This is a genomic window from Novosphingobium sp. NPDC080210, from assembly GCF_050281025.1.
In the GTDB taxonomy this organism is placed as follows: Bacteria; Pseudomonadota; Alphaproteobacteria; order Sphingomonadales; family Sphingomonadaceae; genus Novosphingobium.
Map to the genome: position 1 here is coordinate 446,686 of NZ_JBNNWL010000003.1, position 53,695 is coordinate 500,380.

Consider the following 53,695-nt stretch of genomic DNA (forward strand, 5'->3'; position numbering starts at 1 on the left):
CGGGTTGGGAAGGTCGATGTTCACGGCGTGGGTCGCCACGGGGATGGTGATGATGAACATGATGAGGAGAACAAGCATGACGTCGATAAGCGGCGTCGTGTTCATTTCCATCATCGGCTCGCCATCGTCCTTGCCGCCTGACATTGCCATGGTGGGTTACTCCTGAAAGGTTTCGTACCGATCCGGTCCGGCCTTAGCCGTTCGGATCAACCGGGGTCGAAATGAAGCCAACAGTCGGGTAACCGGCCAGCTGGACGTTGTAGATCGCACCTGCGACACAACGCCAGGGGGCAGCCACGTCGCCACGGATGTGGACCTGCGGGATCAGATCGGGGTTATCCTTGAGCGCTTCCGGCCCACCAGCACGCTTCACGATCGAATCGAGACGCTTGTAGGCAGCCTTCTGCAGCTCGGTGGAATCCACCGGCGTGATGTTGTTGAAGTAGATCCGGCATTCGCCACCCAGAGAGGCACCTTCGAAGCCCGGGTCACCCGCGCTGCGGCCGGCAGCATCCGTAGTGCTGACCGTAAGCAGGAGGTTTTCGACCTTGTCCTTCGATTCCTGGCTGGCGAGCACGGGAATCTTGAGCTTCTGGATCGTCTGGATCGCAACCGGGACAGCGATCAGGAAGATGATGAGCAGAACCAGCATCACGTCCACCAGGGGCGTGGTGTTGATATCCGACATCGGCTTTTCCTGGCCGCCGCCTCCCATCGAAATAGCCATGGGCTAGTTCCTATCCTTGCAATTGCTGCGGACTTGTCAGGCAAGCCTGGAAGTCCGGCTTAGGAACCGGCGCCGGTTGCCCGGCGCCGGCCTGGCGTACTTACTTCTTTGCGGCCGGAGCGGCAGCAGCGGGCTTGGCAGCCGGAGCGGCGGCAACGGCCGGCTTCACTGCACCCTTCGAGTTGATGTTCGCCAGCACGTCGGTCGAGAAGCCCGAGAGCAGTTCGGCGATGCGCTTGTTGCGAGCCTGCAGGTAGTTGTAGGCAAGCACGGCCGGAACGGCGACGAGCAGACCCAGCGCGGTCATGATCAGAGCTTCACCGACCGGACCTGCGACCTTGTCGATCGAGGCCGAACCGGCGATGCCGATGTTGATCAGAGCGCGGTAGATGCCGACCACGGTACCGAACAGACCGATGAACGGCGAGGTAGCGCCGACGGTGGCGAGGAACGGCAGACCGCCAGCGAGGCGAGCGTTGATCGAGGCTTCCGAACGAGCGAGCGAGCCGTGCAGCCAGTCATGGGCTTCCAGGGCGTCGGTCATCTTGCTGTGTGCTTCTTCAGCAGCGATGCCGTCGTCGACGATCTGGCGCCATGCGCTGTTCTTTTCCAGCTTGGCAGCGCCTTCCTTGATCGAAGCAGCGCGCCAGAAGCCACCACGGACGTCCTTGTACTGACGCATGATCTTGTTCTGCTCGATCCACTTGGTGATCAGGATGAAGAACGAACCAAACGACATGATGCCGAGGATGACGACGGTAGCGTAGGCAATGAAGCCGCCCTGTTCGAGAGCTTCCTTGAAGCCGAACTTGTTCTGCGGAGCCGCCTCGGCGGCAGCGGTAAGAAGTTCAAAAAACATGCGATAGTCCTCTCAAGAGAAATAAGTTGAAACCCTGTGGCCCGCCTGGGGCCGAAAATCCGAAAACCTAACGATCAATCCTTCGGGATCACCCAGCGCACGCGGCTGCTGTACTGGCCGGTGGTGGGGTTGCCCTCTCCGTCCGTGGCCGGATTGAACCGGGCACGACGCGTCACGTTCGAGCAGGTTGCCTCGTCCAGGTCGGAGCTGCCGCTCGAACTGGTGATGGAGCAGCTGGTCACGCGGCCATCTGCGCCAACAGTGACGCGGAAACCGGTGGTGCCTTCACGCTCTTCACGCAGTGCACGGGTCGGATAGTCGTTGGTGGTAGCCCAGTTTGCCGGGTTGCCCTTCGGGGTCGCCTGCTTGGGCTGCACGCGCGGCGGCGGCGCAGCGATCGGAGCGGGCGGTGCCACGATGACGGGCGGCGGCGCTGGCGGCGGAACCGTCTGCACGATCTCAACCGGAGGTGCGACCGCACTGATGTTCATCTTCGGCGGCGGGGCCACGATCGGGGGCGCAGCAGCAGCCTTCTTCGGCGGCGGCGGCGGCTCCTTCTTGGGCTCGTCCTTCTTGATGTCGACGGTTGTCACCTTCTTCACGAGTTGCTTGACCCCTTCGTAGGCAAGGCCGGTAACCAGCGCATAGCCCAAGGCCACGTGAAGCAAGGCGACGATGACAAAGGCGGCAATACGATTGCCACTAACTTCCTGGTCAGCGTAAGCCATTCTGACGCATCACTCCTAAAACAGTCCCACCGGGCCGAGGCCCGGTCCCGACGCCTGCCGCAAGCGAGAATCGCCAACGCCAGACGGCCAGATTGTTAATTTCCACCCTGCGGGTCAATCAGGAAACCGAGCGGACGCCCGACGTCCACATGTCCGGATTGCGAGCCTTTATTATTGTTTGGCCCGTATTCTGCCGTGCTTTAACCGCCGTTTTCGCCCGGTGCAACGCTTTATCCATTAACGCTCGATTCACGATGGTTAAGGTGGAAGGTTGGTCGGGAACCCCCGGCAACCCTAGGGTGCGGGGGCTTGCACGCGACGTTCGAGAAGACCTAGACGGGACAAATGCACCAGAACCGGAACATAATTGCCGCCATTGCCGCCATAGCTGCGGTTTCCGTTGCCGTGCCGGCTTGTGCCGCCGATTCGCGCGCGGTTCAGCCCCCCGCCTCGGCAGCGCTCAGCTATGCCGATCTGGCCGGGCTGGCCGATGGCGCGCCCATGGTGATCCGCGCCCAGCCGCGCAAGATCGTCGCGGTGGAGCCCGAGCGCGCGCGTGGAGTCAAAGCGGGCTGGGGCCGATATTATGTAGAGGCAAAGACCGAGGGCATCGTGGCGGGAACCCAGCCCGTCGGCGAACTGCTGCGCTATCTGGTCGACCTGCGGCTTGACGCCAAGGGCAAGCCGCCCGCGATCAAGAAAAAGAGCGTGGTCCTGTTCGCGCGTACGGTTCCCGGACGTCCGGGCGAATTGCAGCTGGTCCGGACCAATGCGCAGCTCTTGTGGGATGCTCCGCTCGACCAGCGCCTGCGCGATATCATCAAGGAGCTTTATGCACCCGGTGCGGCGCACCAGGTAACCGGCGTGCGCGAAGCGATCTACGTTCCGGGCAATCTGGCCGGAGAGGGCGAAAGCCAGTTCTTCCTGTCCACCGCCAACGGCGAACCGGCGGCCCTTGCCGTCCATCGCAGCCCGGGCCAGTCCGTGCGGTGGTCAGCCTCCTTCTCGGAACTCGTTTCCGGGGATGCCGAGCCGCCGCGCCGGGATACGCTGGCCTGGTACCGGCTTGCCTGCTTCCTGCCGCAGCAACTCCCGGCCGGGGCGAACATTTCATCCACCCCGGCGGACCGAGCCGCAGCGACGCGCGACTATCGCTTCGTCATGGAGCAACTGGGCACCTGTCCCCGCAGCCTGGACTAGCGCCAGAGCCGGTCATTCTCTCCCTTGCCCGCCGTGCCGCCCCCGCCTAAGGGCGCGGGGCGAAAGGGAACGAACATGGCCGAACCGCTGAAGATTGCGCTTGCTGGATTGGGAACCGTCGGGGTCGGCGTGATCCGCCTGGTCGAGGCGAATGCCCAGCTGATTGCACGCCGTGCCGGTCGGCCGATCCAGATCACGGTCGTTTCCGCGCGTGATCGCAACAAGGCGCGCGGCGTGGACCTCTCTCCCTATGCCTGGGAAGACGACATGGTCATCCTGGGCGAGCGCGAGGATGTGGACGTGGTGGTCGAAATGGTCGGCGGGTCCGATGGTCCGGCCCTGGCCCTGGCCCGCACCACGATCGAAGCTGGCAAGGCCCTGGTTACCGCGAACAAGGCAATGATCGCACACCACGGTCTGGAACTCGCCAGCAAGGCCGAGGAAAAGAAAGTCGCGCTGAAGTTCGAAGCGGCGGTCGCTGGCGGCATTCCCGTCATCAAGGGCCTGCGCGAAGGGGCCGCGGCAAACGAGATCGAACGGGTCTACGGCATCCTCAACGGTACCTGCAATTTCATCCTCTCGACCATGGAAGACACCGGTCGTGATTTTGGCAACGTCCTGGCCGAGGCCCAGGCCAAGGGCTTTGCCGAGGCCGATCCGGCCTTTGACGTGGAAGGCACCGATGCGGCGCACAAGCTTTCGATCCTGGCGGCCATCTCCTTCGGTTCGAAGATCGACTTCGGCGCGGTCGACACGGCGGGCATCACCCGGCTTCGCGCGGCGGACATCGCCCAGGCGAGCGCCCTGGGCTATGTCATCCGCCTGATCGGCATGGCCGAGACGGAGGGAAGCAATGGCTCGACCGCGCTGTTCCAGCGGGTTCAGCCGCATCTGGTGCCGGTCGATCACCCGCTGGCCCATGTCGATGGCGCGACCAATGCGGTTGTGGCGGAAGGCAACTTCTCTGGTCGCCTGCTGTTCCAGGGCGCCGGTGCGGGCGATGGGCCGACGGCCAGCGCCGTGGTGGCCGACCTGATCGACATTGCGCGCGGGGAAGTGGGCCATCCCTTCTCCATGCCGGTGTCTGAACTCGAGGCGCTTGGTCCGGCACAGACCGGCCACCGCCTGGGCCGCGCCTATGTCCGCTTCATGGTGGCCGACCGGCCCGGCGTGCTGGCGGAAATCACCGCAGCCCTGCGCGATGCCGGGGTCTCGATCGAAAGCCTGATCCAGAAGGGCCGGGCAGGCGATGCGGTGATGGTGGCGATGGTGACCCACGAAGGCCCCGAAAGCGCGGTGCGCAAGGCGCTGGAACTGCTCGAAGGGTCTGACAGCCTGACCGAGCCGCCGCTGGTCCTGCAAATCCTGGGCGACTGAGCGGCGTTCAGGGCGCGCGCATTTCGCCCTTGGCGATCTTGTCGGCGTCCGATCCTGGCGGTGGTTCCGGAATCGCCTTCATGTCGATGTAATAGACCGGGGGCGGCGCCCATCCGCCGGTGACGCAGCCCGGTTGGCCGCGACAGGATCCCCGGTCAAATTGCGGCGCGCGGGGAATGCCGCCATCCAGTGCGCGGCGCCCCTCCAGCGTATTCGGGTCCGGCGCGTCCCGCTCCACCTGCTGGTCTTCGCCCCGGTCGACGCAGACCACGATCTCGTCGCTGCCAGGCTTGGGACGGCAACGCAGGCGCGGATCGGGCACGCCATAGGCCTGCCGCGCCATGTCCAGCCGTTCGGCGACTTTCTGGTCCAGCACTTCGGGCGGCTCCTGCGAAAGGGCAGGAAAGGCCATGACAAGCATCGGCAAAACCAACCAATTCTTCATCGCCGACGCCTTTTTTGCTGGAATTATCGCAGAAGCGGCAGCGCCATTAATCCGCCGTGAACCGCTTGCACTCGACAGCAGGGCCTGGTCAGTCTAAGCGCCCGCGCACACATACCTATGCACGCAGCGGAGTGAAAACCAGCGCCATGACCAAGTCCTCCACCCCCGCCTCGCAAGTTCTTGACCGTGTCCTGGTGCTCGAAATGGTGCGCGTCACCGAAGCGGCGGCCATCGGTGCATCGAAGCTGATCGGGCGCGGCGACGAAAAGGCGGCGGATGCGGCGGCAGTGGAAGCCATGCGCGCAGCGCTGAACGAGCTGGCCATGGACGGCACCGTGGTGATCGGCGAGGGCGAGCGCGACGAAGCGCCGATGCTCTACATCGGGGAAAAGGTCGGCTGCGCCCAAGGCACCGGTCCGAAGATCGACATTGCGCTCGATCCGCTGGAAGGGACTACGATCACGGCAAAGGCCGGGCCGAACGCCCTGGCCGTGCTGGCCGTCGCGGAAGAGGGCAACCTGCTCAACGCGCCGGACGTCTACATGGACAAGCTGGCGGTCGGGCCGGGCTATCCGGAAGGAATCATCGACCTCGCCAAGACGCCGACCGAGAACGTCCAGGCGGTTGCCGCGGCGAAGGGCGTGCGGCCCGACGAAATCATCGTCTGCGTGCTGGACCGTCCGCGCCATTCCGAACTGATCGCGGAACTGCGCGGCCTGGGCTGCGGGGTCGTGCTGATTGGCGATGGCGACGTGGCGGGCGTGATCGCAGTGACCAACCCCGATACGACGATCGACCTCTACATGGGTTCGGGCGGTGCACCGGAAGGCGTGCTGGCAGCCGCCGCGCTGCGCTGCGTGGGCGGGCAATTCAATGGCCGCCTGCTGTTCCGCAACGATGATGAACGCGCCCGCGCCCGCAAGTGGGGGATCGAGGATCTGAACAAGATCTACACCCGCGACGAACTGGCCAAAGGTGACTGCATTTTCGCCGCGACCGGCGTTACCGACGGCTCTCTGCTCAAGGGCGTGAAGCGCATGAAGGACGGTCTGGTCACCACGCAGTCGGTGGTGATGCGCGCCAGCTCGGGTACGGTGCGTTGGGTTTCGGGCGAGCACCGCAACAAGAGCTGATTCACACTCTTTCCGCGGTCAGGCTGTTGCAATCGGCGGTCCCTGGGCTAAGGGCCGCGCAGGGCTGATTCTTGCGGGGAAGGCGTACCATGAAGATCCTGGCCGGGAATTCCAACCTGCCACTGGCGCGGGCCATTGCGGGCTATCTTGAGCTGCCGCTGACCAATGCGGACGTGCGGCGCTTCTCCGACGACGAGGTTTTCGTCGAGATTCACGAGAACGTGCGCGGCGAGGACGTCTTCGTGGTCCAGTCGACCAGCGCTCCGGCCAATGACAACCTGATGGAGCTGCTGATCTGCATCGACGCGCTGCGCCGCGCTTCGGCCAAGCGGATCACGGCGGTGGTGCCCTATTTCGGCTATGCCCGTCAGGACCGCAAGCCGGGTCCGCGCACGCCGATCTCGGCCAAGCTGGTGGCGAACCTGATCACGACTGCCGGGGCCGACCGCGTTCTGGCGGTGGACCTGCACGCCGGGCAGATCCAGGGCTTCTTCGATATTCCGACCGACAATCTCTACGCCGCGCCGGTCATGGCGGCAGACATCCTGCAACGCACGGGGGGCGAGAACCTGATGGTCGTTTCGCCCGACGTCGGCGGGGTGGTCCGCGCCCGCGCCCTGGCACGGCGGCTGAACAACGCGCCGCTCTCCATCGTCGACAAGCGCCGCGACAAGCCCGGCGTGTCCGAAGTGATGAACATCATCGGCGACGTGAAGGGCTGGGACTGCATCCTGATCGACGACATCATCGATTCCGGCGGCACGCTATGCAATGCCGCCGGGGCGCTGATGGATGCGGGCGCGAAAAGCGTCACCGCCTATCTGACCCATGGCGTGATGTCCGGTTCGGCGGTCGAACGCGTCAATGGCTCTGCGCTCAAGGAACTGGTCATCACCGACACGATCCAGGCCCAGGAAGCGGCTCGGGCCGAGGGTAGCAAGATCCGCGTCCTTTCGATCGCGCCGCTGATCGGTGAGGCGATCCACCGGATTGCCGAGGAAAGCTCGGTCTCCAGCCTGTTCGATTGATGAAACTCGCTGCCGAGATCGCGCTGGCGCACCGCCTGGCCGATGCCGCGCGCGAAGCGATCAAGCCGCTGTTCCGCCAGCCGCTCGGCAGCGACCGCAAGGCTGACCGTACGCCGGTGACCGAGGCGGACCGCGCCGCTGAAGAGGTGATGCGCCGCCTGATCCGCGCGGAATTCCCGCTCGATGCGATCCATGGCGAGGAATTCGGGGCCGAAACCGGCAGTTCAGGGCGGACCTGGGTGCTCGACCCGATCGACGGCACGACCGCCTTCATGGCGGGCCGTCCGATCTTTGGCACTCTCATTGCGCTGGTGGTTGAAGGTTGGCCTGTCCTGGGCGTGATCGACCAGGCAATCCTGGGCGAGCGCTGGCTGGGGGTTACCGGCCAGAACACCACGTTGAATGGCCAGCCCGTTCGCACCCGTCCGTGCCGCGAGCTGGGCGATGCCGCGATTGCCACGACCGGGCCGCACTATTTCGACGACCATGATGGCGAACACTTCATGGGCCTGGCCGCCAAAACCGACCACAAGCGCATGGTCATGGGCGGCGATTGCTACAATTACGCGATGCTGGCTTCGGGCCATCTCGACATTGTCTGCGAAGCCAATCTGAAACTGCACGACTGGGCGGCCCTGGTCCCCATCGTCGAAGGTGCCGGAGGCCTGATGTGCGACTGGAACGGCGAGCCGTTGCATGCGGCTAGCGATGGCCATGTCCTGGCCCTGGGTGACCCGGCGCGGCAGGAGGATGTGGTCGAGGCGCTTGCCTGCGGCCACTGAGAAACCCTTATATCCTAGCCACTAAATCCTAGTGTGACATCAATGCTACAGCGAAGGTTAATTCGCGTGGCAAGTCCACTCCTCCACTTGCCTGCGCGATTCGAAGAGTCCAGCAGGCTCGCAGCCGTCTTTCCTGCGGATTGACGGGACGCATACGTGCACCAGAACAAAACGGAGGAAGCAATGCGTAGCTCCAACAACACCACCAAGTTCGGTTTCCGGATTCACCTGCTGGCCGGCATCGCCGCAGTCGCCGTTGCCGCTCCCGCCATGGCCCAGGAAGCCACGGACGAAAACGCTGGCAACGAAATCGTCGTTACCGCTACCAAGCGCAACGAAACGATCCAGGACGTGCCGTTCTCGATCAATGCGCAGACCGCCGACGCGATGCGCAAGAACGGCTCCAACAATCTTGAAGACGTGGCACGCAACGTCGCTGGTCTGACTGTCCAGAACCTCGGCCCGGGCCAGAGCCAGGTTTCCGTGCGCGGCGTCTCGGCTGGCCAGATCGTTCGCGACCAGCCGGGCGTGAAGGAACAGGTTGGCGTCTACCTTGACGAATCCGTGATTTCGGTTTCGCTGTTCACGCCGGATTTCGACCTGTTCGACCTCGACCGCGTTGAGACCCTGCGCGGTCCGCAGGGCACGCTGTTCGGTTCGGGTTCGGTCGGCGGTACGGTCCGCTACATCACCAAGCAGCCCACCACGGACCGCGTCGAAGGCGCCGTGGAAGGCAACGTGAACGTGCTTGCTGGCGGCGACTTCGGCTATTCGGCCAAGGGCGCCATGAACATGCCGCTGAGCGAGAAGATGGCCGTTCGCGTCGTTGCCTATGGCGAGCACTTCGGCGGCTTCATCAACGCCATCGGTCCGGCTGCGGGTGAGAACATCAACGACGGTTATCGCTGGGGCTTCCGCACTGCGGTTCGTCTTGAGCCGGCGGAAGGAATCGTGATCACCCCGCGCGTGGTTCACCAGAAGATCAAGGCCAATGGCTTCAACCGGCAGGACGAATACAACTTCTACTACAGCCCGCTGCAGAACACTGCAAACGTCATCCCGGAGCGGACCCAGTACCTGAAGCTGCGTGAAGCGTTTGAAGACAAGACCACGCTGGCCGACCTGACCATCAATGCGGAACTGGCCGATACCGTGCAGGTGACGTCGGTCACCAGCTATATCGACCGCGACATTCTTGTCAGCCGCGACGCTTCGGCGCTGACCGGTTCGGTCTATGTCTCGTTCGCTGGTGCCGATCCTGCAGCTGCGGGCGGGGCCGCGACCAACTCCAACCTGCGCGATACCACCACGCTCAAGCAGTGGACTCAGGAACTGCGCCTGGCCTCGACTGGCGATGGTCCGCTGCAATGGGTGATCGGCGGCTTCTACAGCGACGTCGACCGCACCTATGCCCAGCGGCTCCCGACCCCGGGTTCGGATGTCTACAGCCAGATCTTCCTGAACACCCTTACTCCGCCGGTCCCGGTAGCCGCTACTTTCAACGGCTTCCCGGCAAACTCGCCGTACAACGCCGATATCCCCTACAAGATCCAGCAATACGCCGTATTTGGGGAAGCCAGCTACAAGTTTGGCCAGTTCAAGCTGACGGCTGGTGGTCGTTACTACGACTTCAACGAAACGCGTGACTTCATCTCGGGCGGGATCTTCTCCAACGGGGATACCTTCCGCGGCGACAAGACCAGCTCGAGCGGCTTCACGCCGCGCGTGATCGCCAGCTATGAGATGAACGACAGCGTCACGCTCAACCTGCAGGCTTCGAAGGGCTTCCGCCTTGGCGGGGTTAACGATCCGCTCAACATCCCGCTTTGCACGGGTGGCGCAACCGGCGCCGACGCGCTGACCTATGGCGGTCGTCCGACCTACGAAGACGAAACGCTGTGGAACTACGAAGCCGGGGTCAAGGCTTCGACTGGTGGCATCACGTTCAACGCTGCCGTGTTCTACAACGACATCAAGAACCTGCAGGTCACTGCGGACGCAGGCAGCTGCTCCTCGCGCGTCGTCTTCAACGTTCCCAAGGCGCACAGCGCCGGTGTGGAAATGGAACTGTCGGCTCGTCCGGTGCCGGGGCTGGAACTGTCGCTCAACGGCTCGGTCATCGATGCCAAGTTCGACAGCTCGGTCAAGGATGCCGGCGGCAACGTGATCGCGGGCATGCGCGATGGCAACCGCCTGCCGACCGTGCCGAAGTTCCAGATGGCCGCAACCGGAACCTACACCACGCAGGTTTCCGACGGTCTCGACTGGTCGGCGACTGCCAGCTTCCAGCACGTTGGCGATCGCTACACCCAGCCGGGCGATCAGGAAGCGGGTTCGGGAAGCTTCACCAACTCGCTGTGGTTCAATCCGGCCAACGGCGCGTTTGGCAGCGGCAGCTACAACTTCGGTTCGTATCTGCTGCCGAGCTATAGCCTGGTGAACCTGTCGACTGGCCTGACCTGGGACAGCGGCCTGTCGGTCACGGTTTACGTGAACAACCTGTTCGACGAAAACCCGCTGCTCTCGTTGGATCGCGAGCGTGGTGGCCGGGCCCGCCTGGGCTACAACATCGGTTCGCCCCGCAAGATCGGGATGACCGTGCGCCAGACGTTCTGATCGAACGCCTGCAAAGCTGAATCGGGGCCGGCTGCCTGGTGCAGTCCGGCCCCTTTTCTTGTCAGGCCAGCGCGGTCTTGATGAAATCGGCGCAGCGTTCGCCGATCATGATCGAGGGGGCATTGGTATTGCCCGAAACAAGGCGCGGCATCACGCTGGCGTCCGCTACCCATAGGCCCCGCACGCCGCGCGCTTGGAGCGTGGGATCGACGACCGAGCCTTCGTCACCGCCCATCCGGCAGGTTCCGACCGGGTGATAGACCGTATCTGCACGGTTGCGGATCAGCTGGTCCAGCGCGGCATCGTCCTCCAGGTCGACCGGATGGCGGTTTTCCGGATTGTAATTGGCCAGCGGCGGCACTTCGACGATGCGGTGCATCATTCGTACGCCGCGCCGCAGGGTGGCCATGTCGCGGTCATCGCTGAGGAAGTTGGGATCGATCACCGGCGGCGCGGCTGGATCGGACGAGCCAAGCCGCACGGTCCCCCGGCTTTCGGGACGCAGCACGCAAGCGTGGATCGAAAAGCCGTGGCCGCTGACTTTCTCGCGCCCATGATCTTCTAGCATGGCCGGCACGAAATGGTACTGCACGTCCGCAGCCGGCAGACCCGGCTGCGAGCGCCAGAAGCCGCCCCCTTCGGCGAACGGCGTGGTCATCATGCCGGTCCGCTTCACGCGGTGTTCGGCAATGGCCCTCAGCATCTTCCAGGATCCGGCCAGGCTGTCGCCAACGAAGTCCTTGGACTGCGTCTTCCAGCCATGGACATAGTCGATGTGGTCCTGCAGATCTTCGCCCACTGCGGGGCTATCGGCCTGGACCTCGATCCCGTTGTCTTTCAGATGCGCCGCGGGACCGATGCCGGACAGCATCAGGATCTGCGGGCTGCCGAATGCGCCCGCGCTCAGCACCACGCCGCCGCGTGCGCGCAGCACTTCGCGGCGGTCGCCAATGCGCACGGCCACTCCGGTGGCGCGGCCATTCTCGATCACGATGCGTTCGACCAGTGCGCCGGTCTTGACCGTCAGGTTGGGTCTGGGGGAAAGGTAGGCGCGGGCAGCGGACCAGCGTTCGCCGCCTTTCTGCGTGACCTGGTACAGCCCGAACCCGTCCTGCGTTGCGCCGTTGAAGTCCGGGTTGGCCCCCAGTTGCAGGGCTTCCGCACTGGCGACGAAGGCTCTGCTGCCAGGATTGGGCCAGTGCTGATCGACCACGGACAGCGGTCCGTCCGCGCCGTGGAAAGCATCGCCGCCGCGTTCGTTGCCCTCGGACCGTTTGAAATAGGGCAGGACATCGTCATAGGACCAGCCGGTGCAGCCCAGGCTCGCCCACTGGTCATAGTCAAACCGGTTGCCGCGCACGTAGAGCATGGCATTGATCGCTGACGAGCCACCCAGCCCGCGTCCACGCGGCTGGTATCCGATCCGTCCGTTCAGGCCTTTTTGCGGGACGGTTTCAAAGGCCCAGTTGGCGTTCTTGGGCAGGAAGGCCAACATTCCCGGAGTCTTGATCCGGAAGTTGTCGTTGGTGCCGCCTGCTTCCACCACGCAGACGGTCCGGCTCGCATTTTCGGCCAGGCGTCCGGCAACCGCACTTCCGGCGCTGCCCCCGCCAATGACGATGACGTCGAATTCGTTCATGCATCCAGCTCCTTTTATGTTTTGCGCAAGGAGTTAATCGTTCGATTAAATCGGTGCAAACTTATTCGGCAGGAAGCTCTCCACTGCGCGCCAGCCAGCGCTCGCGAATGGCATCCGACGTGTCGCGGCTGGCGTCGTGGCTCCAGCCCGGAGGACGCCATAGATAGCCCAGCTTGCTGCCCCACGGCGCATTCCAGACATCGCGGGCGATGCCGATCCATTCGTGGAAAGCGACCCACAGCAGGTTGAAGCTGCCGAGCTGCTTGACGATCCCGTAATGCGGGCGCTGCTCTGCCAGTTCGGGCTGGAAAGTTCCGAACATCCGGTCCCAGACGATGAATACCCCCGCGTAATTGCGGTCCAGGTAGAGCGGATTTGTGGCGTGGTGCACGCGGTGATGGCTGGGCGTGTTGAACACCACTTCGAACCAGCGCGGGCACTTGTCGATCGCCTCGGTGTGAAACCAGAACTGGTAGATCAGGTTGAGCCCGGCGCAGAACAGGATCATCGCGGGTGGGAAGCCGACCAGCAGCAGGGGCAGGCGGAAGATGAAGCCGAAGGCAATCGTTCCGGTCCAGGTCTGCCGCAGCGCGGTCGAAAGATTGTAATGCTGGCTGGAGTGATGGTTGACGTGGCTCGCCCAGAACCAGCGGACGCGGTGCGCGGTGCGGTGGAACCAGTAATAGGCCAGGTCGTCCAGCACGAAGCAGGCGATCCAGGCCCACCAGACCCAGCCAATCTCGAACAGGCGGTGCTCGTAAACGGCCAGGAAGGCGCCGCCGACCAGGCCGGCGGTCAGCAGTCCGGCTACCGTGCTGCCCAGGCCCATGGCCAGCGAGGTCAGGGTGTCGCGCGGTTCATAGCTGTTCGGTGACTTGCGCCACGCCCAGACCATTTCGAGCAGAACCAGCAGGACGAAGCCGGGCACCGCGAAGTCCACCGGATTGAAGCCTGGTGCCATGTCAGTTCCCCAGCCGCCGCAAGCTGCTGGCCCAGACCTGCGCCTTGTCACCCAGGTCCAGCGTCACCTTGCCAAAGGTGCTTTCCCCACTGCCGATGGTCAGGAAGTTGCGGTCAAGCCGGGCGTGGGAATGGCTATCGAGCAGGCGCGCGGCAAAATGCGCGCCGTGCCGCTTGAGCAGCATGACCCGGCCCATCCGGTCACGCAGCAAGGCGCCGATCCCCGCGCGGTCGAGCGCGAGGTCTTCGGCATCAAAGCCGCACAGGGCTTCCGCTGCCAGCTGGCGCGCTTCGTCTTCGTTCCGGATGCGCACGTCCGCGCCCAGGTCCAAGCGACGGGCCAGCCATGCCAGCGCCAAGATCGCCAGCAGGGATGCCCCGGCCTGGATCAACTGTGCGGTCATGGCCCCCCTGTCCCCTGGTTATTGCTTGCCCGCGGCCAGCATATCCAGCAGCGCGCGGATCGGGGTCAGGTCATAGCCCGCCTGTGCTGCGGCAGCGGCGAGTTCGTCCGGCTGCTTGCCCTGACTGGCCTGGGCCAGTGCCCATAGCAGAGTCGAGCGGGTGCCGGAGCGGCAATAGGCCAGGACAGGCTTGTCGGTGCTGGCCAGGGCTGCCGCCATGGCCTTCATCTGACCTTCCGAAAAGCCGGCGTGAGTCACCGGAATGGCGACGTAATCCAGGCCTGCAGCGCGCGCGGCCGATTCAATTTCGCTCCCGGGGACCTGGTCGTCGCTTTCGCCTTCGGGGCGGTTGTTGACGATCAGGCCGATCCCCATGCGGGCGGCTTCGGCTACTTCCTCCAGGCCGATCTGGGGGCTGGCAAAGACGCGGTCGGACAACTGTCGGAACATGGAAATCTCCTGTTTGCAACGCTCTGCCAAGCACTCCGCGCGCTGGCAAGTATTATGCCGGGCTGCGCAGCAATGGACTCTATAGAGCACTGCGAACGAAGCAATATTGCGTGCAGAAATGTCACAGTGACCCCGGCGGAGAGCTATTTCGCGGTCGTGAGCGCGATTCGATTCGCTATTGCGATTCTATTCAGCTATGTGGAAAAGTGCAGAGTAAGGGGCCTAAGTGCGCTTTGCCCTGTCGCCTGGCGCGATTCGTCCGCGCTGCCGGGATGTGTCTAATGGGGCGATGCGAAGGTTTGATCGGGTATATGGGTTTTGATAGAGGGCGCCGCGGACGCGGGCGCGACAAGCGGGACGGTTTCGGAGAAGACAATTTCGATCCCTTCGCCGGCGGCGGTGACCGTTTTGGCGGAGACCGTGGCGGTTTCGGCGGCGGTGATCGCGGCGGCTTTGGCGGCGGTTCGCGCGGCGGCTTTGGCGGTGGAGACCGTGGCGGTTTCGGCGGCGGCCCGCGCGGCGGCGGTGGTGGCGGCTTCGGCGGCCCGCGCGGCGGCGGCATGCCGGCCCAGGTGGTCGGCGAAGGCAGCGGCACGGTAAAGTTCTTCAACGCTGCAAAGGGCTTCGGCTTCATCCAGCAGGATAGCGGCGGCGAAGACGTGTTCGTCCACATCAGCGCGGTTGAGCGCGCCGGCCTTGAAGGCCTGGCCGAAGGTCAGCAGCTGAAGTTCCAGCTGGTGGATCGTGGCGGCAAGGTTTCGGCCAGCGACCTCGAAGTCGTGGGTGACGTGATCGCCGTGCAAAAGCGCGATGCAGCGCCGCAGCGCGAGCTGACCGGTGAGCGTGCAAGCGGTACGGTCAAGTTCTTCAACTCGATGAAGGGCTTTGGCTTTATCACGCGCGACGACGGCCAGCCGGATGCTTTCGTGCACATCAGCGCGGTTGAGCGTTCGGGCATGTCCGGTCTCAACGAAGGCGATCGCTTGGAATTCGACATCGAAGTCGATCGACGAGGCAAGTACTCGGCGGTCAACCTGGTGCCGCGTCAGGATTGATCCCGACTGCACTGTTCCGGGGGTTGTCCCGGAACCTGCCAAGTTCTAAACGCGTGCAGATGGCGGCCCTTTACGGGGCCGCCATTTGTCGTTTTCGTTTTCCCCCAAAATTCAATGCGAAGCGAAGGATGTGCCAATGTCGATTACCCCGCTTATGCCAGTCTACCCCCGTTGCGGCTTTCGGCCGGTGCGCGGTGACCACTGCCATCTGATCGGGGAGGACGGGAGCCGATACCTGGACTTTGCAGCGGGCATCGCGGTCAACCTGCTGGGCCATTCGCACCCTGGCCTGATTGGCGCGATCCAGAAGCAGGCCGAGACGCTGATGCATGTCTCCAACCTCTATGGCAGCCCGCAGGGTGAACATCTGGCCCAGCGGCTGGTCGACTTGACCTTTGCCGACACGGTGTTCTTCACCAATTCGGGTGCGGAAGCGGTGGAATGCGCGATCAAGACGGTGCGCGCTTATCACCAGCACGAAGGCAACGATCACAAGTTCGAGATCATCACCTTCAAGAACGCCTTCCACGGGCGGACCATGGCCACGATCAGCGCCTCCAATCAGGAAAAGATGCACAAGGGCTTCATGCCCCTCCTGCCCGGCTTCAAATACGTCGACTTCGACGACCTGGAAGGCGCCAAGGCAGCAATCGGTCCGAACACCGCCGGCTTCCTGGTCGAGCCGGTCCAGGGCGAAGGCGGGATCCGCCCCGCATCGCAGGAATTCATGCAGGGCCTGCGCGCTCTGGCAGACGAACACGATCTGCTGCTGGCCCTCGACGAAGTGCAGTGCGGCGTGGCCCGCACCGGCACCATGTACGCCTACGAACAGTATGGCATCGTTCCGGACGTCGTCGCCTCGGCGAAGGGCCTCGGCGGGGGCTTCCCCATCGGCGCCTGCCTCGCCACCGAAAAGGCGGCGCGCGGCATGGTGATCGGTACCCATGGCTCTACCTATGGCGGCAACCCGCTGGCCATGGCTGCGGCAGAGGCGGTGCTGGATGCGGTCGCCAACGATGCGTTCCTGGGCGAAGTGCGTTCCAAGGCGGACCGCCTGCGCAGCCGCCTGGAACAGTTCATCGGCAATTATCCCGAACTGTTCGAAAGCGTGCGCGGCATGGGGCTGATGCTGGGCCTGAAGCTCAAGGCAGAGCCGCGTGGGCTGGTCGCGCATCTGCGCGACAATCACCAACTGCTGACCGTCGCGGCGGGGGACAATACCCTGCGCCTGGTCCCCCCGCTGGTGATCGACGACAGCCACATCGACGAATTCATTGAAAAGCTCTCCGCCGGCGCGGCGAGCTATCTGGCGGAGCCTGCGGACAAATGACCCGGCATTTCCTCGATCTCAGCGACGCGGGCGGCGATGCCCTGGCGGCGATGATCAACGACGCAATGGCGCGCAAGGCGGCACGCGCGGCCTTGCCCAAGGGCGCGCCCGACCCGGATGCACCGCTCGCGGGCCGCGTGCTGGCCATGGTGTTCGAAAAGAACTCCACCCGCACCCGCGTCTCATTCGACATGGCCATGCGCCAGCTTGGCGGCTCGGCCATCGTCCTGGACGCTGGCACGACCCAGCTTGGCCGGGGCGAGACGATTGCCGATACCGCCCAGGTGCTCAGCCGCATGGCCGATGCGATCATGATCCGCACCGACGATCACGCGAAGATCGAGGCGATGGCTGCTCACGCCTCTGTCCCGGTGATCAACGGCCTGACCGACCGTTCACACCCGTGCCAGATCGTCGCCGATCTTGAGACTATCGTGGAGCATGGCAAGGCTTTGCCCGGGCTCGAACTGGCCTGGCTGGGCGATGGCAACAATGTGCTCAATTCGATCGTCGAGGCGGCGGGCCTGATGCGCTTCAACGTGCGGATCGGCGTTCCGGCTGGCTATGATAGCGATGCGGCCTACATCGAACGGGCCCGCGCCCTGGGCGCGCAGATCACAGTAACCCGGAATCCGGTGGAAGCCGTGCGCGGCGCGGACGTGGTCGTCACGGATACCTGGGTGTCGATGGGGCAGCAGGGCGCGGAAGCCCGCATTGCGGCGATGACGCCCTATCAGGTCAACGATGAACTGATGGCCCAGGCCAAGGCCGATGCCCTGTTCCTCCACTGCCTGCCCGCGCATCGCGGCGAGGAAGTGACCGACAGCGTGATCGACGGGCCGCGCTCCGTGGTCTGGGACGAAGCCGAGAACCGCATCCACGCGCAGAAGAGCGTGCTGCGCTGGGCCTTCGGTCAGTTGTGAGCGCGCCCCAGCATATCGAGGCGGGCGAGACCGGCTATGACCGCGTGCTGGGTTTTACCATCCCGTCGCGCGATGCGCGGGGCCGCGCCGTCCGTCTGGGGCCGGTGCTGGAAACGATCCTGGCGGCGCATGACTATCCCATCCCGGTCAAGCATCTGCTGGCCGAGGCCCTGGTCCTGACCGCACTGGTCGGGTCGCTGCTGAAGGATGGCGAGGGCCAGTTGACCATGCAGGCCCAGACCCAGGGCGATGGCGTGGTCGATCTGCTGGTCTGCGACTATCGCGGCGGCGAACTGCGCGGCTATGTCCGCCACGATGCAGAGCGGCTGGCGCAGCTGGGCGCGAACCCTTCGCTCCATGCGCTGTTCGGCGATGGTGGCTATCTGGCGATCACCTTCGACCTCGCGTCAACGGGGCAGCGTTACCAGGGCATTGTCCCGCTGGAGGGAACGTCCCTGGCCGAGGCCTGCGAAGCCTATTTCGCCCAGTCCGAGCAAGTCCCGACCCTGATCCGCGTTGCGGTCAGGTCCGACGCGCAGGGCTGCGTTGCAGGCGGCCTGCTGGTGCAGCACTTGCCCGAGGGCGAGGAAGGACGGGAGCGCATTCACGTCCGCATGGACCATCCCGAATGGGAACACGTTGCGGTATTGGCGGGAAGCACGCGTCACGACGAACTGGTCGCGGCGGACCTTTCGATGGAAGCGCTGATCTGGCGCCTGTTCCATGAAGAGGAAGAGGTCCGGATCGAACCGTTCGGCGGACTATCGCGCGGTTGCAGGTGCTCCATCGAGCATTACCAGGCGGTCCTGTCCAAGTTCCCCGAAGAAGACCGTCTCGATATGCGGAACGACCAGGGACTGATCGTGGTCGACTGCGCATTCTGTTCGCGGTTGTTCGAAATTGAACTGTAGAACTCGGCTCGTCGATCAAAATGCACGCTTGGGCGATGGCGGGACTCGTGCTATAGTGCCTGCTCACGCTTGAATAACTGGAAGGCACGCGATCTCGTGAAGAAGGCTATGCGCTCTGCTGGAATCGTTGCTGCGGGTCTGCTCGCTGCGGCTGCTCCCGCCACGGGCGCGGGACCGTCGCTGGCCATGCTGGACCGGGTCGAGGCAGGGCAGTGGGAAGTCCGCTCACGCGAACCGGGAGCAAGCCCCCAACGCATGTGCCTGTCCAGCGGGCACGGCCTGATCCAGCTGCGGCATCCCGGCCCCGCCTGCGAGCGGTTCGTGGTGGAAGATGGTCCGTCCGAAGTGGTGGTGCAGTATACCTGCCGGGGACGCGGTTACGGCCGCACTCACATCCGCCGCGAAACCGGGCGGTTGGTGCAAATCGACAGCCGCGGCATCGCCAATGGCCTGCCCTTTGAATTCAGCGCCGAGGCGCGCCGCGTGGGCAACTGCGGCGGCTGATCTGGTTGCCTTGGGCAGCCGAAGCAGCTAGCCCGGGATCATGGAACGACTACCCGCCGGCAATGGCCGCAAGGCTGTGGTGCTGCTTTCGGGCGGCCTGGATTCGATGGTCTGCGCGGCCTTGGCGCGCGAGGCTGGATACGAGCTTTTCGCCCTGACGATTGATTACAACCAGCGCCATCGCCGCGAACTGGACGCCGCGCGCCAGATTGCCGCGCACCTGGGGGCCAAGCGCCACGTGGTGCTGCCGCTGGATCTGCGCCAGTTCGGCGGATCAGCCCTGACCGACGACATCGCCGTGCCCAAGGAAGGTCTGGGGGACGACATTCCGGTGACCTACGTTCCCGCGCGCAACCTGGTGTTCCTGTCGCTGACGCTCGCCTGGTCGGAAGCGCTGGGCGCGCGCGACGTCGTGATTGGGGTGAATGCGCTGGACTATTCGGGCTACCCCGATTGCCGTCCTGAATTCATTTCCGGCTTTGCCGATCTGGCCCGCATCGCCACCAAGGCCGGTGCGGAGGGCGAGGATTTCCGCATTCATGCACCGCTGCAATACATGGGCAAGGCCGAGATCGCAGCAGAGGCGGGCAGGCTTGGCCTTGATCCCGCGATGAGCTGGTCCTGCTATGACCCGCAGCCTGATGGCTCCGCCTGCGGTCTGTGCGATTCTTGCCGCCTGCGCCGAGAAGGCTTTGCGAACGCGGGGATTGTCGATACGACTCGCTACGCAGAGTGAGATTCAAGGAGACTATTGGGTGAACGATCAAGAGGGCGCGACGCCGGCCGAACCAAAGGCCAGCGGTTACAGCTGGTATGTGCTTTCCGTCCTGGTGGTGGTCTACATCCTCAATTTCATCGACCGGCAGATCGTCTCGATCCTGGCTGTCGATATCAAACGCAACCTGAACCTGACCGACGCGGACATGGGCTTCCTGGGCGGCGCTGCCTTTGCCGTGTTCTACGCCCTGTTCGGAATTCCGCTCGGCCGGCTGGCCGACAACTGGAATCGCGTCCGCCTGCTCAGCATCGGCCTGGCGCTGTGGTCGACCATGACCGCGCTTTCCGGCTTTGCCCGGAACCAGCTGACGCTGTCGCTGGCCCGTATGGGCGTGGGCGTGGGCGAGGCGACGGCCAGCCCGACCGCCTATTCGCTTATTTCCGACTATTTTCCCAAGAAGCAGCGTGCGACGGCGCTGGCGATCTATTCCTCGGGCCTTTACCTGGGCGGCGGCGTGTCGCTGTTCATCGGTGCGAAGGTCGTTCAGGCGTGGAACAATAGCTATCCGGGTGGCGGGCCGCTGGGCCTGGTCGGATGGCAGGCAGCTTTCCTGGTCGTGGGCATCCCGGGCCTGCTCTTGGCACTGTGGGTGGCGAGCCTGCGCGAGCCTCTGCGCGGCGCGATGGACGGCGTTGCCAGCCCCAGCTCGCCGCGTCCTTTTGCTGACTTCTTCGCCGATCTCTCGACCATTATCCCGCCCTTCACCGTCCTTGGCGCGGCGCGGCGCGGTCCGGTCGCTCTGGCGATCAACCTGGCGGCGGCCGCTTTCCTGGTCGGTTTCGCCTGGATCATGATCAGGCTGACCGGGAACCTGCCGCAGTGGTCGGCCGTGGCGCTGGGCTATTATGCGGTGTTTTCCTGGGCGAGTTCGCTGCGGTCGAAAGACCCGGCGACGTTCAAGCTGATCTGGGGAACGCCAGCCTTCATCTGCACGACGCTCGGCTACGGCCTGGTTTCGCTCACCGCCTATGCTCTCGGCTTCTGGTCGCCGCCCTATGCCGAAACGGTGCTGGGCCTGCCCAAGGCGGAACTGGCTTTCGTGCTGGGCGGCAGTGGTGCGGTCAGCGGCTTCCTGGGCGTGATCATCGGTGGCCGCGTGGCTGACGCACTTCGGGCAAGGTTCCCGGCCGGCCGCATCCTGGTCATTCTGTTCGGCGTGGTCACTCCGATCATCCCGATCTGGATCGGCTATACGACCGAAAGTGCGGTCCTGTTCTACGTGATGAATTTCCTGGCCGGGATGTTCGGCGCCACTGCTCTCGGCGCTGCGGCGGCGACCACGCAGGACCTGGTCCTGCCCCGCATGCGCGGGACTGCCACGGCTTCGTTCTTCCTGGGGACGACCTTGGTCGGCCTGTCGTTCGGACCCTATATGGTCGGCCAGATTTCGGACCTCGCGGGCGACCTGCGCACCGGTATCCTCTCGCTGATCGGCGTGGCGCCGATTGCCGTGGTGTTGCTGCTTTATGCCTACCGCGCGGTGCCCAAGGCCGAAGCGACCTTGAGCGCGCGCGCAGGCGAGTAAGTCCGGCTCAGCGGGTCAGGACGCCGCAGGCGATCCGGGCCCCGCTGTTGCCGGTGGGATCGGTCTTGTAATCGTCCGCCGCGGCGTGGACGACCAGGGCCGTGCCATCGGCATCGAACAGCAGGGCTTCAAGCTCGCTGCTTGTTCCGGTCAGCTGCGCAGTCGCAGCGCCGGCCCCGTTGCTGCCGACGGTGATGTTGGGCAGATCGCCCAGATGGCTGCCTGCCGGGTTCTGGCTGCCATGTTGCTTGCCATGGGGATTCAGGTGTCCGCCCGCCGAGGTGAAGGCGGGCGCTTCGCACTTGCCGACCATGTGCAGGTGCATTCCTTTTTCACCCGCAGGCAATCCTGCCAGCGCGACGGACAGGGTAAGCTGTTCGCCCGCACGCGTCAGGAGGGCCGTGCCCGCCGGGGCGCCATTGGCCTGATACAGCGTGGCCGAGGCAACGCGGGCTGTCGGGATTTCCCCGACCGAGGTGCAGCCTGCAAGCAGTCCGGCAGCCAGTGTGGCGGTGGTGGCAAAGCGGATCATGATACCTCCATGCGATTGATTCTCATCGCAGCATAACAAAAAGGGGGCCGGATTGCTCCGGCCCCCAATCTGTTTTTTGCCTGTCGGCAGCCTTACATGCCCGAACCCGGACCGTAGGTGATTTCCACCCGGCGGTTCTGGAGTTCGCGCACGCCATCGGCGGTCGGGACACGCGGGTTGTTTTCACCGAAGCCCTGGCTGGTGATCGCGCCCGAAGGAACGCCACGCGAGGTCAGGTAGGCCTGGACCGAAGCGTTGCGACGCTCCGAAAGGGCCTGGTTGTACTTCGGCGTACCCGAACGGTCGGCATAACCGGCCAGCATGATCGGAACATTGGCGCAGTTGCCATAGGCAGTCACGGCGCTGTCGAGGATCGAAGCTGCTTCCGGCGTGATGTCCGACTTATCCCAGTCGAAGAACACGATGTACGGGCCCTTGTTGCAGACCACCGGCGGCGGAGGCGGCGGAGGCGGCGGGGGCGGAGGCGGCGGGGGCGGCGGGGGCGGCGGAGGCGGCGGCGGAGCAGCCGGCTCACCGAAGTTGTAGCCCAGCGTCAGCATCAGCGAGTGCGAACGGAAGTCGGTGTCGATGGCCGAACCGCCCGGCGCAACCAGATTGACATTGTTCTGGGTGTACAGGCGGTACTTCAGGCCGATGTCGACCTTGCTGCTGAGCGGCTGACGCACGCCAGCGAGAACCTGGTAAGCAAAGCCGGTGTCCGAATCGCTGAGCAGGCTGGTGGTGGTCACGCCTGCATCGACGTTCACGCGGCCTACGCCGGCGCCGGCACCGATGTAGCCCTGGAGGCTGTCATCGTCGCCGAAGTCCAGCAGACCATTGAGCATGAAGCTGAGTGCGCTTGCGCTGCCGTCGAACGACGAACCCGAAATGGTGTTGGTGGAAACGACAAACGATTCCGCATTGGCCCGGCGATAGCTGGCTTCGGTTTCGAGACGGAAACCACCGAAGTCATAGCCGACCACGCCGCCGACGTCGTAACCAACGTCGGTGTTGAGCACGCCAGCGGTGGCGCTGCTGAGATTTTCCATGTCTTCGACGATAACCCCACCGACATCGCCTTCGATGTACCAGGAGTCGTCACGGGCGAGGGCGGGCGTTGCAAGGGCCGATGAGGCCAGCGCCATCCCAAGGACGAGTTTACGCATTATGGTTTTCCCCTTTGATAGGATTGAAGCCACCGAGTTCGTGCACGTTTAACTGCTTAGAATTCCTTCCGCAAGGCAGCAAAGCGCTGAAGTGTTGCAGAAATGTCGCTATTTCCTTATTGTCGCCCATGAAAGCGACATAAAACATAGGTTATGTTTATGCCGATCAAACCGCCATGCGAGCTGGTCGCTCAGGCCACGGGAACGATCCCGGCGGCCGCAAGTGCGCTGATAATCGCGCTGATCGCGGCGCGCGATTCGCTGTCGATGGTGGTTCCTCCGCTGGGCGTCGCAGGCCGGGCTGCGGCACTCCACCCGTTGCGATAGAGAATTTCCTGACCGTTCACTTTGTTGTACATTTTCATGCCAAGTATTGGCGGAGTGAAAATCCAGTTTCCCGACTCAAAAGATGCGATTTCACCGGCATGCCCGGTCCAGGCACCATCCGGCGCGTTGCCGATAAGCCAGCTTTGACCATCAGCCGGGTTTGCTGGCGGGGTGTTCGCCTCCCCTTCGACGGCAAGAAACAGAAGCGCGTCCAGCCGGGCGGCGATTTCGTTCACGAAACCCTCTTTTTGCGCTTGCCCGGCAAGCATGGCTGTGCTGCGGGCCGCGCAGCGATTCCGGCTCGGCGGCGGAATAGAGCGTGGCCTGCGCCCCGTTCCCCCAGGTCAGGCGGCGCAGCGAGGGTTCGAACTGCGGCACCTGGCCCGGCGGGCAAGCGGCGAGGATGCCGCTTTCGCCTTCGACCATCACCGCGCGCACTTCGCCCAGCGAGGCGCCGACCAGGGCAAAGCGCGCCTCTGGCTGCGACTGGCAGGTGGTGCGGACCCATTCCGCCCCGGCGCGGGTCTTGCCGAAACCGCGCCCCGCCAGGACCAGCCAGGTGGTCCAGTCTCCCGGCGGCGGCAATTGCCGGGCCCGCGCCCACAGCTTCCAGTGATAGTGGAATTCCAGCCGCTCCTCGTCCGAGAGCTGGCGCAGCGCGGCCAGGCGTGCCGGTTCGTCCAGATCGAGCAGGGCATCCAGCAGGTCATGGTTCGACATCGGCATCCGGTCCGGCTTCGGGCGTTGCCGCAGCGGCGAGGCGGCGCTGGCGCATCACTTCCAGCTTGGCATTGATCGACTGGATGATCGCTTCGGAATCCTGGTTGGAATGGATCGCCCGCTGCCGCGCCGCGGCTTCGCGGTGGGCGGCCAGCAGGCGCAGGGCGGTGGCATTGTCGAATGTGCGGGTGCCTTTCTTCGCGCCGGCGGCGGGCTTGATTTCGCCATCGCGCAGGCGGCGCAGCAGTTCCATTTCCAGGTGGTCGTATCCTTCGCACAGGGCGCGCTGCCAGGCGCGGTTGAATTCGGCATCGTGGCGGCGCTGGTCATAGGCGGTGGCCGTGGTGATCCCCGCCTTGCGCGCGGCGGCGCTGATGTTGGAGGTGGCGGCCAGTTCGGACAGGAACACCTTTGCCCAGCGCGCGAAGGGTTTCCTGGCCGGACGCGCGGCGGCGGTCCGGCGCGACTTGGGCTTGTCGGCCATGAGGGTTCCATCGGAAAAAGGGGAGAGGCGGACAGACTGCCGCCGGGGCGACTCGGTCTATCGCGATGTTCCTGATATGTACCGAAACAGCGTGACGATGTCAAGCGCAAATAACCAATATGGTTATCTTCGCTCTCCGCTTGTGCCTGCGCCCCCGCGCCGATAAGCACGGCGCAACGAATTCCGGGAAGCGAGGAAAACCGATGCTGCGCCGCCTTTACGACTGGACCATGGCCAAGGCGGTCCACCCCCATGCCGAATGGTGGCTGGCCCTGTTCTGCTTTGTCGAGGCCAGCTTTTTCCCCATTCCGCCGCACCCGCTGCTCGGCATCATGTGCCTGGCCGAACCGAAGAAGGCGATCCGCTTTGCGATGATCGCCACCTTCTCTTCGGTCGCGGGCGGCATGCTGGGCTATGCGATTGGCTGGGGGCTCTACGACACGCTGGGTACCCAGATCCTGGCGGCGCTGGGCCTGACCGCCAGCTTCCCGAAAGCCGCCTGCTATCTCAACGAATATGGCTTCTGGATCTTCGTCGCCAAGGGCGCAACGCCGATCCCGTTCAAGCTGCTGACGATCACTGCCGGGTTCATCGGCATGGACCTGCTGCGCTTCATCGCGGGCTCGATCATCTCGCGCTCGATCAGCTTCCTGGTGGTCGGCATCCTGTTCCGCCTGTTCGGGGCGCCGATCAAGGCTTTCATCGACAAGTACCTGGGCCTGGCCACGGCGGGCTTCGTGGCGCTGGTCCTGGCCGGGTTTGCCGCGATCACCCTGCTCGGCGGCAATGACGGCGAGGCCGGGCACAAGTGCGACGCGGTCACCAGCGTGGAGCAAGTGCGATGAGCGAACTGCACCTGTTTCACTGCGCCGATGCGCGATCCTTCCGGGCGTTGTGGGCGCTGGAGGAACTGGGGCTGGATTACCAGCTGACCCTGATGCCGTTCCCGCCGCGCTTTCGCTTCGAAGGGTACAAGGACATCAACCCGCTGGGCACGGTTCCGGCCCTGATTGCCGATGGCGCGCTGATGACGGAAAGCAGCGCGATCCCGCACTTCCTGGCGACCCGCTATGGCCCGTCCGACCTGGCCGTCGCGCCGGACGAGGCGGACTATGCCCGCTACCTCAACTTCCTGTTCATGGGCGAAGCGACGCTGACTTTCCCGCAGACCATCCACCTGCGCTATACCCGGCTGGAGCCGGCAGAGCGCCGCGTGGCCCAGGCGGCAGAGGACTATGCGCAGTGGTTCGGATCGCGCCTGCGTAATGCCGAAGCCATGATGCACGGAGATTTCGCCGCCGCTGGCCGCTTCACCATGGCCGACGTTTCGGTCGGCTATGCGGTGATGCTGGCCCTGTCGATCGGGCTGGACGAGCAGGTCACGCCGGGCATGGCCGCCTATCTGGAACGGCTCAGCCAGCGCGAGGGATTCAAGCGCGCCAAGGCGAAGCAGGCGAGCGGGCCTAGCGCAGTCTAACCAGCGGGATGTGGCGGCTCAGATAATCCCGACCGCCGCGCCCGCTCGCTTGAACATGCCGATGATCGTCTGGACCTGCTCGGCGGTATGTTCGGCACAGAGCGAGCAGCGCAGCAGGGTCATGTTCGCCGGGGTTGCCGGGGGACGGGCCAGGTTGACGTAGAGTCCTTCGCGCAGCAGCGCTTCCCACATCATCGCGCCGCGTTCCAGGTCGGGCATGATCACGCTGATGATCGCCGACTGCGGTTCATCCGTGCCCAGCTTGAACCCGGCATCGGTCAGGCCCTTGTGCAGGACCTTGGAGTTTTCCCACAGGTGGGCGCGCTTGTTGCCCGCGTGCATCAGCTTGCGGATCGAGGTGCAGGCGGTCGCCACCACGCTAGGGGGCAGCGAGGCGGTGAAGACATAAGGGCGGCAGACCAGGCGCATGATTTCGAACTTCGGGTGGTTCGACACGCAGAAGCCGCCGACCGTGCCAACCGACTTGGAGAAAGTGCCGATCACGAAATCGACATCGTCGAGGCAGCCCTGCGCTTCGGCGACGCCGCGGCCATGTTCGCCGATGAAGCCCATCGAATGGGCCTCGTCGACCAGGACCATCGCGCCATTGTCCTTGGCGACCTTCACCATTTCCTTCAGCGGGGCAATGTCGCCCAGCATCGAATAGACGCCTTCCAGCACGACCAGCTTGCCCGCGCCTTCGGGAATGCGCTTCAGACGCTTTTCCATCGCTTCGATGTCGTTGTGCTTGAACGGCACGACTTCGGCGTCGCCCATCTTGCAGCCATCCCAGATCGAGGCGTGGCTATCGATGTCGAGCACGATGTAGTCGCCCTTGCCGGCGATGGTGCTGATGATCCCCAGGTTGGCCTGATAGCCGGTGGAAAAGACCATCGCGTGGTCCATTCCGTAAAAGTCCTTCAGCGCCTCTTCCACCGCGCGGTGTCCAGCATAGGTGCCGTTCAGCACGCGGCTGCCGGTGGTGCCCGCGCCGAATTCGTCCAGCGCCTGTTTGCCCGCCGCGATCACGTCGGGGTCGAAGGTCATCCCCATGTAGTTGTAGGTGCCCAGCAGGATGGTCTGCTTGCCGTTGCAGATCGCTTCGGTGGGCGAAACCACCTTTTCCATGACCAGGTTGAACGGATCGGTCACCCCGGTCGAAAGCAGCGCGCGGCGCTGTTCGATCAGCGGGTCGAATTTGGAGAAAAGGTCGGTCATAATCTGAATTCCACCTCGGTCTTTGCACCCGTCACCCTGAACTTGTTTCAGGGTCCATTTCTCCCCACGAACCCCCGGTCCCGGCGGTGCGATGGATGCTGAAACAAGTTCAGCATGACGCATTGGGGAGGGCTGTTTGCTATCCCTGCAGCTTTACCACGGCGTCGACCAGCTGGCCGTAGTTCTCGATCTCGGCCTGCTGGTTCATGCTGATGATGATGTCGAATTCATCCTCGATCGCGGCCACGAAGTCCATCACGGTCAGGCTGTCGAATTCCAGGTCACCGGCGAAGGTGGTGCCATCGCTGATCGCCACGCCCTTCTTGTTGAAGGGTTCGATCAGTTCGGCGATCTTTGCGGCGGTTGCGGCGCGGTCCATGATTACATTGCTCCGGAGAATTTCAGGCGGCCCTTTGGCCGATGATTGGGGCGGAAAGTGGGCGGATGTCAGGCCGGGGCCTTTTCGACAAGGGCTTTGACGGCGGCCATGAAGGGACCGATGGATACCGGCTTGGCCAGATAGCCTTCGGCCCCGGCGTCGCGGATGCGTTCCTCGTCGCCCTTGCCGGCATAGGCGGTGACGGCCAGGACCGGGATCGCGCGCAGGGTCGCGTCCTTTTTCGCCGCTTCGATCAGGTCGAGGCCCGACACGTTCGGCAGCTGGATGTCCATGATGATCAGGTTGGGCACGAACTGGCGCGCGCGCTCCAGCGCGTCGAGGCCGTCGGCGCAGGGTTCGACGGCATAGCCCTGGCTCTTCAGGACGTCGCAGAACAGCTTGCGGTTGAGGTCGTTGTCCTCGACAACAAGGATACGCTTTGCCATGAGCACTGCCCTAACGCTGTCTGAGGGAACTGACAATTCTGCGCGAGTCCCAATCCCCCGACCACGATGCCGCTGCCCTGGCGCTGGGCGCGCTCGGCTGGATTCTGGCGGACAGCGCGCGGGCAGACCGGCTGCTGGCGCTGACCGGGCTGACCCCCGATGCCCTGCGCGGCGGGCTGGGTGATCCGGGGGTGCTGGGGGCCGTGCTGGACTTTCTGGCCAGTCATGAGCCGGACCTGCTGGCAGCGGCGGAAGAACTGGGAATTGAACCGGCCACTCTGATGGCCGCACGAGAGAGGTTGTAACTATGGCAAGGCCGCTGATCATCAGCGATTGCGATGAAGTGCTGCTGCACATGATCGTGCCGTTCGGCGAGTGGCTGGAGGAAAGCCAGCCGGTTTCCTTCAAGCTGGTCGGCAACGATTTTTCCAAGGCGATCCGCGACAAGCAGAGCGGCGAGCCGGTGGAACCTGCCGAAATCTGGCGCCTGCTCAACCTGTTCTTCGACAATGAAATGCACCGCCAGTCGCCGATTGCCGGGGCGGTAGGGGCGATCAACCAGCTGGCGCAGCACGCCGACGTGGTGATCCTGACCAACCTGGCCGACAAGCACAACGAATCCCGCCGCGAACAGCTGCGCGGTCATGGGATCGACTTTCCGGTCTTTACCAACCAGGGACCGAAGGGTCCGGCGCTTCAGGCCATTCTCGACAAGTACCAGCCGTCCAGGGCGGTGTTCATCGACGACCTGGCCCAGCACCACGGCTCGGCAGCCGAAATGGTTCCTCATATCGACCGACTTCACCTATGTGGTGAGCCCAGCCTTGCCCCGCACATCACCTGCGGTTTCCAGGCGGGCCATGCCCATGCCCGCATCGACACCTGGGAGCATGCCCTGCCGTGGCTGCTCTCGCGCATTCAGGACGAGAACCCATGAGCATTGACGCACGCCTTGCCGAACTTGGCATCACCCTTCCCGAGCCCGCCGCGCCGGTTGCGGCCTATGTCCCGGTGGTCATCGCCGGGGGGCTGGCCCACGTCTCGGGCCAGGTGTCCATCGTTGGTGGCCAGCTGCTCAAGGGGCGGCTGGGCGAGGACCTGTCGCTGGAACAGGGCGTCGAAGGCGCGCGGGCCTGCGGGCTGATGATCCTGGCGCAGCTCAAGGCCGCGCTCGGTTCGCTCGACCGGGTGGAGCGCATCGTCAAGCTGGGCGCCTTCATCAATTCGACCGCCGATTTCACCGATCAGCCCAAGGTGGCCAATGGCGCGTCCGAACTGATGGCCGAGGTGTTCGGGGATGCCGGCAAGCACGCCCGCAGCGCGGTTGGCGTGCCCAGCCTGCCGCTGGGCGTGGCGGTGGAAGTCGATGCGATTGTCGCCGTTCGCCCTGCTTGATCGCTGGCTTGCCCCGGCTCCCGGGCCGGGCAAGGCGGACTGGCTTGGCGGCGCCGAATATGCCCACCGCGGCCTGCACCTGGACGGGGTGCCGGAAAACTCCCTCTCCGCCTTTCGCGGCGCGATGGCGCGGGGTATGGGGATCGAATGCGACGTCCAGTTGACCCGGGACGGGCAGGCCGTGGTCTTTCACGACTTCGATCTGGACCGCCTGACCGCAGAGCGTGGGCCGGTTGCGGCGCGCACGGCGGAATCGCTGTTCGCCATCGCGCTGGCAGGGACCGCGGACCATATCCCGACCTTGCCGCAGCTGCTGGCCGAAGTGGCGGGGCGGGTGCCGATCCTGATCGAGATAAAATCCCGGCGCGGCGACTTCGCGCCCTTCGCGCGGCTGTGCCAGGCCGTGGCCGATGCGCTGGAGGGATATGCCGGGCCGCACGCGATCATGAGCTTCGATCCGCGCGTCGTGCACTGGTTCGCCCGCCATCGCCGCGAAACGGTGCGCGGACTGGTGATGACGGAAGAGCATGACCGGGGCCTGTCCGGCCTGATCCGCCGCCACCTGTTCCTGTGGCGCGCGCGGCCCCACTTCATGGCCTATGACATTCGCGACCTGCCCAGCGCCTTCGCCGCCGCCCAGCGTCAGCGGGGCCTGCCCGTGCTGACCTGGACGGTTCGTTCGGCTGAACTGCGGCAGCGCGCGGCGCTCCATGCCGATGCGCCGATTGCGGAGGGTGCCGGGGTCCCGTGATCGAAGCGCGGATTGCTCCTTCGGTAGGCTCCTTGCCGGCAGCGCAATGGGATGCGCTGGCAGGCGGGAATCCGTTCATGAGCCATGCCTTCCTTTCCGCCATGGAGGATTCCGGCTCGGTCGGTCCGGGCAGCGGCTGGTCGCCCGCGCCGATCCTGATTGCCGATGCGGCGGGGACGCTGGCGGCAGCCTTGCCCGCCTACCTGAAGAGCCACAGCCAGGGCGAATATGTGTTCGACCATTCCTGGGCCGATGCCTGGCACCGGGCCGGGGGCAGCTATTACCCCAAGATGCAGATCGCCGCGCCGTTCACGCCCGCCACCGGGCCGCGCCTGCTCCTCGCCGATGATGCCCTGGCGCCCGCTCTGCTGCGCGCCGCCGAACAGGTCTGCGCGGACAACGGCCTGTCCTCGGCCCATGCCACCTTCATCGCGCCCGAGCAGGTGCCGCTGTTCGAGCGCGCGGGTTGGCTGATCCGCAGCGACATCCAGTTCCACTGGGAAAACCGGGGCTATTCCAGCTTCGACGAATTCCTCGGCGCGCTATCCTCGCGCAAGCGCAAGGACATCCGCAAGGAGCGCGCGGCGGCGCAGCAGGGGGTGGAAATCCGCACCCTGACCGGGGCCGAAATCGGCGAGGCGGAATGGGACGCGTTCTGGGCGTTCTACCAGGATACGGGCGCGCGCAAATGGGGGCGGCCCTATCTGACCCGCGCGGCGTTCACTCTGCTGGGGGAACGGATGGGCGACCGGATCGCGCTTGTCCTCGCCTATCAGGATGGCACGCCAATAGCCGGGGCGCTCAACTTCATCGGACCGGACGCGCTCTACGGGCGGTACTGGGGCGCGCTGCTGGAAAAGCCGTTCCTGCATTTCGAGCTGTGCTATTACCAGGCCATCGACCTCGCGATCCGCCTTGGCCTCAGCCGCGTCGAGGCGGGAGCGCAGGGCGGGCACAAGCTGGCGCGCGGTTATGAACCGGTCCAGACCTGGTCAGCCCATTACATCGTCCATCCCGGCTTCCGCAGCGCAGTCGCGGAATTCCTGGAGCGGGAACGGGCCGGCGTGGCGGCGGACCAGAACTACCTGGCCCAGCGATCGCCCTTCAGGAAAGGCGCTTAGGGTCAGGACCTATTAACCGCGCCTTCGAGGTTTGAGTCAAAATGGCTCAGTGCCAGGAAGGAAGGCGCTGGAATATGTCGATATTTCAAGACTTCCTGACGCAGCAATGGGCCATTTTGGCCAAATCCCTTCGGGACGGCAGAATGGCTTCCATCTCGAAGCGAAATTCCCTTGGAAAGGCAACCAGCCTTCCCGGCGTGAATTTCACTTCGTTATGTTCGCCATTCTGCCGCCTCGAAGGTGCGGTTAATAGGTCCTGACCCTAGGCTGCGCGGCGGCTGGGCGAGGTGGCGGCCAGCCATTCGCGGGCGCGGCGCTGGGCTTCGGAAATCTCGCGCGCGGTCATTTCGTCGCTGATGTCGGCGCGGCACAGGGCGGCTTCGCTGTGCCCGGCGACGGCGGCCAGGTTGAACCACTTGTGCGCTTCGATCAGGTCGCAGTGCACGCCGTGGCTGCCGGTCGAATAGGCGACGCCCAGATCGTAATAGGCGCTGGTATCGCCCTGGGCAGCCGCGGCGAGGCAGCTGGCCACCAGCAGGTCTTCGTGGCGTTCGTCGGCAGGCATGGCCTGCATTCCGAATGCGTGCTGGTCGGCGGATTGGTTGATCCAGATTGTGCTCATCTCAGTAACCCCCTGTGGGCAGTCACCTTTTGGCCGCCCTCTGACGCCAACCTTCCCTAACGTGGTCAACAAAAGGTTAACGGCGAACCAGATTTCTGCCTGCGCGTTCATGCGTGCCTAACGTGCATCAAAGTAGTTCGGCCTAGTATTGGCGCTTGTGCGAGGTTTTGCGGACCTCTATAGGCGCGCTCAACCGGCACTGGGAGGCCATCGGGAACACCCGAGGCCGCAGGAACCCGCCCACCCCAACCGGTTTCGTTTGGAGAGTTTATGGCGACCGTTCTCGGCGAAGAAATCGACGTCCTGGCCAAGGCCAAGCGGGCATTGGGGGGCGATTACACCCCCAGCGACAATGAAGAATACATGTCGGAACCGCAGCTGGACTATTACCGGCGGCTGTTGCTCGAATGGAAGAAGCTGATTCTCTCTGCTGCGCAGGACACCTTGCAGCAGTTGCAGGACGGCCCGATCCGCGAGCCCGATCTCAACGACCGCGCCTCCAGCGAAACTGACTGGGGCATCGAACTGCGCACCCGCGACCGTCAGCGCAAGCTGATCGCCAAGATCGATTCGGCCCTGCGCCGCATCGAAGAGGGCGAATACGGCTATTGCGAAGTGACCGGCGAGCCCATCGGCCTGGGCCGGCTTTCGGCGCGGCCCATCGCCACGATGACGGTCGAGGCGCAGGAAGCGCACGAGCGGCGCGAGAAGATTTCCCGCGACGACTGACGGCATCGCCTGCACCGCGTTAACCGCTTTTTCGCCACTCTGCGCCTAGCTTCCGCGTGACGGAAGGTCATCCGGTCCCGCGTGCCGGGACAGGCATGGAGGGCGTTGGGGCTTATGAGCAATAGCGACGACCGGCAAATTGGACGGGACAGCATGTTCCTCCTCGCCGACTTGCGGATCGACGGGGTTCCGGGTGAACAGCGCGTGCGGGTGCGCAACCTTTCATCCAGTGGTGTCATGGCCGAAGGCGTGGAATGCGCGATGCGCGGCCAGGTGGCCTGGGTCAATCTGCGCAACCTGGGCTGGACCAAGGGGGCCATTGCCTGGGTGCGGAACGGCCGCTGCGGCATAACCTTCGATGCGGCGATCGATCCGCGAATGGCGCGCAGCCCGCTTGCCGTGGGCGAAGGCACGCCGCGCTTTGTCCGCCCGCCCTTGCCGCAGGATGAAGTGGCTCTTCTCCGCAAGATCTGAACGACGGGTGCAAGGCACCTGTCCGGGCTGGAAAATTTCGGATAGGGTCGCTGGCCATGCTGCCGCGCCGCTTCCGACTTGCCCTGTTGCTCCCCACCCTGATGCTGGCCGGGTGCTTTGGCAGTGACGATCGCCCGGTTGAAGTGGCCGCGATCGGACCTTCGGCTGCGGCTTTCACGACCGGCCCGCGATTGCCTGCCCCAGCCCAGATGCTGCGGGCAGCAACCTTTGAAGGGCTGGTCGCCTTTGACGAACAGGGCCAGGTCGTCCCCGCCCTGGCAGACCGCTGGATCGTGACTGACGACGGGCTCAGCTATATCTTCCGTCTGCGCGACGGCACCTGGGCGGATGACAGCCCGATCACCGGTGAGACGGCCCGCGCCGCGCTGAATCGCGCAATTGCCGCGCAGCGCGGCACGCCGCTGGGCCTCGACCTGGGGGTCATTGCCGAAGTGCGCGCCATGGCGGGCCGGGTGATCGAAATCCGTCTTGCCAGCCGCCAGCCCGAATTCCTGCAAGTCCTGGCACAGCCCGAACTCGGCCTGGTCCACGCCGGACGCGGAGCCGGGCCGATGCGGCTGCGCCGGGACAAGGACAGCGCCTTCCTGCGCCCGATAGCTCCCGAAGATCGCGGGATGCCGCAGGACAAGCGCTGGGCACAGCGCGCGCGGATGCTCGAACTCAATTCGCTTCCGGCCAAGACTGCGATCGAGCGGTTCAATCGCGGCGAGCTGGATGTCGTGATGGGCGGAACCCTGGCCGATTTCCCCCGGCTCGATGCGATGGGCGTGGCCCGTGCGGCAATTCGCGTCGATCCGGTTGGAGGGCTGCTGGGCCTGGTAGTAGTGCATGACGATGGTTTCCTTGCCGAGACGGAAAACCGCGAGGCCATCGCGATGGCGATTGACCGTCAGGCCCTGGCCGGTTCGGTCAACCTGTCCGGCTGGGTCACGACCACCCGGGTGCTCAACCCCGGTCTGCCCGGAGAAAATGGGACGATTGGCGAACGCTGGACCACCCGCTCCATCGAGGAACGCCGCTCCGCAGCCGCAGCCCGGGTCTCGGCGTGGAAGGCCGGGGGACGCGCGGCCCTAGCGCTGCGCCTGGCCCTGCCGCAGGGCCCAGGCGCGGACCTGCTGTTTGACCGGATCAGGCAGGACCTCAGCGCGATTGGCGTGGAGCTGCGCCGCGTCCCGCTCGAAGCGGACGCCGATCTGCGCCTGCTCGACGCGGTCGCCAGTTACAGCACGGCGCAATGGTTCTTCAGCCAGCTGTCCTGCACGGTGCAGCGTGCCGCCTGCAGCCCGGCTGCCGACAAGTTCGCGGCCGAGGCGCGGACCGAACCCGATCCTGTGCGCCAGGCGGAACTGGTATCCCAGGCCGAAGCGCAATTGACCGTGGCGAACGGCTACATTCCGCTGGGCGTGCCGATCCGCTGGTCGCTGGTCGGCGGCGCGGTGACCGGCTTTGCCCCGAACCGCCTGGCCGTTCATCCCTTGATGTCGCTGGCCATGCTTCCCAGATGATCCTGACGGACAGGCAGTCCGGTCAGGCAAAGGGTCGCGCAATGAACAACGGCAATCTTCGCTCGATGAGCGCCCAGCTGCCGCTTGGCACCGATCCGCTCAGCGTGCGGCTGCGGATCGAGGCGCTGGAGCGCATGCTCGAGGGGATGATTCGCGTTCCGGTGCTGGGGCGCAAGGTGGGGCTGGACGCGCTGCTGGGGCTGGTTCCGGTTGCTGGCGACGCCCTGGCGGCCGTGCTGGGGCTCTATATCGTCTGGGAGGGACGCAACCTGGGCATGTCCCGCTGGCAGCTGTGGCGCATGGCCACGAACGTCGGTGTCGATACGCTGATCGGTGCCGTGCCGCTGGCCGGTGACCTGTTCGATTTCCTTTACCGGTCCAACACCCGCAACCTGAAAATCATCAAGCGGCACCTCGACCGGCATCATCCCTCAACAACTGTTTTACCCGGCTAAGGCGAAACTTAGCTGCTCTTCCATTGACGCCATTTACGAAGAATTAACCTTTCTCTTTCATTGGTCATATGGTTAATGGCGTGCAATATCCCCTAACAAGGGATGTTTAACGCGAACTAGGGGCAAAGGGGACTACCCATGCGCGTGTTGTTGATCGAGGACGAGCCGACCACGGCACGGGCCATTGAACTGATGCTGACGACAGAAGGCTTCAACGTCTATTCGACCGACCTGGGCGAAGAGGGCTTGGACCTGGGCAAGCTGTATGATTACGACATCATCCTGCTCGACCTGAACCTGCCGGACATGCATGGGTACGATGTCCTGAAGAAGCTGCGCGTCGCCAAGGTGCAGACGCCGGTGCTGATCCTGTCGGGTATTTCCGAAATGGATTCGAAAGTCCGCTCGTTCGGCTTCGGGGCTGACGATTACGTGACCAAGCCGTTCCACCGCGAAGAGCTGATTGCCCGCATCCACGCCGTGGTCCGCCGGTCCAAGGGGCATTCGCAGTCGGTCATCCGCACCGGCAAGCTGGCGGTCAACCTGGATGCCAAGACGGTCGAAGTCGATGGCGCCCGCGTTCACCTGACCGGCAAGGAATATGCGATGCTGGAACTGCTCTCGCTGCGCAAGGGCACCACGCTGACCAAGGAAATGTTCCTCAACCACCTCTACGGCGGGATGGACGAGCCCGAACTGAAGATCATCGACGTGTTCATCTGCAAGCTGCGCAAGAAGCTGGCCCACGCCTGCGATGGTGAAAACTACATCGAAACCGTCTGGGGCCGCGGCTATGTGCTGCGCGACGCCAACGAAGAGGCGGAAGCGGCCTGATCCAGGCCCGTTCGCCCAATCACTGCCGACAACGGCCCGCCTTCACCAGGCGGGCCGTTTTCGTTTGTTCAAGGCCTTCCGGGCGGGCAGGCCGTTCTTGCCGGCGCAGTCAGTCGATCCGGTTGAAATAGGTCGTTTCCAGCTTGGGAATGCCGGTGCTGGCCCAGATGATCGTTTCGGTCATCGACTTGTTGTCCTTGCCGACCGTGTAGACCCGGGTCGAAACCGGCGCGCCGTTCTTGCCCAGCGTCATCACCAGGGTGTTCGGGGCCGGCTGGCGCAACGAAACGGTGTCGATGAAGGGCATGTTGCCGCTTTCCGCGACCGGAACGCCATCGGTTGCGGCGGTGGAATCGGCCTCCATCCTGCTGCCATTGGCACCGACGATCTCGACATGGGTTGACCACTTCCGGTCCGGCGATTCCCGGAATTCGATGATCACGCGCCGAGGGCGTTCGTTTTCCGGAATCCGCGCCACGTCAAGCGACCAGCGTCCGACCAATGGCGAGGGCTTTGCAGCGGCGGTCGTCGTCGCGTCCGCTCTGCCAGCGGTCTGCTGGGCGGTGTCGGGCTGTGCCACCAGCAGTCCGGCGGCGGCAACGATGGGCATGGCGATAAGCATGATATTTCTTCCTTTCGGTCCTGGCCGCCCCGCTTTCGGGGGCTGCACCACGTGATCGGCAGGAAGGACCGGCGCGGATAGATCAGGTTTTTTGTCCCAGATTTTCTGGGCATCGACCAGCCGGGCCAGTTCGCGGCTGGAGCCCACCCCGGTCTTGCGGCGGGCATCGCGCAGGCGCTCGTTGATCGAAGCCTCGCTGCGCTCCAGCCGCGCGGCGATCGATTTTGACCGTGTGGCCCGCCGCCAGCAGGCGCAGTACTTCCAGCTCCTTGTCGGAGAGCGAAGCGAGCGCGCCGGAGGGGACCGGTTCGAGATACGACATGGCCCTTGCTCACCACAGGGGCCGATTGGCGTCCATCACAAATTTTTTGGCCCGCCCTTGTCACGGCATCGCCAGTTGCGGCTTGTCTTGACCCGCCCGGGACCGACTGCCAAACGCCCGGCCATGACCGCCTACAAATCCGGTGACCCGACCACGATCAACCGCCTCTATGGCCGCGCCAAGGGTAAGCCGCTGCGCCAGGGGCAACAGGCCCTGGTCGACGAGTTGCTGCCCCAGATCGCGGTCCCGGTAGAAGGCCCGGTCACGGCGGAGCGCCTGTTCGGCCAGCCGTGCCCGCTGCATTTCGAGATCGGCTTTGGGGGGGGCGAGCATATGGCGGCGCGCGCCGACATGCTGCCCGACCATGGCTTCATCGGGGCCGAACCGTTCATCAACGGAGTGGCCCAGGCGCTGGTCCACGTCTCTGGCGATCACGGGGCGCACCCGCCACTGGGCAACGTGCGGATCTTCCACGGCGACGCGCTGGAGGTGTTGCGGCGGATTCCCGATGGCTCGCTATCGTTCCTCTACCTGCTGCATCCCGATCCCTGGCCCAAGGCGCGCCATGCCAAGCGGCGCATGATGAACGACGGGCCGGTCGACCTGTTCGCGGCCAAGCTGAAACCCGGCGGCGAATTCCGCTTCGGCACCGATCACGCGGTCTATGTCCGCCATGCGCTGATGGTGATGCGCCGCCATACCGACCAGTTCGAATGGCTGATCGACAAGCCGCAGGACTTCCAGAAGCGCCCGGGCGGCTGGCCCGAAACCCGCTATGAACACAAGGCCCGTACCGTTTACGGGCACGAGGTCTGGTACTTCCGGTTCCGCCGCAAATAGCGCGCGGGCGCCGCTCTGCTTCAGGCGGCGGCGCGCGGGATGGAGCCGCGAATCAGTTCGACCGCGCGCTGCCTGAATTCCAGCAGCGGTCCCTCGATCGCGGAGCATTTCGCGTCGAAGCGCTGCCGGGGAACGGGCACCGAAACGGCGAATGGCGTGCCTTGCGCATCCAGAAAGGCCGTGCCGACCGCGCAAACCCCGTCGGTGTGTTCTTCCAGGTCATAGGCCAGCCCGGACCGTTCGATCTGCCGCAGCTGAACCTGCAAGTCGTTCCAGTCCGCCACGGTACGCTCGGTAAAGGCGGGCAGGGTCTCGGGCACGAGTTCCTGGCGGCGCTCTGGCGACAGGCAAGCCAGCATCGCCTTGCCATTGGCGGTCGAATGCAGCGGAAACTCGGTCCCCACCGCCGATAGCGCGGCCAGGCGGTGACCCCCGGCAATGTGTTCGACGAACAGCGCCGAATTGCCCTTCAGCACCGAAAGGTCGACCGTTTCGTCCACTTCTTCCGCCAGGTTGCGGAGCAGTGGTTGCAGGACCTGGGCCACGTCGATCGCCGGCCCTGCCGATAGGCGGACCAGGCCCGAACCCAGGACATATCCGCCCCGCCTGGAGGCGGGCTGGAGGAACTGCTCATCGACCAGGGCCTTCACGATTCGCTGGATAGTCGAACGGGCCAGATTGGTTTCCTGCGCCAGCTCCGACAAGCTCAGCCCTTCGTGCGCATAGGCCACGCGGCGAAGGACTTCCGCCGCCCGCGCGATGACCTGGATCGAGTTTCTGTCAGTGTTCCGCACGCCTGAATCCCTTATGCGCCAGTCCCGGTAAGCGGTTTGCATAACCGCCATGCGATGCAGAAGGCGCAAATTTCCCGTAAATCAACCCCTTCCATGCTAAGTCACCAGAACGCTTGGAGAAATTTTCAACCCATGTTGACAGGTCGCAGCACCTAAAATAACTGTATAGCGGTATAACAAGTACCGCATAGCGGTCACGGGAGAGAGAAGCATGAACCAAGGGCGATTTGGACGCTGGGTGCTGGCCGCGCTGCTGTCGACAACCTCGGCAACGGCGGCATGGGCGCAGGACACTGCTGGCGAAGCGAATCCGGACGACATTGTCGTCACCGCGCAGAAGCGCCAGCAATCCACCAAGGACGTTCCCGCAACGGTCGCCGTGCTGGGTGAAGAGCAGCTGGCCCGCGCCGGGGTGAAGGATCTGTTCCAGGCCGCCGTACTGGTTCCCGGCACGACCTTTTCGCGCGCACCGGACGATGGCTTGCAGCTGACCATTCGCGGCCTGGGTACGCCGGCCAGAACCCAGTCGTTCGACCAATCGGTGGCCCTGTTCCTGGACGGGGCTTTCCTGGGCAAGGGGCGGCTTTATTCCAGCGCCTTCTTTGACGTGGAACGGATCGAGGTCATCAAGGGTACGCAGAGTACGCTGCTGGGCAAGAACACCTCGCTCGGCGCAATCTCGATTGTCACCAAGAAGCCGGGTACGACAACCGAAGGCTATGTTTCGGGCGGCGCGGAGCTGGAATATGGCGGTGCCTTCGTGGAAGCCGCGGCAACGCTTCCCGTTTCCGAGCAGTTCCGCTTCCGCTTTGCCGGCAAGTATTCGGACACCCGGGGCTGGGTGCATAACGAGCGGACCGGCGGCAACTATCCCAAGGACCGCGACATCGGCCTGCGCGGGACGGCGGTGCTGGAGCCGGGCGGCGGGGTGGATGCCACGCTCAGCTATCAATATTCCGACACCCGCCGCATCGGCAACGGCTACCAGTTCGTCGACCCCCAGGGCCTGCTGCCTGCCAGCCTGGGCGAGGGCGTGCTGGACGGCACCAAGACCAGCTTCATGAGCCAGGGCCGCGAAGGGCAAAGCGTCCACGAGATCAAGAGCCACATCGGCAACCTGACCATCAACGTCCCGCTGGGTGACAACACGGTCACGTCGGTCACCTCTTACGCGAAATACGACCTCAGCTTCGCGGACGACTTCGATTTCGGGGGTAAGAACGCCACCTATTTCCTGCGCGGGGAAGACTATAACCAGTTCACCCAGGAACTGCGCATCACCTCGCCCTCGGACGGCCGGTTCTCGTACATTGCCGGGCTGTTCTACTTCAATTCCGATTGGAATTCGGCCGAGACGCAGATCTATGACACGCCGTTGGCCATCCCGCCCGGCACGATCTTCCAGGGCGGGTTCCGCAACGATTTCACCCAGAAGACCGAAACGATCTCCGGCTTCCTTTCGACGACCTACAAGTTCGCCGATACGGTGCGCCTGAACGCCGGGATCCGGTACACCGATGAAACCAAGGATGCGACTTATGGCCGCGTGGCCATCGCGCCGATCACCTTCTGGAACCAGGTGGTCAATCCGCCCTTTGCCAAGACTCCGCTGAAGTTCCAGGATGACTTCGTCAACGGCAACGTCAGCCTGCAGGTCGATCTCTCTCCGGCTGTCACGCTCTATGGTGGCTATGGGCGCGGATCGAAGACCGGCGGCTTTGCCGAATCGGCGCAGGTACTGCTGGGCAATCCGGCACTGCCATCGGACGCGGGCGGCTCTGCAGTCCTGACCGAAAATGCCGATTCGTTCGAACTGGGACTCAAGGGCAGCGCGCTTGACCGGGCATTGAATTTCGAACTGGCCGCATTCGTGACCAAGGTCGGCAATTTCCAGGACACCACCTTTACCGGGTCATCGTTCGACACGGCGAACGTGAAGGTTCGCTCGGCCGGCGTTGAAGCGAACTTCCGGGCACGGCTGGGCGGCGGGTTCCGGCTGGAAGGGGCCGTGACCTATGCCGATGCCAAGATCACCGCACCCACGCCCCGCCCGGTTGCGGGGGCGCCGCGCTGGACCGGCAATGCCGGGATCCTCTACGATCACGACATCAGTTCGGACGTCGCGCTGTTCGCCAATGCCTATGTCCGCCACCGCAGCACGATGTATCACCAGAGGGTGCTGAGCTTCCGGTCCGAGCCGTGGACGCCGGTCGATCTGACCATCGGCCTGCGCGACACGCAGGATCGTTGGGAAGTGCGGCTGGCCGGGCGGAACGTGTTCAACGCGATTTCTGCCGACTTCAGCGGACCGCCCGCCGATCCGACGCTGGCTCCGTCGATCCGCGCCGATGCGCCAAGCCCGCTGCGCACGGTCCGGCTGGAAGGGACTATCCGCTTCTGACGGGACAGGTCCAGCGCTTCGCGGCGCTGGACCATATCCTGCACTGTCAGGATGCCGAGATGGCGGCGGCGATGGCCAGGGTCCGTTCCGCCTGGTCCAGGTGGAGCAGCTCGACCATCTTGCCGTCGACCTTGATCGCGCCCTTTCCGGCGTTCTCCGGCAAGGCAAAGGCGGCGGAGACGGCCTCGGCCCAGGCGATCTCTGCCGCGCTGGGGGAGAACACTTCGTTGCACGGCGCGATCTGGTCCGGGTGGATCAGGGTTTTGCCGTCAAAGCCGAACTCCAGCCCCTGCTCCGCCTCGGCCCGGAACAGGCCGAGGTCGCGGAATTCGTTGCAGACGCCGTCCAGCACGACCAGTCCATGGGCGCGCGCGGCGGCCACGGCCATGGTCAGGATCGGCAGGAACGGGGTACGTGCCGGACCGGGCCGCGCCTGCATTTCCTTGGCCAGGTCATTGGTGCCCATGACAAAGCCCGCCAGCCGCGTATCGGCCGCGCAGGCCGCGATTTCATGCAGGCGGGGCAAGGCGGCGCAGGTTTCGATCATGATCCACAGTCGGGTCTGCGGCGGTGCGGCGGCAAGCGCCGCATCATAGCCGCGCACTTCTTCGGCGGAGTTGACCTTGGGCACCAGGACCGCATCGGGTCCGGCAGCGGAAATGGCGGCCAGGTCTTCGCGGCCCCAGGGGGTTGAGAGGCCATTGGCGCGTACCACCAGTTCACGCCGTCCAAACCCGCCTTCCGCAACAGCGGCAAGGGCCGCCGCCCGCGCTTCAACCTTCAGGTCCGGCGCGACCGCATCTTCAAGGTCGAGAATCACCACATCGGCGGGCAGGGTACGCGCCTTGGCCAGGGCCTTGGGGTTCGAGGCGGGCAGGTAAAGCGCGGAGCGGCGGGGGCGGGCTGCATTGGTCATGCTGCTCCTTCGCTTGGTCGCACTTTGCTGGCAAGCCGTTTGCCGCAGGATAATTTCACTTCGGCGCTGCGCTGAAAAACTTTCTCGCGGCTGGCGCGTTGCAACTCTATCAAAACGGTCGAGATATACCGGAGAGTGAATCGCCATGGATTTCGACCTCAGCGTCCTGCTGCCGTTCATTGCGGTCGGCTTTGCCGCTCAAGCAGTAGACGGCGCACTGGGCATGGCCTTTGGCGTGATTTCAAACACTTTGCTGGTTGGCGTGATGGGCGTTCCCCCCGCCCTGGCATCGCAGCGGGTCCACGTGGTGGAGTGTTTTACCACGGCCACCTCGGGTATCAGCCATCTGCTTCATGGCAACATCGACAAGAGCCTGTTCTTCAAGCTGCTGATTCCGGGAATGATCGGCGGCGCGACCGGGGCCTATCTACTGACTTCGCTGGATGCGGCAATCGTGAAGCCGTTTGTCCTGACCTACCTGACGGCCATCGGCCTGATGCTGCTGTGGCGCGGTTTCAAATATCCGCCCCAAGGCAAGCCGGCCAAAGTGGTTGCGCCGCTGGGCCTGATCGGCGGGTTCCTCGATGCGGCGGGCGGCGGCGGCTGGGGGCCGGTGGTCACGTCCAACCTGCTGATCCAGGGCGCAGACCCGCGCCGGGTGGTCGGCACGGTCAACGCGGTCGAGTTCTTCCTGACGCTGACGATCAGCGCCACGTTCATCTATCACCTTGGCTTTGCCGACCTGGCCGGTGCCACCCTGGGCCTGCTGATTGGCGGACTGGCGGCGGCTCCGCTGGGCGCATGGGCGGCCAAGCACATTCCGGCCAAGCCGATGCTGGTGATGGTCGGTATCGTCCTGACCGCGACCAGCGCCTTCGGAGTCTACAAGGCCTGGGCGTGATAGGGGCTGAAGTCCGGGCCTGAGACGGTCAGGCCCGGACCTGATTTCAGCCTGCTACGCCAGCCGCAGCCAGCACGGCCAGAGTCAGAACGTCGGGTGCAATCGCGGTCATCGGCGCGATCTGCACCGGCTTTTCCATCCCGATCAGCATCGGGCCGATCGTGGCATTGCCGGCCAGTTCGCGCAGCAGCTTGGCCGAGATGTTCGCCGATTGCAGCCCCGGCATGACCAGCACGTTGGCCGGAGCGGACAGGCGGCTGAACGGATAGTTCTTCATCACCGTCGGGTTCAGCGCCGCATCGGGGGCCAGTTCGCCTTCGTATTCGAAGCCCGGCTTTTCCGCGTCGAGGATCGCCACGGCTTCGCGGATCGAATCCAGCCAGCGACCCGGCGGGTTGCCGAAGGTCGAATAGGACAGGAAGGCAACGCGCGGTTCGTGGCCCAGGCGGCGGGCAACGGCAGCCGTTTCCTTGGCAATCCGGGCCAGATCCTGCGCATCGGGACGCTCGTTGACCGTGGTGTCCGACAGGAACGTGGTATAGTTCTTGCCGATCATCAGGTGGATGCCGAAGGGCAGCTGTCCTTCCTTGGGATCCAGCACCTGGCGCACTTCGCGCATGGTCTGGGCAAAGGTGCGGGTCATGCCGGTGACCATGGCATCGCCGATCCCCAGCTTGAGCAGCAGGGAAGCGAACACGTTGCGGTCCTGGTTGACCATGCGGCGCACGTCGCGTTCCAGGAAGCCCTTGCGCTGAAGCCGTTCGTAAAGGACTTCAACCATCGCCGGGACGTGGGTGCTAGTGGCCGAATTCTCGATCTCGAAGCTGTCGATGTCGGTCACGCCCAGCTCGGCCAGCTTGTCCTTCACCTGGTCGGTGCGGCCGACCAGGACCGGCTCGCCATAACCGAAATCGCGGTACTGGATCGCCGCGCGCAGGACGATTTCGTTCTCCGCCTCGGCAAAGATCATCCGCTTCGGGTTGGCCTTAACCGTTTCATAGACCTGGGTGAGCACCGAAGTCGTCGGGTTGAGCCGCGCCTTCAGGCTGTGGCGATAGGCGGCAAAGTCCTCGATCGGCTTGCCCGCAACGCCGGTGTCCATCGCGGCCTTGGCTACGGCGGAAGACACGACTTCCATCAGACGCGGATCGAACGGGGCCGGGATGATGTATTCCGGGCCGAACTGGTGCTTCTTGCCATAGGCCGCGGCGACTTCTTCCGGCACCGTTTCGCGGGCCAGTTCCGCAATCGCGCGGGCGGCGGCGATCTTCATTTCCTCGTTGATGGCGGTTGCCCGCACGTCCAGCGCGCCGCGGAAGATGAAGGGGAAGCCCAGGACGTTGTTGACCTGGTTGGGATAGTCCGAACGCCCGGTCGCGACGATGGCGTCGGGCCGCACTGCTTTGGCATCGGGGGGCGTGATTTCGGGGTCAGGGTTTGCCATGGCGAAGATGATCGGCTGGGGCGCCATCTTCTTCACCCATTCCGGCTTGAGCGCGCCGCCCGCCGACAGGCCCAGGAAAATGTCCGCGCCTTCCAGCGCTTCTTCCAGGCTGCGCGCCGCCGTGTCGATGGCATGGGCGCTCTTCCACTGGTCCATGCCGGATTCGCGGCCACGATAGATCACGCCCGAACGGTCGCAGACGGTGACGTTCTGGTGCTTGACGCCCATCGACTTGATCAGGGCGGTACAGGCCAGGGCGGAAGCGCCCGCGCCATTGACCACGACCTTGACGTCCTCGAACTTGCGCCCGGTGATGAAGCAGGCGTTGACCAGGCCAGCGGCGGCGATGATCGCGGTGCCGTGCTGGTCATCGTGCATGACCGGAATCTTCATCCGTTCGCGCAGGGCCTGCTCGATCACGAAGCATTCCGGTGCCTTGATGTCTTCCAGGTTGATCCCGCCAAAGCTGGGTTCCAGCAGAGCGACGGCCTCGATGAACTTTTCCGGGTCCTCGGTGTCGATTTCAAGGTCGATCGAATCGACGTCGGCAAAGCGCTTGAACAGCACGGCCTTGCCTTCCATCACCGGCTTGGACGCCAAGGCGCCCAGATTGCCCATGCCCAGGATCGCGGTGCCGTTGGAAATCACCGCCACCAGGTTGCCGCGCGCAGTATATTCATAGGCATCCGCCGGATTGTCGGCGATGGCCTGGACCGGAACGGCGACGCCGGGCGAATAGGCCAGGCTCAGGTCGCGCTGGGTCGCCATCGGCTTGCTGGCGATGATCTCGATCTTACCGGGGCGGATCGTGCTGTGATAGAACAGCGCTTCGCGCTCGGTGAAACGGACGTTGCTTTCGTTGGTCTGGGTGATGTCTTCGGCCACAGCTTATCTCCGGATTCGTGGACGCCCTAACGGAAGGAAAGCGCCTGCGATAGGGGATAGATTGCATCGCAAGCCTCCCGAATCGCGATTACAGGCGCTAGGCCAGGCCAATGCACGGATCGAACGCCCCCGCTGGCACAACCCCGATGATGGCCCAGTACCTTGCGCTGAAGGCCGAGGCGGAGGATTGCCTGCTATTCTACCGCATGGGCGATTTCTTCGAGCTATTCTTCGATGATGCCCGCACCGCGGCGCAGGTGCTGGACATTGCCCTGACCAGCCGGGGTGAGCACCAGGGGGTGCCGATCCCGATGTGCGGGGTTCCGGTCCACTCCGCCGAAGGATACCTTGCGCGCCTGATCAAGGCGGGTTGCCGCGTGGCGATTGCCGAACAGGTCGAAACCCCGGAAGAGGCGAAGAAGCGCGGCGGGTCCAAGGCGCTGGTGGCGCGCGACATCGTCCGCTTCGTCACGGCGGGGACCCTGACCGAAGAAGCCCTGCTGGAGCCGCGCCGCGCCAATGTGCTGGCTGCCCTGTGCGAAGTGCGCGGCACGATCGGCCTTGCCGCCTGCGACATTTCGACCGGACGGATGGAGCTGGAGGAATGCTCCGCTGACCGCATGGGCGCCGCCCTGGCGCGGCTCGGGGCCAGCGAAGTGGTCGTGCCCGAAGGGTGGAGCGATGCGCCGCTGGAGGCCATTGTCCGGCCCAGCCGCGATTTCGGCAGCGACGGCGGCGAAGCGCGACTGAAGGCGGCCCACGGCGTTGCGACGCTGGACGGGTTCGGCACTTTTTCGCGCGCGATGCTGGCGGCGGCGGGGGGCCTGATCGGCTATCTGGAACATGTCGGGCGGGGCAAGCTGCCCTTGCTGCTCCCCCCGGTGGCGCGCGAAGGCCAGGCGCACCTCGCCATGGACGAAGCGACGCGAGCCAGCCTGGAAATCCTCGTCTCCAGCCAGGGAACGCGGCGCGGCAGCCTGATCGAGGCGGTGGACCGCTGCGTGACCGGAGCGGGCGCGCGGCTGCTGGCCGAAGACCTCTCCGCACCGCTCACCGACGTTACCGCGATCGAGGCGCGGCTGGCGCTGGTTCAGTGGCTGCACGACAATGCCCTGCTGCGCGGCGACCTGCGCACCGTGCTGCGCGCCTTGCCCGATGTGGGCCGCGCGCTGGGCCGCGTCGTGGCCGGACGCGGCTCGCCGCGCGACCTGGGGCAGCTGCGCGACGGCCTGGGCGAAGCGCGGCGCATTCACGATCATTTGCGCGGTCAGGCTGACCGGCCCGCCTTGCTCGACGCGCTTCTGCCGCACCTGACCGGGCACGGCGCGCTGACCGACCTGTTCAGCCGCGCCCTGGTTCCCGCCCCACCGACCGAGCGCGGGCAGGGCGGCTTCATTGCCGAAGGCTATGACCACGCGCTGGATGAATTGCGGCGCATTTCCGGCGACGCCCGCCGCGCGATTGCCGCGCTGGAGGCGAAGTACCGCGACCAGACCGGCATCGCCGCGCTGAAAATCCGCCACAACGGCGTGCTTGGTTACTTCGTCGAAGTACCCGCGCGCCATGCCGATGCGCTGATGGCACCGGACAGCGGCTTTACCCACCGCCAGACCATGGCCGGGGCGGTGCGCTTCAATGCCCTGGCTCTGCATGAGGAAGCCAGCCGCATTGCCGAAGCGGGCGGCCACGCACTTGCCGCAGAGGAAGCCCATTTTGAGGAACTGGTCGGCCATGCGATCAAGGCGCGCCACGCGATTGCCGCCACGGCCGAAGCGCTGGCCCGGCTCGACGTCGCCTGCGGGCAGGCCGAACGCGCGGCGGAAGGCGGCTGGTGCCGCCCGCAAGTGGTCGAGGACAGCCGGCTGGAGATCGAGGGCGGGCGTCACCCCGTCGTCGAAACGGCGCTGGCGGCCAAGGGCGAACGGTTCGTCGCCAACGACTGCCGCCTCTCGCCGCAGGACCGCCTGTGGCTGGTCGGCGGGCCGAACATGGGCGGCAAAAGCACCTTCCTGCGCCAGAACGCGCTGATCGTCCTTCTCGCCCAGGCGGGTGGTTTCGTTCCGGCGGCGCGGGCCACCGTGGGCCTGACCGACCGCTTGTTCAGCCGCGTCGGCGCGTCGGACAACCTCGCGCGGGGCCGCTCGACCTTCATGGTCGAAATGGTCGAAACCGCCGCGATCCTGGCACAGGCGAGCGAGCGCAGCTTTGTCATCCTCGACGAGGTCGGGCGCGGCACCTCCACTTACGATGGCCTGGCCCTGGCCTGGGCCGTGGTCGAGGCGGTGCACGGCGTGAACAAGTGCCGCTGCCTGTTCGCCACGCACTATCATGAATTGTCGCGCCTGGCCGAAAGCTGCGATGCCCTGTCGCTTCACCATGTCCGCGCGCGGGAATGGCAGGGCGATCTGGTCTTGCTGCATGAACTGGCCGAAGGTCCGGCGGACCGCTCATACGGCCTGGCCGTGGCCAAGCTGGCCGGGGTTCCCGCCCCGGTCGTCGCGCGCGCCTCTGCCGTATTGCAGCGGCTGGAAAAGGGCCGGGCCGAAACCGGCGGGCTGGCGGCGGGCCTGGGCGATCTGCCGCTGTTCGCCGCCGCGATCGAGCACAAGGAAGAAGTGGTCGATACCCTGCGCGAACGGCTCAATGCCCTGGACGTCGACGCCCTTTCTCCGCGCGATGCACTGGACCTGCTGTACGAGCTGAAGCGCGAGGCGGGAAAACTTCCTTAACCAGCCGGGCCTAGCCTGGCGCCATGTTGGGGTTCGGGCCAAAGCTGCGCCACGTCTTTGCCAGCCGCTGGAAAGCGGTCACCTGGTCGCTGGGCGTCTTGCTGACCGCCTATTGCACGGTGCCATCGGCGGATCAGGTGCCTCACCACGGGCAGGCGAAGGTAGCGAAAGCCCATCCGCACAAGTCGCCGTGGAGCAAGGATTAGTCCTCACACCCCGCTCAGGCTGAGCTTGTCGAAGCCGGTTTGCCAACGCGGTTCACGCAAAGGCGCAAAGAAGATAAGGGAAGCCGCAAAGGCCTTGCCGCCGCAGGCGCGCGCCGCTCTGCGGGTGCGTTTGCCCGGAACGAAGAACGGCACGAAACAAAGCAGCAGGCGCAGCCCCTTCGCGCCTCCTTCTTCTTTGCGCCTTTGCGTGAACCATTCATAGCCAGCCGAAAGCGTAGTGCCGGAAGGAACGCACTCCCCCTGCCGCCCTGGATTGCTTCGCTGCGCTCGCAATGACGAATTAAATTCGCTTCTTATCTGCCCCCCACAAACCCCAGTGCCCGGTCGATGATCGCGTCCTTGCGCCACCGCTCCGCCGCCCGCTGCGCCGCTGCCTGCCCCAGCACGGCGCGCCGTTCGGGATCGTCTGCCAGGGCAGCGATGGCCTCTGCCAGGGCGCGGGCATCGCCGGGCGGAGTGACCACGCCGCAGCCTTCGACTTCGGCGTGGAGCCCGGTTCCGGGCACGGTCGTCGCCGCGACCGGACGGCCTGAAGCGAGCATGTTGGTCAGCTTGGAAGGCAGGACCAGGTCCGCCGCGCCAGCAATCTGGGGCAGCAGGTGCAGGTCGGCCAGGGTCAGCATCGCGCCCATTTGCTCTGCCGGTTGCAGGTCATGTAGCTGGACATTGGCGAGGCCGCTGGCGAGCCGCTCCAGCTCCGCGCGGTTCGGCCCCTCGCCGCAGATCACGAAGGCAATATCGCTGCGGTGCATCAGCAGCCGCGCCGCCTCGACCAGCACTTCGATCCCCTGCTTGCGCGCGATGTTGCCGGAATAGAGCGCGACGATCTTGCCGTGCAGGTTCCATGCCGCGCGGATGGCCTCGGCCCCGGCGGGATCGGGAGTGAAGCGGTCGTCCGACCAGTTGCGCATTTCGGCGATCCGCGCTTTCGCCACGCCCTTTGCTGCCAGCTTGGCGCACATCTGCGGGCTGATGGTCGATACGATATCGCCCAGTTGCAGCAGTCTCGCCTCAACCCAGCGGGCGAGGCGCGCCGACCAGCGGCCTTGATCCATCAAGCCCGTCGCCAGGGCGGCTTCCACTTCGAAGTCCTGGACGTGAATCCACAGCCTCGCCCCGGCCAGCCGTGCGGCGATCCAGGCGGTGACGGTGCCGAGCAGGGCGGGCGCAATCGCGATGACTAGGTCGGGCTTGTCTCGCTTGGCGAGCGCGGCGCGAAGGGCAGGCCCAAGCGCAGAAACGGCAAAGCTGGCAAGGTGCAGGATCCGCTTCAAGCCAGTGGGATTGGCCGGCACGTAATGCGGGCAGCGGGTGACCTGCACGCCGTTCTCCGCATCATGGCTCCAACCAGCCTGCGCATGGCCGGGATAGACGCGCCACTGCGGGTAATAGGGTTTGCCGCAGACCACCCGCACCCTGGCCCCGCGCGCGACCAGCGCTTCGGCGAGGCCCTGGGTATAGGGACCGATCCCGACCGGTTCCGGCGCATAGTTCAGTCCCACGATCAGGACCGAGCGGTCCTTCACCGGTCCAGCCACTGGCTCAGCTCCGCCATCCGGCGCGATTGCCGCCGCACATCGGAGCGGACGAGATCGCGCAGCGAGCGCGCGGTGCGCGAACTGAGCCAGCCGAGCAGGCCGCCCTTGCCTGGCGGCGGGGCCGTAACCGTCTGCCCCTCCGCAGAGCGGCGGCGCAGCAGGCGCCCAGCCAGGCTGGATGCTCCGCCCTTGATCGCGGTGGCGGCGAGGCCCGCGCTGGCGCGGGTGTCCAGGTCTTGCAGCAAAAGGTCGGGCGCTGCGGCCAAAAGGCGCGCCGGGACGGCAGGCCCGTGATCAGGCGCGAAATCGATATTCGCCCCCGGTCGATAGGTCGCCACCAGTTCCAGCATCAATCTCGCCCCGTCTCGCCAACCCTGTCCTGCCGCATCGCTCCAGAAGCGTTGCCAGTCAATTTTTTCCTTTTGTATCAACAGGTCAATATCGGACAGGACCAGCGGCCCGCAATCGAGGCGGTGGCTGTAGACCGCGTGGATGATTAGGTGCGCCAGCAAGTCCTGCGCAGCGAGATAGCGGATCGCGCCCGGTCCCCGGATCGCCCGCTGCCGCAGCTGGGCATCCTGCGCCGGGCTGGCATGGTCAAGCCGTCCGTCCAGTTCCCACAGCCGGTGGTGCAGCTCGATCCGCGTGCCGCGCGGGGCGACCAGCGGGGGCATGTGCTTGTCCAGCCGGACAATGTCCTCCAGCCGCATTTCGGCAGGTTCGGCCTGGACATAGCCCGCATCCAGCAAGGCGTGGAAAGCCGCGACCACTTCGTCCGGCTGCACCAGCAGGTCCAGGTCGCGCAAGGGGCGCTGGGCGGCTTCCGGATAGGCATGAACGCTCAGCCACGCGCCTTTCAGCGCGATTGCGGCAAAGCCTGTCCGTTCCAGCAGGGCGCAAGTCTCGGCCAGTTCCGCTTGCTGGACCAGGGCCTCCAGCGCGGCAAAGCGGTGGGCCGCCTGCCATGCGGCGCGCAGGGCGCTGGGAATGGCGCCCTGTTCGCGGTGCCGGGCATGGAGCAAGGGCTGCAAGCGGTGCTGCGCGGCCATCCGGTCCAGCGCCGCCCAGTCGCGCTCCGACGGAACGGTCAGGTCCGGAACGCCTGCCGTTCCGACCAGATCGAGAAGGAAGCGCCGCAGCGCCGCCTGATCCATTCGCGTTAAGTCAGTTGGTGGAGCGCTTGGGGACCGTGAAGGTCCCGGAGATGCGACCACCGCGCGGAGCCGGTCCTTGACCGCCCAGCGCCGGGGAACCACCGCCGACGCGGCCGTCCAGAGTCGACAGGCCGGAATTGAGATCGATGGTCAGGCGGCCGCCGGACAGGCGGTTCGAACCCTGTAGCAGGGTGACGTTGCCAGACAGGGTGATCAGCCGCTTGTCGAAATCATAGATCGCCACGTCGCCCGATGCGGCCTGGTCGCCCCGGTCGATCTTCACCCCGCCAACGGCATCGACGCGGTGGATCTTGAACCCGCCGCCTTCGGTGGTGAAGGCCATGGTGGTTCGGCCCGCGCGCAGGGTCATGTTGGCCTGGGTGATCACCACGTTGCCGGCCAGGATCGCGCGGTTGGCCTTGCCCTGCAATTCGCCGTGGTCGGCAGAGAAGTTGACTGGCGCATCGCTGTTATGGCCGCTGAACACCTGGGCGCTCGACGGGGCCAGGGCGAGGATCGCCGCCGTGCCCAGCGCAAAGCCGCCCAGCAGCGAGCGCAGCGCGGTGGTCTTGAGACTGGGGCGGGCGGGCTGGCTCATCGCGGCATCCTGAAATTGGATTGGACGAACCGCATCCTGACATTGCCATCCAGCATCAGAATCCGCTCGTCGAGATCGGCACTTATCCGGTCGGCGCTGAAAGTGCCAGACGGAATGGTGCCGCTGACCCCGCCGGTGCCGGTCACGAAGCGGTCATTGAGGTTGATCGAGACGTTCTGCGTGGTCAGGCGATAGCCATCGGCGGCGGTGAAAACGACCGGCCCTTCAACCGCGACCAGCTGGTTTGAAAAATTGTACTTGCCGCGCACCGCGGTCAGCTCCGCCGGACCGTCGGACAAGCGAATCCGCGCGGCGAGGTTTTCCAGCAGCACTTCCGGCACGGCGGCGGTGACCTGCACGGCGCTGCCTGCGGTCAGGGTGAAGGGCCGCCCGCGCTTGTCCTCGCCCCGGTACATCGCGTTGTTCACGCGCAGCCGTTCCTGAGTGATCGCCACCTTGTTACGGTCGAGCAGGAAGGACAGCTCGCCTTCGGTAAACAGCGGGCCGACGATCATTGCCGCCGCAACCACGCCGACCAGGCCGGGCAGCCAGCGCGCCAGGATGCGCACCTTGCGGTCGTGCGAACCACCCGGCGCGGCCCAGTGGCGGCGCTTGTCCCGGGTGATGTCGGCGGCTTCGGTCATTGGGCGGCGGCTCAGCTCTCGTGGCTGAAGATGTCCTTTTCGGCCCAGCCTGCCAGGTCGAGCCGGGCGCGATAGGGCAGGAAGTCAAACGCGGCCTGGGCCAGCTCGGTGCGGTGTTCGCGCGCCAGCCGCTCGGTCAGGATCGCCATCATCGCGTGGAGATAGCGCACGTCGCTGGCGGCATATTCACGCTGCGCCTCGCTCAATTCCGGGCCGCCCCAGTCGCTCGACTGCTGCTGCTTGGACAGTTCCTTGCCAAGCAGTTCGCGCACCAGGTCTTTCAGGCCGTGGCGGTCGGTATAGGTGCGGACCAGTTTCGAGGCGATCTTGGTGCAGAACACCGGCGCGGCGACGACGCCCAGGTAATGCTCGATCGCGGCCAGGTCGAACCGCGCGAAGTGGTATAGTTTCACCCGCTCCGGATCGGCCAGCACCGCCTTGAGGTTGGGGGCGGCAAAGTCCGAACCGGGCGAAAAGCGGACGAGGTGTTCGTCGCCCTGCCCGTCCGAAATCTGCACCAGGCACAACCGGTCGCGCGGGGTTATCAGCCCCATGGTTTCGGTATCGACCGCAACGGGACCCGGGGCGAGCACGCCAGCGGGAAGATCTTCTTCGTGGAGATAGACTGCCATATCGACTTTGTGCTTAGGCCGATCCGGCCGGGGTGAAAAGCCCCGCAGTGGCGGAGTTTCGCAAGTGCCCCTATCCGAAACAGTCCCCGAAAGCTGGCGCGCGGCGCTCGGTTCGGTCCTGGCGAGTGCCAAGTCGCGCGGCCTGGGCGAATTTCTGGGCACGGAGGAAGCAGCGGGCAAGGCGATCTTTCCGCCGCGCGGGCAGCGGCTGGCCGCGCTGGAACTGACCCCGCTGGACCGGGTGAAAGTCGTGGTTCTGGGGCAGGACCCTTATCACGGCGCGGGACAAGCCCATGGCCTCAGCTTTTCGGTGCAGGACGGCGTGAAGGTGCCGCCCAGCCTGGTCAATATCTACAAGGAGCTGGAGGCTGACCTCGGCCTGCCGCGCGCGGCGCATGGCAACCTGACGGGCTGGGCGCGGCAGGGCGTGCTGCTGCTCAATGCCGCGCTTTCGGTGGAGGAGGGCAAAGCCGCCTCGCACCAGGGCAAGGGCTGGGAGGAAATCACCGACGCCGTGGTGGCTGCCGTTGCAGCCAAGCAGGAGCCTTGCGTCTTTCTGCTCTGGGGGAATCATGCGCGCAAGAAAGCGGCCAGCGTTCCGGGGCTGATGGACAGCCACCACCTGGTGCTGACCGCGCCGCACCCCAGCCCGCTTTCCGCTCATGCCGGATTTTTCGGCTGTCGCCATTTCAGCCAGGCCAATGCCTTTCTGGAAAAGCAGGGGCGCGGCGCGGTTGACTGGCGCGTTTAGCGGCTGGACGGGCCGCGCCCGACTCGGCACAAGTGCGGCATGGCACTAGAACTTCCGCTCACCGAAACCGCGACCCTGCTGCAGCAGTCCATCCAGCGCTACCTGACCGATCATCCCCGCCCGGACTGGACGGGGCTGGCCGAACTGGGCCTGATGGCGGTCGGCATTCCGGACGAGGCGGGCGGCGTGGGCGGCGGCGCGATCGAACGCGCGGCGATCATGGCGGAACTGGGACCGGCCCTGGCCGGATCGGACTGGCTGGCCCAT

Annotated in this window: 60 protein-coding genes (2 of these 60 running past the window's edge); 33 read left to right on the forward strand and 27 right to left on the reverse strand. The window is 65.0% G+C overall.

The window, feature by feature from the left end; genetic code table 11:
- The 4 genes from ACQKOE_RS11175 to ACQKOE_RS11190 all read right to left on the reverse strand — a co-directional run.
- Positions 1-150 carry the 5' end (the start) of an ExbD/TolR family protein gene (locus ACQKOE_RS11175; RefSeq protein ID WP_427512846.1) on the reverse strand. The gene continues 315 nt to the left of window position 1, outside the view, so 150 of the gene's 465 nt are visible here — the first part of the coding sequence; it begins with the start codon at positions 148-150; its stop codon lies off the left edge, out of view.
- Between the two features lie 43 nt (positions 151-193).
- A complete protein-coding gene (locus ACQKOE_RS11180) occupies positions 194-727 on the reverse strand; it encodes an ExbD/TolR family protein (RefSeq protein ID WP_374591825.1) in 534 nt (177 codons plus the stop codon).
- A gap of 100 nt (positions 728-827) precedes the next feature.
- The gene (locus tag ACQKOE_RS11185; RefSeq protein WP_374591827.1) at positions 828-1,586 is read right to left on the reverse strand and encodes a MotA/TolQ/ExbB proton channel family protein; all 759 of its coding nucleotides are present in this window, start codon (positions 1,584-1,586) and stop codon (positions 828-830) included.
- A 74-nt stretch (positions 1,587-1,660) separates the two neighbouring features.
- Positions 1,661-2,314, reverse strand: coding sequence for a TonB family protein (locus tag ACQKOE_RS11190; RefSeq protein ID WP_374591829.1), 654 nt, complete (start codon positions 2,312-2,314; stop codon positions 1,661-1,663).
- Between the two features lie 345 nt (positions 2,315-2,659).
- Here ACQKOE_RS11190 and ACQKOE_RS11195 point away from each other — a divergent pair, with 345 nt between their 5' ends.
- Positions 2,660-3,514: a hypothetical protein gene (locus tag ACQKOE_RS11195; protein WP_427512847.1), complete on the forward strand. Its 855-nt coding sequence runs from the start codon at positions 2,660-2,662 to the stop codon at positions 3,512-3,514.
- A 75-nt stretch (positions 3,515-3,589) separates the two neighbouring features.
- Entirely contained in the window at positions 3,590-4,891 is a 1,302-nt protein-coding gene (locus ACQKOE_RS11200) for a homoserine dehydrogenase (protein WP_427512848.1), read from the forward strand.
- Positions 4,892-4,898: 7 nt separating this feature from the next.
- On the opposite strand, the gene ACQKOE_RS11205 is transcribed toward ACQKOE_RS11200, so the two are convergent.
- The gene (locus tag ACQKOE_RS11205; protein WP_427512849.1) at positions 4,899-5,303 is read right to left on the reverse strand and encodes a hypothetical protein; all 405 of its coding nucleotides are present in this window, start codon (positions 5,301-5,303) and stop codon (positions 4,899-4,901) included.
- Between ACQKOE_RS11205 and ACQKOE_RS11210 the strand changes: the two genes are divergently transcribed.
- The 5 genes from ACQKOE_RS11210 (at position 5,302) to ACQKOE_RS11230 (ending at position 10,895) form a co-directional block, all read left to right on the forward strand.
- Positions 5,302-5,433 carry a hypothetical protein gene (locus ACQKOE_RS11210; RefSeq protein WP_427512850.1) on the forward strand — a complete coding sequence of 44 codons (132 nt, stop codon included), beginning with the start codon at positions 5,302-5,304 and terminating at the stop codon, positions 5,431-5,433. The genes ACQKOE_RS11205 and ACQKOE_RS11210 overlap by 2 nt on opposite strands.
- A 49-nt stretch (positions 5,434-5,482) precedes the next feature.
- Positions 5,483-6,469, forward strand: coding sequence for a class II fructose-bisphosphatase (gene glpX / locus ACQKOE_RS11215; RefSeq protein ID WP_427512851.1), 987 nt, complete (start codon positions 5,483-5,485; stop codon positions 6,467-6,469).
- 89 nt (positions 6,470-6,558) lie between these two features.
- Entirely contained in the window at positions 6,559-7,497 is a 939-nt protein-coding gene (locus tag ACQKOE_RS11220) for a ribose-phosphate pyrophosphokinase (protein WP_427512852.1), read from the forward strand.
- On the forward strand, positions 7,497-8,279 hold the full coding sequence (gene hisN / locus ACQKOE_RS11225) for a histidinol-phosphatase (protein ID WP_427512853.1): 783 nt from the start codon (positions 7,497-7,499) through the stop codon (positions 8,277-8,279). The genes ACQKOE_RS11220 and hisN overlap by 1 nt, the downstream gene beginning before the upstream one ends.
- A 183-nt stretch (positions 8,280-8,462) precedes the next feature.
- A complete protein-coding gene (locus ACQKOE_RS11230; protein ID WP_427512854.1) occupies positions 8,463-10,895 on the forward strand; it encodes a TonB-dependent receptor in 2,433 nt (810 codons plus the stop codon).
- A gap of 61 nt (positions 10,896-10,956) precedes the next feature.
- On the opposite strand, the gene ACQKOE_RS11235 is transcribed toward ACQKOE_RS11230, so the two are convergent.
- The 4 genes from ACQKOE_RS11235 to ACQKOE_RS11250 all read right to left on the reverse strand — a co-directional run bounded on the left by ACQKOE_RS11235 (position 10,957) and on the right by ACQKOE_RS11250 (position 14,348).
- Complete coding sequence (locus tag ACQKOE_RS11235) at positions 10,957-12,534, reverse strand: GMC family oxidoreductase (protein WP_427512855.1); 1,578 nt, start codon at positions 12,532-12,534, stop codon at positions 10,957-10,959.
- 61 nt (positions 12,535-12,595) lie between these two features.
- Entirely contained in the window at positions 12,596-13,495 is a 900-nt protein-coding gene (locus ACQKOE_RS11240) for a sterol desaturase family protein (protein ID WP_427512856.1), read from the reverse strand.
- Between the two features lies 1 nt (position 13,496).
- The gene (locus tag ACQKOE_RS11245) at positions 13,497-13,898 is read right to left on the reverse strand and encodes a hypothetical protein (protein WP_427512857.1); all 402 of its coding nucleotides are present in this window, start codon (positions 13,896-13,898) and stop codon (positions 13,497-13,499) included.
- Between the two features lie 18 nt (positions 13,899-13,916).
- On the reverse strand, positions 13,917-14,348 hold the full coding sequence (locus ACQKOE_RS11250; protein ID WP_427512858.1) for a TIGR01244 family sulfur transferase: 432 nt from the start codon (positions 14,346-14,348) through the stop codon (positions 13,917-13,919).
- A gap of 311 nt (positions 14,349-14,659) precedes the next feature.
- Between ACQKOE_RS11250 and ACQKOE_RS11255 the strand changes: the two genes are divergently transcribed.
- The 7 genes from ACQKOE_RS11255 (at position 14,660) to ACQKOE_RS11285 (ending at position 21,374) form a co-directional block, all read left to right on the forward strand.
- Complete coding sequence (locus ACQKOE_RS11255; protein WP_374591454.1) at positions 14,660-15,403, forward strand: cold-shock protein; 744 nt, start codon at positions 14,660-14,662, stop codon at positions 15,401-15,403.
- Positions 15,404-15,539: 136 nt separating this feature from the next.
- Complete coding sequence (locus tag ACQKOE_RS11260) at positions 15,540-16,733, forward strand: aspartate aminotransferase family protein (RefSeq protein ID WP_427512859.1); 1,194 nt, start codon at positions 15,540-15,542, stop codon at positions 16,731-16,733.
- The gene (gene argF / locus ACQKOE_RS11265) at positions 16,730-17,656 is read left to right on the forward strand and encodes an ornithine carbamoyltransferase (RefSeq protein ID WP_427512860.1); all 927 of its coding nucleotides are present in this window, start codon (positions 16,730-16,732) and stop codon (positions 17,654-17,656) included. Before ACQKOE_RS11260 ends, argF begins: the two co-directional genes overlap by 4 nt.
- Positions 17,653-18,567, forward strand: coding sequence for an Hsp33 family molecular chaperone HslO (locus ACQKOE_RS11270; protein WP_427512861.1), 915 nt, complete (start codon positions 17,653-17,655; stop codon positions 18,565-18,567). The genes argF and ACQKOE_RS11270 overlap by 4 nt, the downstream gene beginning before the upstream one ends.
- 96 nt (positions 18,568-18,663) lie before the next feature.
- Positions 18,664-19,071, forward strand: coding sequence for a DUF3617 domain-containing protein (locus ACQKOE_RS11275; protein ID WP_427512862.1), 408 nt, complete (start codon positions 18,664-18,666; stop codon positions 19,069-19,071).
- A 40-nt stretch (positions 19,072-19,111) separates the two neighbouring features.
- Positions 19,112-19,807 (forward strand): 7-cyano-7-deazaguanine synthase QueC, encoded by a 696-nt coding sequence (queC, locus tag ACQKOE_RS11280; RefSeq protein ID WP_427512863.1) that lies wholly within the window; start codon positions 19,112-19,114, stop codon positions 19,805-19,807.
- A gap of 19 nt (positions 19,808-19,826) precedes the next feature.
- Entirely contained in the window at positions 19,827-21,374 is a 1,548-nt protein-coding gene (locus tag ACQKOE_RS11285) for a spinster family MFS transporter (RefSeq protein ID WP_427512864.1), read from the forward strand.
- A 7-nt stretch (positions 21,375-21,381) separates the two neighbouring features.
- Here the strand turns inward: ACQKOE_RS11285 and ACQKOE_RS11290 are convergent, their stop codons facing one another.
- The 5 genes from ACQKOE_RS11290 to ACQKOE_RS11310 form a co-directional block, all read right to left on the reverse strand.
- Positions 21,382-21,906 carry a superoxide dismutase family protein gene (locus ACQKOE_RS11290; RefSeq protein ID WP_427512865.1) on the reverse strand — a complete coding sequence of 175 codons (525 nt, stop codon included), beginning with the start codon at positions 21,904-21,906 and terminating at the stop codon, positions 21,382-21,384.
- A 92-nt stretch (positions 21,907-21,998) separates the two neighbouring features.
- The gene (locus tag ACQKOE_RS11295) at positions 21,999-23,072 is read right to left on the reverse strand and encodes an OmpA family protein (RefSeq protein WP_427512866.1); all 1,074 of its coding nucleotides are present in this window, start codon (positions 23,070-23,072) and stop codon (positions 21,999-22,001) included.
- Positions 23,073-23,263: 191 nt separating this feature from the next.
- Complete coding sequence (locus ACQKOE_RS11300) at positions 23,264-23,635, reverse strand: DUF2793 domain-containing protein (RefSeq protein WP_427512867.1); 372 nt, start codon at positions 23,633-23,635, stop codon at positions 23,264-23,266.
- The gene (locus tag ACQKOE_RS11305; protein ID WP_427512868.1) at positions 23,550-24,119 is read right to left on the reverse strand and encodes a terminase large subunit domain-containing protein; all 570 of its coding nucleotides are present in this window, start codon (positions 24,117-24,119) and stop codon (positions 23,550-23,552) included. The genes ACQKOE_RS11300 and ACQKOE_RS11305 overlap by 86 nt, the downstream gene beginning before the upstream one ends.
- The gene (locus ACQKOE_RS11310; RefSeq protein WP_427512869.1) at positions 24,106-24,603 is read right to left on the reverse strand and encodes a hypothetical protein; all 498 of its coding nucleotides are present in this window, start codon (positions 24,601-24,603) and stop codon (positions 24,106-24,108) included. Before ACQKOE_RS11310 ends, ACQKOE_RS11305 begins: the two co-directional genes overlap by 14 nt.
- Positions 24,604-24,806: 203 nt before the next feature.
- On the opposite strand from ACQKOE_RS11310, the gene ACQKOE_RS11315 reads away from it, so the two are divergent.
- Together ACQKOE_RS11315 and ACQKOE_RS11320 are read left to right on the forward strand one after the other, a co-directional pair.
- Entirely contained in the window at positions 24,807-25,448 is a 642-nt protein-coding gene (locus ACQKOE_RS11315) for a YqaA family protein (RefSeq protein ID WP_427512870.1), read from the forward strand.
- Positions 25,445-26,080, forward strand: a complete 636-nt coding sequence (locus ACQKOE_RS11320; protein WP_427512871.1) for a glutathione S-transferase family protein — start codon at positions 25,445-25,447, stop codon at positions 26,078-26,080. Before ACQKOE_RS11315 ends, ACQKOE_RS11320 begins: the two co-directional genes overlap by 4 nt.
- 18 nt (positions 26,081-26,098) lie before the next feature.
- Here the strand turns inward: ACQKOE_RS11320 and spt are convergent, their stop codons facing one another.
- The 3 genes from spt to ACQKOE_RS11335 all read right to left on the reverse strand — a co-directional run bounded on the left by spt (position 26,099) and on the right by ACQKOE_RS11335 (position 28,123).
- Complete coding sequence (gene spt / locus ACQKOE_RS11325) at positions 26,099-27,298, reverse strand: serine palmitoyltransferase (protein ID WP_427512872.1); 1,200 nt, start codon at positions 27,296-27,298, stop codon at positions 26,099-26,101.
- A 139-nt stretch (positions 27,299-27,437) separates the two neighbouring features.
- Positions 27,438-27,677, reverse strand: a complete 240-nt coding sequence (locus ACQKOE_RS11330) for an acyl carrier protein (protein ID WP_374591427.1) — start codon at positions 27,675-27,677, stop codon at positions 27,438-27,440.
- Between the two features lie 68 nt (positions 27,678-27,745).
- A complete protein-coding gene (locus ACQKOE_RS11335) occupies positions 27,746-28,123 on the reverse strand; it encodes a response regulator (protein ID WP_374591425.1) in 378 nt (125 codons plus the stop codon).
- A 38-nt stretch (positions 28,124-28,161) separates the two neighbouring features.
- Here ACQKOE_RS11335 and ACQKOE_RS11340 point away from each other — a divergent pair, with 38 nt between their 5' ends.
- Genes ACQKOE_RS11340 through ACQKOE_RS11360 form a run of 5 tightly spaced genes read left to right on the forward strand, consistent with a single transcriptional unit; the run spans position 28,162 to position 31,390 of the window.
- On the forward strand, positions 28,162-28,428 hold the full coding sequence (locus ACQKOE_RS11340) for a DUF3572 domain-containing protein (protein ID WP_427512943.1): 267 nt from the start codon (positions 28,162-28,164) through the stop codon (positions 28,426-28,428).
- Positions 28,429-28,430: 2 nt separating this feature from the next.
- Entirely contained in the window at positions 28,431-29,060 is a 630-nt protein-coding gene (locus ACQKOE_RS11345; RefSeq protein WP_374591422.1) for an HAD family hydrolase, read from the forward strand.
- A complete protein-coding gene (locus tag ACQKOE_RS11350; RefSeq protein WP_374591421.1) occupies positions 29,057-29,518 on the forward strand; it encodes a RidA family protein in 462 nt (153 codons plus the stop codon). Before ACQKOE_RS11345 ends, ACQKOE_RS11350 begins: the two co-directional genes overlap by 4 nt.
- Positions 29,490-30,269: a glycerophosphodiester phosphodiesterase family protein gene (locus tag ACQKOE_RS11355; RefSeq protein WP_427512873.1), complete on the forward strand. Its 780-nt coding sequence runs from the start codon at positions 29,490-29,492 to the stop codon at positions 30,267-30,269. Before ACQKOE_RS11350 ends, ACQKOE_RS11355 begins: the two co-directional genes overlap by 29 nt.
- On the forward strand, positions 30,266-31,390 hold the full coding sequence (locus ACQKOE_RS11360) for a GNAT family N-acetyltransferase (RefSeq protein ID WP_427512874.1): 1,125 nt from the start codon (positions 30,266-30,268) through the stop codon (positions 31,388-31,390). Before ACQKOE_RS11355 ends, ACQKOE_RS11360 begins: the two co-directional genes overlap by 4 nt.
- 262 nt (positions 31,391-31,652) lie before the next feature.
- Here ACQKOE_RS11360 and ACQKOE_RS11365 read toward each other — a convergent pair whose 3' ends face one another.
- On the reverse strand, positions 31,653-32,012 hold the full coding sequence (locus ACQKOE_RS11365) for a hypothetical protein (protein WP_374591415.1): 360 nt from the start codon (positions 32,010-32,012) through the stop codon (positions 31,653-31,655).
- A gap of 270 nt (positions 32,013-32,282) precedes the next feature.
- Between ACQKOE_RS11365 and dksA the strand changes: the two genes are divergently transcribed.
- The 5 genes from dksA to ctrA all read left to right on the forward strand — a co-directional run bounded on the left by dksA (position 32,283) and on the right by ctrA (position 36,030).
- On the forward strand, positions 32,283-32,741 hold the full coding sequence (gene dksA, locus ACQKOE_RS11370; protein WP_374591413.1) for an RNA polymerase-binding protein DksA: 459 nt from the start codon (positions 32,283-32,285) through the stop codon (positions 32,739-32,741).
- A gap of 114 nt (positions 32,742-32,855) precedes the next feature.
- On the forward strand, positions 32,856-33,215 hold the full coding sequence (locus tag ACQKOE_RS11375; RefSeq protein WP_427512875.1) for a PilZ domain-containing protein: 360 nt from the start codon (positions 32,856-32,858) through the stop codon (positions 33,213-33,215).
- A 56-nt stretch (positions 33,216-33,271) separates the two neighbouring features.
- On the forward strand, positions 33,272-34,741 hold the full coding sequence (locus ACQKOE_RS11380) for an ABC transporter substrate-binding protein (RefSeq protein ID WP_427512876.1): 1,470 nt from the start codon (positions 33,272-33,274) through the stop codon (positions 34,739-34,741).
- A gap of 41 nt (positions 34,742-34,782) precedes the next feature.
- The gene (locus tag ACQKOE_RS11385; protein ID WP_427512877.1) at positions 34,783-35,196 is read left to right on the forward strand and encodes a DUF4112 domain-containing protein; all 414 of its coding nucleotides are present in this window, start codon (positions 34,783-34,785) and stop codon (positions 35,194-35,196) included.
- A 138-nt stretch (positions 35,197-35,334) separates the two neighbouring features.
- On the forward strand, positions 35,335-36,030 hold the full coding sequence (gene ctrA, locus ACQKOE_RS11390) for a response regulator transcription factor CtrA (protein WP_427512878.1): 696 nt from the start codon (positions 35,335-35,337) through the stop codon (positions 36,028-36,030).
- 109 nt (positions 36,031-36,139) lie between these two features.
- On the opposite strand, the gene ACQKOE_RS11395 is transcribed toward ctrA, so the two are convergent.
- Positions 36,140-36,652, reverse strand: coding sequence for a hypothetical protein (locus tag ACQKOE_RS11395; protein WP_427512879.1), 513 nt, complete (start codon positions 36,650-36,652; stop codon positions 36,140-36,142).
- 445 nt (positions 36,653-37,097) lie between these two features.
- Here ACQKOE_RS11395 and trmB point away from each other — a divergent pair, with 445 nt between their 5' ends.
- Positions 37,098-37,814: a tRNA (guanine(46)-N(7))-methyltransferase TrmB gene (gene trmB / locus ACQKOE_RS11400; protein ID WP_374588473.1), complete on the forward strand. Its 717-nt coding sequence runs from the start codon at positions 37,098-37,100 to the stop codon at positions 37,812-37,814.
- A 20-nt stretch (positions 37,815-37,834) separates the two neighbouring features.
- Here trmB and ACQKOE_RS11405 read toward each other — a convergent pair whose 3' ends face one another.
- Entirely contained in the window at positions 37,835-38,608 is a 774-nt protein-coding gene (locus tag ACQKOE_RS11405; protein WP_374588471.1) for an IclR family transcriptional regulator, read from the reverse strand.
- Between the two features lie 211 nt (positions 38,609-38,819).
- Here ACQKOE_RS11405 and ACQKOE_RS11410 point away from each other — a divergent pair, with 211 nt between their 5' ends.
- Positions 38,820-41,009 (forward strand): TonB-dependent receptor, encoded by a 2,190-nt coding sequence (locus ACQKOE_RS11410; RefSeq protein ID WP_427512880.1) that lies wholly within the window; start codon positions 38,820-38,822, stop codon positions 41,007-41,009.
- A gap of 46 nt (positions 41,010-41,055) precedes the next feature.
- Here ACQKOE_RS11410 and ACQKOE_RS11415 read toward each other — a convergent pair whose 3' ends face one another.
- Positions 41,056-41,925, reverse strand: a complete 870-nt coding sequence (locus ACQKOE_RS11415) for an HpcH/HpaI aldolase/citrate lyase family protein (protein WP_427512881.1) — start codon at positions 41,923-41,925, stop codon at positions 41,056-41,058.
- Between the two features lie 145 nt (positions 41,926-42,070).
- On the opposite strand from ACQKOE_RS11415, the gene ACQKOE_RS11420 reads away from it, so the two are divergent.
- Positions 42,071-42,826, forward strand: coding sequence for a sulfite exporter TauE/SafE family protein (locus tag ACQKOE_RS11420; RefSeq protein ID WP_374588465.1), 756 nt, complete (start codon positions 42,071-42,073; stop codon positions 42,824-42,826).
- A gap of 46 nt (positions 42,827-42,872) precedes the next feature.
- Here ACQKOE_RS11420 and ACQKOE_RS11425 read toward each other — a convergent pair whose 3' ends face one another.
- Positions 42,873-45,155: an NADP-dependent malic enzyme gene (locus ACQKOE_RS11425; protein ID WP_427512882.1), complete on the reverse strand. Its 2,283-nt coding sequence runs from the start codon at positions 45,153-45,155 to the stop codon at positions 42,873-42,875.
- 146 nt (positions 45,156-45,301) lie between these two features.
- On the opposite strand from ACQKOE_RS11425, the gene mutS reads away from it, so the two are divergent.
- Together mutS and ACQKOE_RS11435 are read left to right on the forward strand one after the other, a co-directional pair.
- The gene (gene mutS / locus ACQKOE_RS11430) at positions 45,302-47,884 is read left to right on the forward strand and encodes a DNA mismatch repair protein MutS (protein WP_427512944.1); all 2,583 of its coding nucleotides are present in this window, start codon (positions 45,302-45,304) and stop codon (positions 47,882-47,884) included.
- A 23-nt stretch (positions 47,885-47,907) separates the two neighbouring features.
- Complete coding sequence (locus ACQKOE_RS11435) at positions 47,908-48,090, forward strand: hypothetical protein (RefSeq protein ID WP_427512883.1); 183 nt, start codon at positions 47,908-47,910, stop codon at positions 48,088-48,090.
- 314 nt (positions 48,091-48,404) lie between these two features.
- Here the strand turns inward: ACQKOE_RS11435 and ACQKOE_RS11440 are convergent, their stop codons facing one another.
- From ACQKOE_RS11440 to ACQKOE_RS11460, 5 genes are read right to left on the reverse strand one after another with little or no spacing between them, the layout of a single operon-like run.
- The gene (locus ACQKOE_RS11440; protein ID WP_427512884.1) at positions 48,405-49,649 is read right to left on the reverse strand and encodes a WcaI family glycosyltransferase; all 1,245 of its coding nucleotides are present in this window, start codon (positions 49,647-49,649) and stop codon (positions 48,405-48,407) included.
- Entirely contained in the window at positions 49,634-50,803 is a 1,170-nt protein-coding gene (locus ACQKOE_RS11445) for a nucleotidyltransferase domain-containing protein (RefSeq protein ID WP_427512885.1), read from the reverse strand. The genes ACQKOE_RS11440 and ACQKOE_RS11445 overlap by 16 nt, the downstream gene beginning before the upstream one ends.
- Positions 50,804-50,813: 10 nt before the next feature.
- On the reverse strand, positions 50,814-51,401 hold the full coding sequence (locus ACQKOE_RS11450; protein ID WP_374588455.1) for an LptA/OstA family protein: 588 nt from the start codon (positions 51,399-51,401) through the stop codon (positions 50,814-50,816).
- Positions 51,398-52,045, reverse strand: a complete 648-nt coding sequence (lptC, locus tag ACQKOE_RS11455) for an LPS export ABC transporter periplasmic protein LptC (protein ID WP_427512886.1) — start codon at positions 52,043-52,045, stop codon at positions 51,398-51,400. The genes ACQKOE_RS11450 and lptC overlap by 4 nt, the downstream gene beginning before the upstream one ends.
- A gap of 11 nt (positions 52,046-52,056) precedes the next feature.
- Entirely contained in the window at positions 52,057-52,677 is a 621-nt protein-coding gene (locus tag ACQKOE_RS11460) for a ribonuclease D (protein WP_374588451.1), read from the reverse strand.
- Between the two features lie 64 nt (positions 52,678-52,741).
- Here ACQKOE_RS11460 and ung point away from each other — a divergent pair, with 64 nt between their 5' ends.
- Both ung and ACQKOE_RS11470 read left to right on the forward strand, forming a co-directional pair.
- Entirely contained in the window at positions 52,742-53,428 is a 687-nt protein-coding gene (gene ung, locus ACQKOE_RS11465) for a uracil-DNA glycosylase (RefSeq protein ID WP_427512887.1), read from the forward strand.
- Between the two features lie 39 nt (positions 53,429-53,467).
- A protein-coding gene (locus tag ACQKOE_RS11470) for an acyl-CoA dehydrogenase family protein (protein ID WP_427512888.1) crosses the window boundary here: on the forward strand, positions 53,468-53,695 show its 5' end (the start). Its footprint extends 741 nt past the window's final position; the window shows 228 of its 969 coding nt (coding positions 1-228); its start codon is at positions 53,468-53,470; the stop codon falls past the right edge of the window.

What these genes read in the sequence shown, in the direction of transcription:
- ACQKOE_RS11335 (WP_374591425.1), bottom strand. Translation starts at nt 28,123, where the DNA reads ATGGCAAAGCGTATCCTTGTTGTCGAGGACAACGACCTCAACCGCAAG.
- ctrA (WP_427512878.1), top strand. Translation starts at nt 35,335, where the DNA reads ATGCGCGTGTTGTTGATCGAGGACGAGCCGACCACGGCACGGGCCATT.
- lptC (WP_427512886.1), bottom strand. Translation starts at nt 52,045, where the DNA reads ATGACCGAAGCCGCCGACATCACCCGGGACAAGCGCCGCCACTGGGCC.
- ACQKOE_RS11185 (WP_374591827.1), bottom strand. Translation starts at nt 1,586, where the DNA reads ATGTTTTTTGAACTTCTTACCGCTGCCGCCGAGGCGGCTCCGCAGAAC.
- ACQKOE_RS11350 (WP_374591421.1), top strand. Translation starts at nt 29,057, where the DNA reads ATGAGCATTGACGCACGCCTTGCCGAACTTGGCATCACCCTTCCCGAG.
- ACQKOE_RS11230 (WP_427512854.1), top strand. Translation starts at nt 8,463, where the DNA reads ATGCGTAGCTCCAACAACACCACCAAGTTCGGTTTCCGGATTCACCTG.
- ACQKOE_RS11250 (WP_427512858.1), bottom strand. Translation starts at nt 14,348, where the DNA reads ATGTTCCGACAGTTGTCCGACCGCGTCTTTGCCAGCCCCCAGATCGGC.
- ACQKOE_RS11445 (WP_427512885.1), bottom strand. Translation starts at nt 50,803, where the DNA reads ATGGATCAGGCGGCGCTGCGGCGCTTCCTTCTCGATCTGGTCGGAACG.
- ACQKOE_RS11190 (WP_374591829.1), bottom strand. Translation starts at nt 2,314, where the DNA reads ATGGCTTACGCTGACCAGGAAGTTAGTGGCAATCGTATTGCCGCCTTT.
- ACQKOE_RS11255 (WP_374591454.1), top strand. Translation starts at nt 14,660, where the DNA reads ATGGGTTTTGATAGAGGGCGCCGCGGACGCGGGCGCGACAAGCGGGAC.
- ACQKOE_RS11305 (WP_427512868.1), bottom strand. Translation starts at nt 24,119, where the DNA reads ATGTCGAACCATGACCTGCTGGATGCCCTGCTCGATCTGGACGAACCG.
- ACQKOE_RS11315 (WP_427512870.1), top strand. Translation starts at nt 24,807, where the DNA reads ATGCTGCGCCGCCTTTACGACTGGACCATGGCCAAGGCGGTCCACCCC.
- ACQKOE_RS11200 (WP_427512848.1), top strand. Translation starts at nt 3,590, where the DNA reads ATGGCCGAACCGCTGAAGATTGCGCTTGCTGGATTGGGAACCGTCGGG.
- ACQKOE_RS11180 (WP_374591825.1), bottom strand. Translation starts at nt 727, where the DNA reads ATGGCTATTTCGATGGGAGGCGGCGGCCAGGAAAAGCCGATGTCGGAT.
- ACQKOE_RS11205 (WP_427512849.1), bottom strand. Translation starts at nt 5,303, where the DNA reads ATGGCCTTTCCTGCCCTTTCGCAGGAGCCGCCCGAAGTGCTGGACCAG.
- ACQKOE_RS11210 (WP_427512850.1), top strand. Translation starts at nt 5,302, where the DNA reads ATGACAAGCATCGGCAAAACCAACCAATTCTTCATCGCCGACGCCTTT.
- ACQKOE_RS11240 (WP_427512856.1), bottom strand. Translation starts at nt 13,495, where the DNA reads ATGGCACCAGGCTTCAATCCGGTGGACTTCGCGGTGCCCGGCTTCGTC.
- ACQKOE_RS11290 (WP_427512865.1), bottom strand. Translation starts at nt 21,906, where the DNA reads ATGATCCGCTTTGCCACCACCGCCACACTGGCTGCCGGACTGCTTGCA.
- ACQKOE_RS11420 (WP_374588465.1), top strand. Translation starts at nt 42,071, where the DNA reads ATGGATTTCGACCTCAGCGTCCTGCTGCCGTTCATTGCGGTCGGCTTT.
- ACQKOE_RS11460 (WP_374588451.1), bottom strand. Translation starts at nt 52,677, where the DNA reads ATGGCAGTCTATCTCCACGAAGAAGATCTTCCCGCTGGCGTGCTCGCC.
- mutS (WP_427512944.1), top strand. Translation starts at nt 45,302, where the DNA reads ATGATGGCCCAGTACCTTGCGCTGAAGGCCGAGGCGGAGGATTGCCTG.
- ACQKOE_RS11365 (WP_374591415.1), bottom strand. Translation starts at nt 32,012, where the DNA reads ATGAGCACAATCTGGATCAACCAATCCGCCGACCAGCACGCATTCGGA.
- ACQKOE_RS11450 (WP_374588455.1), bottom strand. Translation starts at nt 51,401, where the DNA reads ATGAGCCAGCCCGCCCGCCCCAGTCTCAAGACCACCGCGCTGCGCTCG.
- spt (WP_427512872.1), bottom strand. Translation starts at nt 27,298, where the DNA reads ATGACCGACCTTTTCTCCAAATTCGACCCGCTGATCGAACAGCGCCGC.
- ACQKOE_RS11245 (WP_427512857.1), bottom strand. Translation starts at nt 13,898, where the DNA reads ATGACCGCACAGTTGATCCAGGCCGGGGCATCCCTGCTGGCGATCTTG.
- ACQKOE_RS11415 (WP_427512881.1), bottom strand. Translation starts at nt 41,925, where the DNA reads ATGACCAATGCAGCCCGCCCCCGCCGCTCCGCGCTTTACCTGCCCGCC.
- ACQKOE_RS11395 (WP_427512879.1), bottom strand. Translation starts at nt 36,652, where the DNA reads ATGCTTATCGCCATGCCCATCGTTGCCGCCGCCGGACTGCTGGTGGCA.
- ACQKOE_RS11380 (WP_427512876.1), top strand. Translation starts at nt 33,272, where the DNA reads ATGCTGCCGCGCCGCTTCCGACTTGCCCTGTTGCTCCCCACCCTGATG.
- trmB (WP_374588473.1), top strand. Translation starts at nt 37,098, where the DNA reads ATGACCGCCTACAAATCCGGTGACCCGACCACGATCAACCGCCTCTAT.
- ACQKOE_RS11320 (WP_427512871.1), top strand. Translation starts at nt 25,445, where the DNA reads ATGAGCGAACTGCACCTGTTTCACTGCGCCGATGCGCGATCCTTCCGG.
- ACQKOE_RS11260 (WP_427512859.1), top strand. Translation starts at nt 15,540, where the DNA reads ATGTCGATTACCCCGCTTATGCCAGTCTACCCCCGTTGCGGCTTTCGG.
- ACQKOE_RS11375 (WP_427512875.1), top strand. Translation starts at nt 32,856, where the DNA reads ATGAGCAATAGCGACGACCGGCAAATTGGACGGGACAGCATGTTCCTC.
- ACQKOE_RS11295 (WP_427512866.1), bottom strand. Translation starts at nt 23,072, where the DNA reads ATGCGTAAACTCGTCCTTGGGATGGCGCTGGCCTCATCGGCCCTTGCA.
- ACQKOE_RS11435 (WP_427512883.1), top strand. Translation starts at nt 47,908, where the DNA reads ATGTTGGGGTTCGGGCCAAAGCTGCGCCACGTCTTTGCCAGCCGCTGG.
- ACQKOE_RS11385 (WP_427512877.1), top strand. Translation starts at nt 34,783, where the DNA reads ATGAACAACGGCAATCTTCGCTCGATGAGCGCCCAGCTGCCGCTTGGC.
- ACQKOE_RS11345 (WP_374591422.1), top strand. Translation starts at nt 28,431, where the DNA reads ATGGCAAGGCCGCTGATCATCAGCGATTGCGATGAAGTGCTGCTGCAC.
- ACQKOE_RS11330 (WP_374591427.1), bottom strand. Translation starts at nt 27,677, where the DNA reads ATGGACCGCGCCGCAACCGCCGCAAAGATCGCCGAACTGATCGAACCC.
- hisN (WP_427512853.1), top strand. Translation starts at nt 7,497, where the DNA reads ATGAAACTCGCTGCCGAGATCGCGCTGGCGCACCGCCTGGCCGATGCC.
- queC (WP_427512863.1), top strand. Translation starts at nt 19,112, where the DNA reads ATGGAACGACTACCCGCCGGCAATGGCCGCAAGGCTGTGGTGCTGCTT.
- ACQKOE_RS11355 (WP_427512873.1), top strand. Translation starts at nt 29,490, where the DNA reads ATGCGATTGTCGCCGTTCGCCCTGCTTGATCGCTGGCTTGCCCCGGCT.
- dksA (WP_374591413.1), top strand. Translation starts at nt 32,283, where the DNA reads ATGGCGACCGTTCTCGGCGAAGAAATCGACGTCCTGGCCAAGGCCAAG.
- ACQKOE_RS11235 (WP_427512855.1), bottom strand. Translation starts at nt 12,534, where the DNA reads ATGAACGAATTCGACGTCATCGTCATTGGCGGGGGCAGCGCCGGAAGT.
- ACQKOE_RS11310 (WP_427512869.1), bottom strand. Translation starts at nt 24,603, where the DNA reads ATGGCCGACAAGCCCAAGTCGCGCCGGACCGCCGCCGCGCGTCCGGCC.
- argF (WP_427512860.1), top strand. Translation starts at nt 16,730, where the DNA reads ATGACCCGGCATTTCCTCGATCTCAGCGACGCGGGCGGCGATGCCCTG.
- ACQKOE_RS11195 (WP_427512847.1), top strand. Translation starts at nt 2,660, where the DNA reads ATGCACCAGAACCGGAACATAATTGCCGCCATTGCCGCCATAGCTGCG.
- ACQKOE_RS11220 (WP_427512852.1), top strand. Translation starts at nt 6,559, where the DNA reads ATGAAGATCCTGGCCGGGAATTCCAACCTGCCACTGGCGCGGGCCATT.
- ACQKOE_RS11410 (WP_427512880.1), top strand. Translation starts at nt 38,820, where the DNA reads ATGAACCAAGGGCGATTTGGACGCTGGGTGCTGGCCGCGCTGCTGTCG.
- glpX (WP_427512851.1), top strand. Translation starts at nt 5,483, where the DNA reads ATGACCAAGTCCTCCACCCCCGCCTCGCAAGTTCTTGACCGTGTCCTG.